The organism is Pseudomonas sp. GW822-FHT03F04 (assembly GCF_058801405.1).
Genome location: NZ_JBXANF010000001.1, coordinates 114,911 through 172,581, shown reverse-complemented (window position 1 = coordinate 172,581; position 57,671 = coordinate 114,911). Strand labels below are relative to the sequence as shown.

At 61.4% G+C, this 57,671-nt stretch carries 48 protein-coding genes and 1 pseudogene (1 of these 49 cut by a window edge); 22 read left to right on the top strand and 27 right to left on the bottom strand.

Features of this window, described 5'->3' with window-relative positions; translation table 11 throughout:
• The 6 genes from mdtD to betI all read right to left on the bottom strand — a co-directional run.
• Nucleotides 1-299: the start of a multidrug transporter subunit MdtD gene (gene mdtD / locus AC1RMX_RS00750; RefSeq protein WP_493070070.1), read on the bottom strand. The gene continues 1,129 nt to the left of window position 1, outside the view; the window shows 299 of its 1,428 coding nt (coding positions 1-299); it begins with the start codon at nt 297-299; its stop codon lies off the left edge, out of view.
• Between the two features lie 64 nt (nt 300-363).
• Nucleotides 364-1,701, bottom strand: a complete 1,338-nt coding sequence (locus tag AC1RMX_RS00745; protein WP_493070068.1) for a TldD/PmbA family protein — start codon at nt 1,699-1,701, stop codon at nt 364-366.
• A complete protein-coding gene (locus tag AC1RMX_RS00740) occupies nt 1,701-3,143 on the bottom strand; it encodes a TldD/PmbA family protein (RefSeq protein WP_192559182.1) in 1,443 nt (480 codons plus the stop codon). The genes AC1RMX_RS00745 and AC1RMX_RS00740 overlap by 1 nt, the downstream gene beginning before the upstream one ends.
• Nucleotides 3,144-3,336: 193 nt before the next feature.
• Entirely contained in the window at nt 3,337-5,040 is a 1,704-nt protein-coding gene (gene betA / locus AC1RMX_RS00735; protein WP_493065713.1) for a choline dehydrogenase, read from the bottom strand.
• A gap of 115 nt (nt 5,041-5,155) precedes the next feature.
• A complete protein-coding gene (gene betB, locus AC1RMX_RS00730) occupies nt 5,156-6,628 on the bottom strand; it encodes a betaine-aldehyde dehydrogenase (RefSeq protein WP_096817745.1) in 1,473 nt (490 codons plus the stop codon).
• Nucleotides 6,629-6,716: 88 nt separating this feature from the next.
• The gene (betI, locus tag AC1RMX_RS00725) at nt 6,717-7,310 is read right to left on the bottom strand and encodes a transcriptional regulator BetI (protein WP_085731629.1); all 594 of its coding nucleotides are present in this window, start codon (nt 7,308-7,310) and stop codon (nt 6,717-6,719) included.
• Between the two features lie 425 nt (nt 7,311-7,735).
• Here betI and betT point away from each other — a divergent pair, with 425 nt between their 5' ends.
• Nucleotides 7,736-9,733, top strand: a complete 1,998-nt coding sequence (gene betT, locus AC1RMX_RS00720) for a choline BCCT transporter BetT (RefSeq protein ID WP_096817746.1) — start codon at nt 7,736-7,738, stop codon at nt 9,731-9,733.
• 88 nt (nt 9,734-9,821) lie between these two features.
• Here betT and choV read toward each other — a convergent pair whose 3' ends face one another.
• The 3 genes from choV to AC1RMX_RS00705 all read right to left on the bottom strand — a co-directional run bounded on the left by choV (nt 9,822) and on the right by AC1RMX_RS00705 (nt 12,856).
• Nucleotides 9,822-11,000: a choline ABC transporter ATP-binding protein gene (choV, locus tag AC1RMX_RS00715; protein ID WP_096817748.1), complete on the bottom strand. Its 1,179-nt coding sequence runs from the start codon at nt 10,998-11,000 to the stop codon at nt 9,822-9,824.
• A complete protein-coding gene (gene choW / locus AC1RMX_RS00710) occupies nt 10,997-11,842 on the bottom strand; it encodes a choline ABC transporter permease subunit (protein WP_085709139.1) in 846 nt (281 codons plus the stop codon). The genes choV and choW overlap by 4 nt, the downstream gene beginning before the upstream one ends.
• Before the next feature lie 66 nt (nt 11,843-11,908).
• Nucleotides 11,909-12,856 (bottom strand): choline ABC transporter substrate-binding protein, encoded by a 948-nt coding sequence (locus tag AC1RMX_RS00705; protein WP_493070066.1) that lies wholly within the window; start codon nt 12,854-12,856, stop codon nt 11,909-11,911.
• 433 nt (nt 12,857-13,289) lie between these two features.
• Here AC1RMX_RS00705 and AC1RMX_RS00700 point away from each other — a divergent pair, with 433 nt between their 5' ends.
• Entirely contained in the window at nt 13,290-14,666 is a 1,377-nt protein-coding gene (locus AC1RMX_RS00700) for an L-serine ammonia-lyase (protein ID WP_493070064.1), read from the top strand.
• Nucleotides 14,667-15,112: 446 nt separating this feature from the next.
• Complete coding sequence (gene gbdR / locus AC1RMX_RS00695) at nt 15,113-16,216, top strand: choline metabolism transcriptional regulator GbdR (protein ID WP_065260190.1); 1,104 nt, start codon at nt 15,113-15,115, stop codon at nt 16,214-16,216.
• On the opposite strand, the gene aac(6') is transcribed toward gbdR, so the two are convergent.
• The 7 genes from aac(6') to AC1RMX_RS00660 all read right to left on the bottom strand — a co-directional run bounded on the left by aac(6') (nt 16,217) and on the right by AC1RMX_RS00660 (nt 21,918).
• The gene (aac(6'), locus tag AC1RMX_RS00690; RefSeq protein WP_096817754.1) at nt 16,217-16,663 is read right to left on the bottom strand and encodes an aminoglycoside 6'-N-acetyltransferase; all 447 of its coding nucleotides are present in this window, start codon (nt 16,661-16,663) and stop codon (nt 16,217-16,219) included.
• A 55-nt stretch (nt 16,664-16,718) separates the two neighbouring features.
• Complete coding sequence (locus AC1RMX_RS00685) at nt 16,719-16,979, bottom strand: hypothetical protein (protein WP_096817966.1); 261 nt, start codon at nt 16,977-16,979, stop codon at nt 16,719-16,721.
• A gap of 273 nt (nt 16,980-17,252) precedes the next feature.
• The gene (locus AC1RMX_RS00680; RefSeq protein WP_096817756.1) at nt 17,253-18,416 is read right to left on the bottom strand and encodes a gamma-butyrobetaine dioxygenase; all 1,164 of its coding nucleotides are present in this window, start codon (nt 18,414-18,416) and stop codon (nt 17,253-17,255) included.
• Nucleotides 18,417-18,440: 24 nt separating this feature from the next.
• Nucleotides 18,441-18,917 carry a thioesterase family protein gene (locus AC1RMX_RS00675; protein WP_085709143.1) on the bottom strand — a complete coding sequence of 159 codons (477 nt, stop codon included), beginning with the start codon at nt 18,915-18,917 and terminating at the stop codon, nt 18,441-18,443.
• Between the two features lie 57 nt (nt 18,918-18,974).
• Nucleotides 18,975-19,940, bottom strand: coding sequence for an L-carnitine dehydrogenase (locus AC1RMX_RS00670; protein ID WP_007959763.1), 966 nt, complete (start codon nt 19,938-19,940; stop codon nt 18,975-18,977).
• Between the two features lie 70 nt (nt 19,941-20,010).
• A complete protein-coding gene (gene cdhC, locus AC1RMX_RS00665) occupies nt 20,011-20,898 on the bottom strand; it encodes a 3-dehydrocarnitine:acetyl-CoA trimethylamine transferase CdhC (RefSeq protein ID WP_011336296.1) in 888 nt (295 codons plus the stop codon).
• A 75-nt stretch (nt 20,899-20,973) separates the two neighbouring features.
• Complete coding sequence (locus AC1RMX_RS00660; protein ID WP_096817760.1) at nt 20,974-21,918, bottom strand: choline ABC transporter substrate-binding protein; 945 nt, start codon at nt 21,916-21,918, stop codon at nt 20,974-20,976.
• 192 nt (nt 21,919-22,110) lie between these two features.
• Here AC1RMX_RS00660 and AC1RMX_RS00655 point away from each other — a divergent pair, with 192 nt between their 5' ends.
• Entirely contained in the window at nt 22,111-23,055 is a 945-nt protein-coding gene (locus AC1RMX_RS00655) for a GlxA family transcriptional regulator (RefSeq protein ID WP_085688589.1), read from the top strand.
• A gap of 1 nt (nt 23,056) precedes the next feature.
• On the opposite strand, the gene AC1RMX_RS00650 is transcribed toward AC1RMX_RS00655, so the two are convergent.
• The 3 genes and pseudogenes from AC1RMX_RS00650 to AC1RMX_RS00640 all read right to left on the bottom strand — a co-directional run bounded on the left by AC1RMX_RS00650 (nt 23,057) and on the right by AC1RMX_RS00640 (nt 24,142).
• Nucleotides 23,057-23,473 (bottom strand): DUF3010 family protein, encoded by a 417-nt coding sequence (locus tag AC1RMX_RS00650; RefSeq protein ID WP_493070061.1) that lies wholly within the window; start codon nt 23,471-23,473, stop codon nt 23,057-23,059.
• 32 nt (nt 23,474-23,505) lie between these two features.
• A pseudogene (locus tag AC1RMX_RS00645) lies at nt 23,506-23,724 on the bottom strand (helix-turn-helix domain-containing protein); the annotation flags it as partial.
• A gap of 16 nt (nt 23,725-23,740) precedes the next feature.
• Nucleotides 23,741-24,142 carry a lysozyme inhibitor LprI family protein gene (locus AC1RMX_RS00640; protein ID WP_493070059.1) on the bottom strand — a complete coding sequence of 134 codons (402 nt, stop codon included), beginning with the start codon at nt 24,140-24,142 and terminating at the stop codon, nt 23,741-23,743.
• Nucleotides 24,143-24,376: 234 nt separating this feature from the next.
• Here AC1RMX_RS00640 and AC1RMX_RS00635 point away from each other — a divergent pair, with 234 nt between their 5' ends.
• The 9 genes from AC1RMX_RS00635 (at nt 24,377) to AC1RMX_RS00595 (ending at nt 39,863) form a co-directional block, all read left to right on the top strand.
• The gene (locus AC1RMX_RS00635; protein ID WP_007959776.1) at nt 24,377-25,354 is read left to right on the top strand and encodes a dipeptidase; all 978 of its coding nucleotides are present in this window, start codon (nt 24,377-24,379) and stop codon (nt 25,352-25,354) included.
• Nucleotides 25,355-25,429: 75 nt separating this feature from the next.
• Nucleotides 25,430-25,960 (top strand): DUF5943 domain-containing protein, encoded by a 531-nt coding sequence (locus tag AC1RMX_RS00630; RefSeq protein WP_007959778.1) that lies wholly within the window; start codon nt 25,430-25,432, stop codon nt 25,958-25,960.
• 15 nt (nt 25,961-25,975) lie between these two features.
• Nucleotides 25,976-28,036, top strand: coding sequence for a dimethylglycine demethylation protein DgcA (dgcA, locus tag AC1RMX_RS00625; protein WP_007959780.1), 2,061 nt, complete (start codon nt 25,976-25,978; stop codon nt 28,034-28,036).
• A gap of 154 nt (nt 28,037-28,190) precedes the next feature.
• Nucleotides 28,191-30,140, top strand: a complete 1,950-nt coding sequence (dgcB, locus tag AC1RMX_RS00620) for a dimethylglycine demethylation protein DgcB (RefSeq protein ID WP_493070056.1) — start codon at nt 28,191-28,193, stop codon at nt 30,138-30,140.
• Nucleotides 30,140-31,360, top strand: coding sequence for an electron transfer flavoprotein subunit alpha (gene etfA, locus AC1RMX_RS00615; protein ID WP_493070054.1), 1,221 nt, complete (start codon nt 30,140-30,142; stop codon nt 31,358-31,360). Before dgcB ends, etfA begins: the two co-directional genes overlap by 1 nt.
• A gap of 9 nt (nt 31,361-31,369) precedes the next feature.
• Nucleotides 31,370-32,140, top strand: coding sequence for an electron transfer flavoprotein subunit beta (gene etfB / locus AC1RMX_RS00610; RefSeq protein WP_096817768.1), 771 nt, complete (start codon nt 31,370-31,372; stop codon nt 32,138-32,140).
• Between the two features lie 991 nt (nt 32,141-33,131).
• Nucleotides 33,132-36,584 (top strand): GMC family oxidoreductase N-terminal domain-containing protein, encoded by a 3,453-nt coding sequence (locus AC1RMX_RS00605; protein WP_493070052.1) that lies wholly within the window; start codon nt 33,132-33,134, stop codon nt 36,582-36,584.
• 140 nt (nt 36,585-36,724) lie between these two features.
• Nucleotides 36,725-38,593 (top strand): c-type cytochrome, encoded by a 1,869-nt coding sequence (locus tag AC1RMX_RS00600; protein ID WP_493070050.1) that lies wholly within the window; start codon nt 36,725-36,727, stop codon nt 38,591-38,593.
• Between the two features lie 25 nt (nt 38,594-38,618).
• The gene (locus tag AC1RMX_RS00595; protein ID WP_493070048.1) at nt 38,619-39,863 is read left to right on the top strand and encodes a metallophosphoesterase family protein; all 1,245 of its coding nucleotides are present in this window, start codon (nt 38,619-38,621) and stop codon (nt 39,861-39,863) included.
• Nucleotides 39,864-39,912: 49 nt separating this feature from the next.
• On the opposite strand, the gene gbca is transcribed toward AC1RMX_RS00595, so the two are convergent.
• Complete coding sequence (gbca, locus tag AC1RMX_RS00590) at nt 39,913-41,205, bottom strand: glycine betaine monooxygenase oxygenase subunit (RefSeq protein ID WP_096817776.1); 1,293 nt, start codon at nt 41,203-41,205, stop codon at nt 39,913-39,915.
• A gap of 281 nt (nt 41,206-41,486) precedes the next feature.
• Here gbca and gbcB point away from each other — a divergent pair, with 281 nt between their 5' ends.
• On the top strand, nt 41,487-42,587 hold the full coding sequence (gene gbcB / locus AC1RMX_RS00585; RefSeq protein WP_096817778.1) for a glycine betaine monooxygenase reductase subunit: 1,101 nt from the start codon (nt 41,487-41,489) through the stop codon (nt 42,585-42,587).
• Nucleotides 42,588-42,681: 94 nt separating this feature from the next.
• On the opposite strand, the gene AC1RMX_RS00580 is transcribed toward gbcB, so the two are convergent.
• The 4 genes from AC1RMX_RS00580 to AC1RMX_RS00565 form a co-directional block, all read right to left on the bottom strand.
• On the bottom strand, nt 42,682-43,041 hold the full coding sequence (locus AC1RMX_RS00580; protein WP_493070046.1) for a hypothetical protein: 360 nt from the start codon (nt 43,039-43,041) through the stop codon (nt 42,682-42,684).
• Between the two features lie 370 nt (nt 43,042-43,411).
• A complete protein-coding gene (locus AC1RMX_RS00575; protein WP_096817783.1) occupies nt 43,412-43,897 on the bottom strand; it encodes an Hcp family type VI secretion system effector in 486 nt (161 codons plus the stop codon).
• A gap of 90 nt (nt 43,898-43,987) precedes the next feature.
• Entirely contained in the window at nt 43,988-44,812 is an 825-nt protein-coding gene (locus tag AC1RMX_RS00570) for an SDR family oxidoreductase (RefSeq protein ID WP_493070044.1), read from the bottom strand.
• A gap of 123 nt (nt 44,813-44,935) precedes the next feature.
• A complete protein-coding gene (locus AC1RMX_RS00565; RefSeq protein ID WP_011336276.1) occupies nt 44,936-45,976 on the bottom strand; it encodes a threonine aldolase family protein in 1,041 nt (346 codons plus the stop codon).
• 128 nt (nt 45,977-46,104) lie between these two features.
• Here AC1RMX_RS00565 and AC1RMX_RS00560 point away from each other — a divergent pair, with 128 nt between their 5' ends.
• From AC1RMX_RS00560 to fdhA, 8 genes are all read left to right on the top strand, one after another.
• Nucleotides 46,105-46,815 (top strand): TraX family protein, encoded by a 711-nt coding sequence (locus tag AC1RMX_RS00560; RefSeq protein ID WP_493070042.1) that lies wholly within the window; start codon nt 46,105-46,107, stop codon nt 46,813-46,815.
• Between the two features lie 156 nt (nt 46,816-46,971).
• Complete coding sequence (glyA, locus tag AC1RMX_RS00555) at nt 46,972-48,225, top strand: serine hydroxymethyltransferase (RefSeq protein WP_096817789.1); 1,254 nt, start codon at nt 46,972-46,974, stop codon at nt 48,223-48,225.
• Between the two features lie 20 nt (nt 48,226-48,245).
• Nucleotides 48,246-49,496, top strand: a complete 1,251-nt coding sequence (locus tag AC1RMX_RS00550; protein ID WP_003206307.1) for a sarcosine oxidase subunit beta — start codon at nt 48,246-48,248, stop codon at nt 49,494-49,496.
• 13 nt (nt 49,497-49,509) lie between these two features.
• The gene (locus AC1RMX_RS00545; RefSeq protein ID WP_016986286.1) at nt 49,510-49,839 is read left to right on the top strand and encodes a sarcosine oxidase subunit delta; all 330 of its coding nucleotides are present in this window, start codon (nt 49,510-49,512) and stop codon (nt 49,837-49,839) included.
• Complete coding sequence (locus AC1RMX_RS00540; RefSeq protein WP_493070040.1) at nt 49,836-52,853, top strand: sarcosine oxidase subunit alpha; 3,018 nt, start codon at nt 49,836-49,838, stop codon at nt 52,851-52,853. Before AC1RMX_RS00545 ends, AC1RMX_RS00540 begins: the two co-directional genes overlap by 4 nt.
• 55 nt (nt 52,854-52,908) lie before the next feature.
• Nucleotides 52,909-53,541: a sarcosine oxidase subunit gamma gene (locus tag AC1RMX_RS00535; RefSeq protein ID WP_096817792.1), complete on the top strand. Its 633-nt coding sequence runs from the start codon at nt 52,909-52,911 to the stop codon at nt 53,539-53,541.
• A gap of 49 nt (nt 53,542-53,590) precedes the next feature.
• The gene (gene purU / locus AC1RMX_RS00530; RefSeq protein ID WP_008086918.1) at nt 53,591-54,448 is read left to right on the top strand and encodes a formyltetrahydrofolate deformylase; all 858 of its coding nucleotides are present in this window, start codon (nt 53,591-53,593) and stop codon (nt 54,446-54,448) included.
• Nucleotides 54,449-54,547: 99 nt separating this feature from the next.
• Nucleotides 54,548-55,747 (top strand): formaldehyde dehydrogenase, glutathione-independent, encoded by a 1,200-nt coding sequence (gene fdhA, locus AC1RMX_RS00525; protein ID WP_096817794.1) that lies wholly within the window; start codon nt 54,548-54,550, stop codon nt 55,745-55,747.
• A gap of 41 nt (nt 55,748-55,788) precedes the next feature.
• Here fdhA and AC1RMX_RS00520 read toward each other — a convergent pair whose 3' ends face one another.
• The 3 genes from AC1RMX_RS00520 to AC1RMX_RS00510 are packed head-to-tail and all read right to left on the bottom strand — an operon-like array spanning nt 55,789 to nt 57,524.
• Nucleotides 55,789-56,169 (bottom strand): DUF3757 domain-containing protein, encoded by a 381-nt coding sequence (locus AC1RMX_RS00520; RefSeq protein WP_096817795.1) that lies wholly within the window; start codon nt 56,167-56,169, stop codon nt 55,789-55,791.
• 57 nt (nt 56,170-56,226) lie between these two features.
• Nucleotides 56,227-56,901 carry an anti-sigma factor gene (locus AC1RMX_RS00515; RefSeq protein ID WP_493070037.1) on the bottom strand — a complete coding sequence of 225 codons (675 nt, stop codon included), beginning with the start codon at nt 56,899-56,901 and terminating at the stop codon, nt 56,227-56,229.
• Nucleotides 56,898-57,524 carry a sigma-70 family RNA polymerase sigma factor gene (locus AC1RMX_RS00510; RefSeq protein WP_493070478.1) on the bottom strand — a complete coding sequence of 209 codons (627 nt, stop codon included), beginning with the start codon at nt 57,522-57,524 and terminating at the stop codon, nt 56,898-56,900. The genes AC1RMX_RS00515 and AC1RMX_RS00510 overlap by 4 nt, the downstream gene beginning before the upstream one ends.
• Between the last annotated feature and the right edge of the window lie 147 nt (nt 57,525-57,671).

The following is a 57,671-nucleotide window of genomic DNA, read 5'->3' as shown; positions in this document are numbered from 1 at the left end:
CTCGACAGGGCGCAGAGCAACGAGCCGATGCTGAACAGCAGGATCGCGCCGAAAAAGATTTTCTTGGTGCCGAAGCGGTCGGCGATCCAGCCCGAGGCTGGAATCAGCAACGCCACGGTGAGCATGTAGGCGATGACCACGCCTTGCATGCGCAACGGGTCTTCGGCCAGATCCCGGGCCATGGCCGGCAGGGCGGTGTTGAGGATGGTCCCGTCGAGGGACTGCATGAAGAAAGCGATGGCGACGACCCACGGCAACCAGCGGGCGGTGATGGCGTCGAGAGGCGGGCGGTTGGGCATGGAACCTCTTGTGGTGTAGGGCCGTGAATGATCGTTCCCGCGCAAGGCGCGGGAACGATTTGTATCAGAGCGTCAGGGTCAGACGGCTCACCAACGCCCCCGGCAACAGCGCCGACGACGTATTGCGCTGGCTGTAGGTGCTCGCTGACAGCAGCAACTCGCGCTCGGCAGTCAACGCTTCCAGCTGCGAACCCAGCAGGCTGTAGGCGCTGTCGTCGAAACGCATGGTGCTGACCGGCGCCTGAATCTCGCCGTTTTCAACCCAGAACGTGGCAAACCGGGTCATGCCGGTCAGGCGCGCGGCCGGTTGATCGGAGAAGTTCAGGTACCACAGGTTGCTGATGTACAAGCCGGTGCCCAACTGCTTGAGGATCTCGGCCTGCGGCAGATTGCCTGCGCCCATGTTCAGCGCACTCGGCGACTCACCACCGCCGGCACCGTTGGCCGTCAGACCGTATTCGGCGGCACTGCGCGAACCGACCAGTTGCTCGCCGGCCTTGCCTTCGATGATCAACCGCAGATCGCTGCGTGGGTAACCTTCGCCGGAAAACGCCGGGCTCAGCGAGTCGCTGACTTTCTCGTCGAGGGACACCAGCGGGCTGAACGCCTGGTCGCCGGCATACAGCTTCTGCAACGGGCTGCTCTTGCTGGCAATCGACTGCGCCGAGAAACCGCCCCAGCACAGCATGCCCATGATTTCTTCCAGGGCTGCCGGCGCCAGATAGGCGCGGTATTGGCCGGGCGGCAAGGTGCGCAGCGGTCGCCCCAGAAACTCGAGTTGCTCGCGGGCCTGCTGGAAGCGTTTGGCGAAACCTTCGCTGCTCCACTCGTGCCCGGCGTAGCTGGCTTTCACCGCTTCGCCGTTCTCGTGGAACAGGCTGAAATCGAAGTTGAAGCTGTTGGCCTGATGCCAACCGAACGCGCCGGAAGAACTGGCGAAACCACGGCTGATCGGGCCGGCAGCGTAGAAGCCGACCAGATCCAGACCTTCGGCTGCTTGAGCGATTTCCGCCACGACCTGTTCGGTGTCCGGCAGCGGATGCTCCTGCACGTTCTTGCTCTGCCAGCCGTTGTGGTTGAGCAACAGGTAAGGATCCTGCGGCAGCAGCGGCAGGGTTTCGCGCAGTTGCTGCAAGCCTTCGGCGAGGCGCTGCAGGTCGGTGGTCGGCTCACCGGACAGGGTGATGTGCAGGTCGGCATGACGACCGTCGTCGATCAGTTTCAGGCCGATACCGGCTTGCTGCACTTGCCCGGCCTGACGCACCTTGGCGTGGTTGAAACGGACGAAGGCCGACGATTCGGCGTCGTAACTCAGAGTGAATTGTTCCGGCTCGCGCACGGTATCGCGCAGCCAGTTGACCAGAACCTTGAAGGCTTCGACCTGGCTCTTGGAAGTACTCATCAGGCGTCTCCCCCAAACACATCAACATTGCTGAACACGCAGGCCGGCGAAGCGTGGCCGACGCGGATCACCTGGTTCGGTTCGCCCTTGCCGCAGTTCGGCGTGCCCAGCACTTTGGTGGTGCCGGCGTTGCCGACGGCGCGCAGGCTCTTCCAGAAGTGCGCGGAAATGCCCCGGTAGTTCGGGTTCTTCACCACGCCTTTGAGTTCGCCGTTTTCAATCAACTGGCCCCATTCGCAGCCGAACTGGAATTTGTTGCGTGCATCGTCGATCGACCATGAGCGGTTGGTGCTCATCAGAATGCCGTTTTCGATGCCGCCGATCAGTTGTTCCAGCGGCTGATCGCCCGGCTCGATGTTGAGGTTGGCCATGCGGTCGATGGGCGGTCGGTTCCAGCCGCAGGCGCGACTGTTGGCGACGCCGTCCAGACCTGCGCGGAACTGCGACAGTGCACCGCCCAGCGGCCGTACCAACAGGCCTTCGCGAATCAGGAATTGCTTGCTGGCTTTGGAACCGTCGTCATCGTGACCGTAACTCGCCAGTTCTTCGGGAATGCCCGGATCGAACGTCACGTTGAGCAGTTTCGAGCCGTATTGCAGGCTGCCGAAATCCGAGGTTTTGACGAAACTGGTGCCCGCGTAATTGCGCTCGTCGCCGAGGATCCGGTCCAGTTCCAGTGGGTGACCAATGGATTCATGGATCTGCAGCATCATCTGGTCAGGCATCAGCAGCAGGTCGCGTGGGCCTTGCGGGGTGTTCGGCGCGAGCAGCAATTGCAGCGCCTGATCGGCGACTTGCGGGCCGGCGCCGATCAGGCCGCAACGGCTGATCACGTCGGCGCCGCCCTGCTGGCCGAAGTTCTCGCGGCCGAGGCTGCGGGTCTGGCTGTCGTTGCCGTCGTAGGCGGTGACGTCCAGGCCCGGGTAAACGAAGCGCTGGGCCTGGCGCAATTCGGCCCCGGCACTGCTCAGGTAGATCTGTTCAACATGGGTGATGCCGATGCTCACTTCCCAATTCACCAGGCGCTCATCCTTTGGCACCGAGGCGGATTCCGCGCCGAGCAGCTCGAAGCATTCGCTCAGGGACGGGAAGGGTTGTTCGAGATTGGGTGAAAAGTAATCGGCGCGGTCGCTGGACACCGGCTGCTGGCTCAGGTCGAGCAGGGCGTGGGGTTTGATCCGCCGGGCCTGCTGTTCGGCGCGCTCGAGGGCGGCTTGCAGGCCTTGTTGCGACAGGTCATTGGTCGCGGCGTAGGCTTCGACGCCGTTGACGCGAACGGTGAGCATCGCACCTTCGTCGCGGCTCAGGCTCGGCGGTTCGGCAACGTTCTTGCGCACCGACAGGTACTGGCCGGACTCGCGTACATACCGCAAGGAAAAAAACTCGGCGCCCGTGCGCAAGGCAGCGAAGCGCTGCTTGAGCTGGGGGTGGAAATCGAACATCAGGGAACCTCCTTGTTATGGGAGTAGCGGCGAAGCGGATTCGGCGGGGAGGGGTGAAACGATTGCGCGAGGACTAGAGTAGGCCTGCGTGGGGGTAGGATCAAGTGAAGAGGGGGTGTAGGAGGATTTACTGCTTTGAGTCGGCTGATCGTTCCCACATTGCATGGGAACGATCACCGCCCGGTATTACGACTTACTGAGCAACAGCACTCACATCACGCAGTGCCTTGCCTTTCACCGGCGCATCGCCGGCGACGTAGTACGGCGCCTTGCTGCGTGGCAGTGGCTGACGGCCACGGATCTTGTCGGCGATTTTCTCGGCCATCATGATCGTCGGCGCGTTCAGGTTGCCGGTGGTGATGATCGGCATGATCGAGGCATCGACCACACGCAGACCCTGCATGCCATGCACGCGGCCCTGGCCGTCCACGACCGCCATCTCGTCGGTGCCCATCTTGCACGAGCAGGACGGGTGGAACGCGGTTTCGGCGTGCTCGCGGATGAACTTGTCCAGCTGCTCATCGGTTTGCACTTCGATGCCCGGGCTGATTTCGCGGCCACGGAAAGCGTCCAGTGCAGGCTGTTGCATGATTTCACGGGTCAGGCGGATGCCGTCGCGGAATTCCTGCCAGTCTTGTTCGGTGGCCATGTAGTTGAACAGGATGCTCGGGTGCTGGCGCGGATCCTTGGATTTGACCTGGATGCGACCACGGCTCGGCGAACGCATGGAACCCATGTGCGCCTGGAAACCGTGCTCTTGCACACCGTTGCTGCCGTTGTAGTTAATCGCCACCGGCAGGAAGTGGTACTGGATGTTCGGCCATTCGAACTCTTCGCGAGTACGGATGAAACCGCCGGCTTCGAACTGGTTGCTGGCGCCGATGCCGGTGCCGTTGAACAGCCACTCGGCACCGATGGCCGGCTGGTTGTACCAGAGCAGCGACGGGTACAGCGAGACCGGTTGGGTGCAGGCGAATTGCAGGTACAGCTCGAGGTGATCCTGCAGGTTTTCGCCGACGCCCGGCAGATCGTGAACGACCGGGATGTCGAGGCTTTCCAGCAGTTTCGCCGGGCCGACGCCGGAGCGTTGCAGCAGTTGCGGCGAAGCGATCGCGCCGGAGCAGACGATGACTTCCTTGCGCGCGCGGGCTTCAACGCGCTCTTCGGCAGCGCCGACCAGGTAACGCACGCCAACGGCACGCTTGCCGTCGAACAAGACTTTGTCGGTCAGGGCGTGAGTGACGATGGTCAGGGTCGAACGCTTCTTGGCCACGTCCAGGTAACCACGGGCGGTGGAAGCACGACGGCCTTTCGGCGTCACGGTGCGGTCCATCGGGCCGAAGCCTTCCTGCTGGTAGCCGTTCAAGTCTTCGGTGCGCGGGTAACCGGCTTGTACGCCAGCTTCAACCATGGCGTGGAACAGCGGGTTGTTGCCCGCCTTCGGCGTGGTCACGCTGACCGGACCTTCGCCACCGTGGTAGTCGTTCGGGCCGATGTCGCGGGTTTCCGCTTTGCGGAAGTACGGCAGGCAGTCGAGGTAGGTCCAGTCTTCCAGGCCTGGCAGTTTCGCCCAGCCGTCGTAGTCCATCGCGTTGCCGCGGATGTAGCACATGCCGTTGATCAGCGAGGAACCGCCGAGGCCCTTGCCGCGACCGCATTCCATCCGGCGACCGTCCATGTACGGTTCCGGATCGGTTTCGTACGCCCAGTTGTAGCGACGGCCTTGCAGCGGGAAGGCCAGTGCGGCCGGCATCTGCGTGCGGAAGTCCATGCGGTAGTCCGGGCCGCCCGCTTCGAGTAGCAGGACGGTGACGCCTTCGTCTTCAGTCAGACGGGTCGCCAGGGTGTTACCGGCAGAACCGGCACCCACGATGATGTAATCGAATTCTTGGGACATTGAATGCACCCTCTTTGAAAGTTGGTCAGGTCAGACAGCCAGCGCTTCCCGTGTGGGAGCGGCGAGCAGACATGCCCGCGAAGGCGGCTTCGCGGGCAGCGCACGATGGCGGGTCTTAGAACACCGAGACGTAATCGCCCAGCTCGACCTGTACCGATTTGATGCGAGTGAAGTTGTTCAGCGAGCTGATGCCGTTCTCACGGCCAACGCCCGACTGCTTGTAACCGCCGACCGGCATTTTCGCGTCGGACTCGCCCCAGGCGTTGATCCAGCAGATACCGGCTTCCAGTTGATGAATCACGCGGTGGGCGCGGTTCAGGTCGCGGGTGACGATACCGGCGGCCAGGCCGAAATCGGTGTCGTTGGCGCGGCGGATCACTTCTTCTTCGGTTTCGTAGGTCAGGATCGCCATTACCGGGCCGAAGATTTCTTCACGGACGATGGTCATGTCGTCGGTGCAGTCGGTGAACACGGTCGGTGCCACGAACGCGCCTTTGGCGAATTCGCCGTCGGTCAGACGGTCGCCGCCGCACAGAACGCGAGCGCCTTCTTCTTTACCCTTGGCGATGTAGCCCAGCACGTTTTCCATGTGAGCGAAGCTGACCAGCGGGCCGAAGTTGGTGTTTTCGTCTTCCGGGTTGCCAACGCGGATGCGGGCAACGCGCTCGACGATCTTGGCTTCGAAAGCGGCTTTCAGGTGGCTCGGCACGAACACGCGAGTGCCGTTGGTGCAGACCTGACCGGAGCTGTAGAAGTTGGCCATCATGGCGGTGTCGGCGGCGCGATCCAGGTCGGCGTCGTCGCAGATGATCAGCGGGGACTTGCCGCCCAGCTCCATGGTCACGTCTTTGAGCGACGAAGCCGAAGCGCTGGCCATGACCTTCTTGCCGGTGTCGGTGCCGCCGGTGAAGGAGATTTTCTCGATGCGCGGGTGCTCGGTCAGCCAGGTGCCGACTTCACGGCCGCTGCCGGTCAGGACGTTGAACACGCCGTTCGGAACGCCGGCTTCGGTGTAGATCTCGGCCAGTTTCAGGGTGGTCAGCGAGGTGACTTCGCTTGGCTTGAAGATCATCGCGTTACCGGCCGCCAGGGCTGGAGCGGATTTCCACAGGGCGATCTGGATCGGGTAGTTCCACGCGCCGATACCGGCAACCACGCCCAGCGGCTCGCGACGGGTGTAGACGAATGCGGTGTCACGCAGCGGGATCTGCTCGCCTTCGATGGCGGGTACCAGGCCTGCGTAGTATTCCAGCACGTCGGCGCCGGTAACGATGTCGACGTATTTGGTTTCGGAGAACGCTTTACCGGTGTCCAGGGTTTCCAGAGCAGCCAGTTCATCGTTGCGCTCGCGCAGGATGTCGACGGCGCGACGCAGGATGCGCGAACGCTCCATGGCGGTCATCGCGGCCCAGATTTTCTGGCCCTTTTCGGCGCTGACGACTGCGCGCTCGACGTCTTCCTTGGTCGCACGTTGCACTTGTGCGAGGACTTCACCGTTAGCCGGGTTGATGGCTTCGAAGGTGGCATCGCTGCCGGCGTCGGAGTACGCGCCATCGATGTAGAGTTTTTGCAGTTCGAAACGGGCCATAGTGTCCTCGCAAGTGCATAAGTGGTTGGCGTTGACCACCGCGATCAGGCTGCGGTGGCGTTCAGGGGCCGAGCGTTTTCTCTGTGCTCTAGCTCACCTTCTTGGCCAATTGGAAATCCATGTATTCGTAAGCGATCTGTTGCGCCTGCGCGGTGTCGAAAGCGTCTCCCGACAGCGCGCCGCGCAACCACAAGCCGTCAATCAGAGCTGCCAGTCCACGGGCGGCGCTGCGCGCATCTTCGAGCGGCAACACACGGCGGAACTCGCAGCACAGGTTGGAATACAGACGGTGATCGTTGATCCGCTGCAACCTGTGCAAAGACGGCTGGTGCATGCTGGTGGCCCAGAAGGCCAGCCAGGTTTTCATTGCCGGGCCATTGACCTGGCTGGCGTCGAAGTTGCCTTCGATGATCACCTGCAGATGCGCCCGGGGGCTGCTGTCTGCCAGCGCCTGACGGCGCGCGGTGACGTTCTCGCTGAGGACGCTCATCAGATACCGCATCGTGGCGGCAATCAGGCCGTTCTTGTCCTGAAAATAGTGACTGATGATGCCATTCGAGACACCGGCCAAACGGGCGATCAGCGCAATGCTGGCGTCCCCCATTCCGACCTGATCGACGGCCTGCAAAGTGGCTTCGATCAGTTGTTGGCGGCGGATGGGTTGCATACCGACCTTGGGCATCTTGCACATCTCCTTAGGCCTTCCAACGGGCGATAAACGCCGATCGGATTGAGGGCCAGTCTATTTTGTTTTGATTGAACGTTCAATCAACAAAGAATAAGATCTGCGACAAATCGTCGCTGCCTACAGATTTTTCCTACGTGTAAGTGGCGATAAACCGACATCCGAAAATGCTCGAAACCTGCGCGGGGCAAGGCGCGGTTCGACGTTCGATGGACGTGTTGAATGGGCAAGACGCTCGAGGCCAGGTTTCGGATGAACGTCCAGACCTCGGCCACGACGGCGATTCGCGGTGCCATCTCTGCAGGTTCGGGCTTTTTTCGGGGTGTCTTTATATCACCCGCCGGTCGGCTGCCAACTAACCGATTGGTCGGGTTCCGTGTTGCCTTGTGTTCTTCTCTCGCACTGCCTGGAGCATTTGTGCCATGAGTTCTGCCTCGCTTATAAAGACCCCGCCCGAGAAGGTGACGGTCAACGGTTGGGTGTTCTACACCTCGACCGCGTTGATTCTGTTGTTGACCGCCATTCTGATCATCGCCCCGCAAGAGGCCGGCAGAATGCTGGGAGTGGCTCAGGCCTGGTTGTCCCGCAGCTTCGGCTGGTACTACATGGTGGTGATCGCCGCTTACCTGGTGTTTGTGGTGGGCCTGGCGTTCTCTTCCTACGGCAAACTCAAACTGGGTAGCAAGGACGACACCCCGGATTTCAGCTATGGCGCCTGGGCGGGGATGCTGTTCTCGTCGGGTATCGGTATTTCGCTGCTGTACTTCGGCGCCTCCGAGCCGCTGGATCACTACTTCAACCCACCGGAAGGTGCGTCCGCTACCAACCTGGCGGCGCGTCAGGCTGTTCAGCTGACTTTCCTGCACTGGGGCCTGCACGGCTGGGCGATCTACGCACTGGTCGGTCTGGCTGTTGCCTATTTCGCTTACCGTCATAACCAGCCGCTGGCACTGCGTTCGGCGCTGTACCCGCTGGTGGGCGAGCGTTGGGTCAAGGGCGCTGCCGGCCATGCGGTAGACGGCTTCGGCATGTTCGTGACCCTGCTGGGTCTGGTGACCAACCTGGGGATCGGCTCGCTGCAAGTATCTTCGGGCCTGGAAAACCTGTTCGGCATGGAGCACAGCAACACCAACCTGCTGATCGTGATCATCGTGATGAGCACCGTGGCGACCATCGCTGCCGTGTCCGGCGTGGAAAACGGCATCCGTCGTCTGTCCAACCTCAACATCATTCTGTTCAGCGGCCTGCTGATTTTCGTGCTGCTGTTCGGCCCGACCCTGCACCTGCTCAACGGCTTCGTGCAGAACATCGGTGACTACCTCAACGGCGTGGTGCTGAAGACTTTCGACCTGTACGTCTATGAAGGCGACAGTGCCAAGTCCGACCGCTGGCTGGGCCTGTGGACTCTGTTCTACTGGGCATGGTGGATTTCCTGGGCCCCATTCGTCGGCATGTTCATCGCGCGGATTTCCCGTGGTCGTACCGTGCGTGAACTGGTGGCCGGCGTGCTGCTGATTCCGCTGGGCTTCACCCTGGCGTGGCTGTCGATCTTCGGTAACTCGGCACTGGACCTGGTGATGAACCACGGTGCGGTGGAGCTTGGCAAGACGGCGCTGGAACAGCCGTCGATGGCGATCTATCAGTTGCTTGAACATTACCCGGCGTCGAAAGTCGTCATCGGTGTGTCGATCTTTGTAGGTTTCGTACTGTTCCTGACCCCGGCCGACTCTGGCGCGGTAATGATGGCCAACCTTTCCTGCAAGGGCGGCACCGTCGACGAAGACGCACCGCACTGGTTGCGGATCTTCTGGTCGGTCGTGATCACCCTGGTGACCATCGGCCTGCTGTTCGCCGGTAACTTCGAAGCCATGCAGACCATGGTGGTGCTGGCCGGTCTGCCGTTCTCGGTGGTGCTGGTGTTCTTCATGTTCGGCTTGCACAAGGCCATGCGCCAGGACGTGCAGATCGAACAGGAGCAAGCGCAACTGGCTGAGCGCGGTCGTCGTGGTTTCAGCGAGCGCCTGACTCAACTGGACCTGCAACCGAGCCAGTCGGTGGTGCAACGTTTCATGGACAAACACGTTACTCCGGCGCTGGACGATGCGGCTGCACAGCTGCGTACCCAAGGCCTGGAAGTGCAAACGCTGCTGGGTAAATCCAAGCGTTGCATGGGCGTGCGCGTCGAGATGGAAGAGGGCAACCCTTTTGTCTACGAAGTGAGCCTGGACGGCTATCTGGCGACCCCGACCGAATCGGCCCAGTCCGATGAAGCGCGCCAGCGTTACTACCGCGCCGAGGTGTACCTGCACAACGGCAGCCAGGATTACGACCTGATGGGCTTCACGCAGGATCAGATCACTCGCGATGTGCTCGATCAGTTTGAAAGCCATCGGCAGCTCCTTGGCCGGGTGTACAGCTAATAGCGATTGTTCATTCCCACGTCCTGCGTGGGAATGATGAAAACAAAAACGCCGCGATCCTCTCGCGGCGTTTTTGCATCTGTGCGCTTTACCCCAGGTTCTTGCCGAGCAGCGCGTGATACAGCTCGCTGTCCCCAAGAATCCCCACCACATGGTTGTTGTCGTGCAGCACCAGCTTGTTGCCGGTCTGGTAACGAATCTGCAACGCGTCACGCATGCCGATGTTCGAGTCCACCAGTGTCGGGCGACGATCAAGACCTTCCACCGCTTGTCCCGGTACCCAGTTCTGCAGGTCGAGTACCGAACCGTTCTTGCGTGCACCCTTGATGGTGTTGCCTTCAGCCAGATCCAGCCACGAATCGCCGCCCGGATCGAGGCACACCGAACCGTTGATGCGTTTGCAGTTGTCCAGCGTGCGCATCAGGCTGCGACCGCAGAGCACGTTCAGCGGATTGGTGTGGGCAACGAAGGTGCGCACGTAATCGTCCGCAGGATTGAGCACGATCTCTTCCGGCACGCTGTACTGGATGATCCGGCCGTCTTTCATGATCGCGATGCGGCTGCCGAGTTTCAGCGCCTCGTCGAGGTCGTGGCTCACGAACACGATGGTCTTGCTCAGCTTGCGTTGCAGTTCCAGCAATTCATCCTGCAGACCCTGACGGATCAGCGGGTCGAGGGCCGAGAACGGTTCGTCCATCAGCAGAATGTCTGCGTCCATCGCTAGCGCGCGGGCCAGGCCTACACGCTGCTGCATGCCGCCGGACAGCTCGTTGGGTTTCTTGTTGCGCCACTGGGTCAGGCCGACCAGCTCAAGCTTGTCGTCCACCAGTTTGCGGCGTTCTTTCTCGGGACGGCCCTGCATTTCCAGACCGAAGCTGATGTTCTCGCGCACGGTCAACCAAGGCATCAGGGCGAACTTCTGGAACACCATCGCAATGCGCTTGGTGCGCATCATTTTCAGTTCGGCCGGGGTGCACGAGGCGATGTCGATCTGCTTGCCTTCGTGCTCGACGAACAGCTTGCCGCGGCTCACGGTGTTGAGGCCGTTGATGCAGCGCAGCAGGCTGGATTTGCCGGAGCCGGACAGGCCCATCAGCACGCAGATTTCACCTTTCTCGATATCCAGGCTGGCTTTTTCAACGCCGACAATCTGCCCGGTCTTTTTCAGGATCTCGTTACGGGTCATGCCCTGATCCAGCAGCTTGAGCGCCTCGCGTGGATCCTTGGCGAAGATAACGTCAACGTTATCGAAGCGAATAATGCTCATGCGTCACCCCCTACTTTTGCGTCGGGTTGTTTGCAGATACGGTCGAGCATGATCGCCAGCAGTACGATCGCCAGGCCCGCTTCGAAGCCCAGGGCGATATCAGCAGTGTTCAGTGCGTTGACCACCGGTTTGCCGAGTCCGTCGGCGCCCACCAGTGCCGCGATCACCACCATCGACAACGACAGCATGATGCACTGGGTGATGCCGGCCGCGATGCTTGGCATGGCGTGGGGCAGTTCGATCCGTGAAAGCAGTTGGCGACGCGAGCAGCCGAAGGCCTTGCCGGCGTCCATCAGTTCTTCCGGGACATCGCGGATGCCCAGGTAGGTCAGGCGGATCGGCGCAGCGATGGCGAACACCACCGTGGAGATCAGGCCCGGAACCACGCCCAGCCCGAAGAGGGTCAGGGTAGGAATGAGGTAAACGAAGGTCGGTACGGTCTGCATCAGATCGAGCACCGGCCTCATTAAAGTGTAGAACATCGGTTTGTGCGCGGCGACGATGCCCAGCGGCACGCCGATGACCACGCAGACCAGGGTCGCGAACATGACCTGGGCGAGGGTTTCCATGGTTTCCTGCCAGTACCCCAGATTGAGGATCAGCAGAAAGGAGGCGATCACGAACGCGGTGAGGCCCCATTTGCGTTGAATGAAATGCGCGAGCAGAGCGATGAGGCCGATCAACACCAGCGGGTTGAACCAGGTCAGCGCAAACGTCACGCCGTGGATCATCGTTTCCAGGGTCACGGCGATTGCGTCGAAAGTGCTGGCGCCGTGTTGCGTCAACCATTCAACGAAGCCCGCGATGTACTGGCCTAAAGGGATTTTCTGATCAATCAGCATGGTAGTGAACGTCCGCATGCAAGGAAATAAACAGCCCGGACGGCCGGAGCCGTCCGGCATAAGCGATTACTGTGCGAGCTTGGCTTTCACGGCCTCCAGGCCAGGTTTACCGTCAATGGTGGTCACGCCAGCGAGCCAGGTATCGAGCACCTGTGGATTCTTTTTCAGCCAGGCCTTGGCGGCCGCGTCAGGCTTCATCTTGTCGTCCAGGATGTTGCCCATCAGGGTGCTTTCCATGTCGACGGTGAACTCCAGATTCTTCAGCAACTGACCGACGTTGCTGCATTCTTCGACGTAGCCCTTGCGGGTGTTGGTCGCGACGGTGGCCGCGCCGAAATCCGGGCCGAAGAAGTCGTCGCCGCCGGTCAGGTATTGAATCTTGAAGCGCTTGTTCATCGGGTGCGGCGCCCAGCCGAGGAAAACCACGGCGGTGTCGCGTTTCTGCGCGCGGTCGACCTGCGAGAGCATGCCCGCTTCGGACGATTCGACGACTTTGAAACCCGCGGCTTTCAGGCCGAAGGCATCCTTGTCGATCATGCTCTGGATCAGACGGTTGCCGTCGTTGCCCGGCTCGATGCCATAGATCTTGCCGTCGAGTTCTTTCTTGAATTTGGCGATGTCGGCGAAGTCATGCAGGCCCTTGTCGTACAGCGCCTGCGGTACGGCGAGGGTGTATTTGGCGCCCTTGAGGTTGGTGCGCACGACTTCCACGGTGCCGGCATCACGGTAGGCCTTGATGTCGTTTTCCATGGTCGGCATCCAGTTGCCGAGGAACACGTCCATGTTCTTGCCGTCGGCCAGCGACTTGTAGGTCACGGGCACGGAGATCATGGTGGTCTTGGTCTTGTAGCCGAGGGCGTCGAGCACCACGCTGGTGGTCGCGGTTGTTGCGGTGATGTCGGTCCAGCCGACATCGGAGAAGTTAACGGTACTGCACTGCGCCGGTTCTGCGGCTTGAGCCAGTAACGGCAGACTCAGCATGGCGGCCAACAACAACGACGGGGAACCTTTCATGGATGGACTCCTTGGTGTTTTTTTTGGCAGTGTTCCGACTGGACCACCGCACTTATAGGTTGCGGTTGGATGGCGTTCTGGAGACAGCTCTACCACGGCGCCTTGCAATCGAGTCGATACGATCATGTACCAGTGAAAATCTGACGCCTACAGGGTGCGTCGTATCCAGTACAGGGATGGTCGCATCCAGTGTCGGTGACGTCGTTTACAGCTTTTTTCAGCCCCGTTTGGCCATCTGAACCGCATAAAAACGGCGAAAACACGGGCGAAAACCGGCACGGCGTTAGTGGGCATGAGTGCGTCGGTGTCAGACGCCGAGCGACCCGGGAAAAGCCTGATGATGCGGGCATTCCGGCGGATCGCAGCTTGAGCGTAGCAGCTCCGCCAGCGGGCGCTTCACGCCCCGGACGGCACTCTCAGGAGCTCTGCATCAATGGCTATCAGCGTTTTCGACCTGTTCAAAATCGGCATCGGCCCGTCCAGCTCTCACACCGTCGGGCCAATGCGCGCCGCGGCGCTGTTCGTCGAGTCTCTGCGCGACAAATTCCTGCTGGAGCAAGTGCGGCGGATCGAGGTGCAGCTGTTCGGTTCGCTGTCGGCCACCGGTGTCGGTCACGGCAGCGACAACGCCGTGATCATGGGACTGATGGGCGAGTGGCCGGACGCGATCGATCCGTCGCAGATCGGCCCACGAATCCAGGCCCTGCGCGAAACTCACACCCTTTTACTGGATGGTCGTTTGTCGGTGCCCTTTATATGGGCCCGCGACATGCGCCTGATCGACGAAAACCTGCCGTTCCACCCCAACGCCATGACCCTGGTTGCCGAAGGCGATCTCGGCGAGATTCATCGCGACACCTACTATTCGGTCGGCGGCGGTTTCGTGGTCGATGAGGCGCAGGCGTCCAGCGGTGTGGTGGATCTGGATCGCACCGAATTGCCTTATGACTTCTCCAGCGCCGTCGAACTGCTGGAGTTGTGCAAGAAGAACAACCTGCGTGTCGCCGAACTGATGATGGCCAACGAGAAAGTCTGGCGCAGTGAAGAGGAAATCCGCGCCGGGCTGATGAAGCTCTGGCGGGCGATGCAGGATTGCGTCGAGCAGGGCCTCAAGCACGAAGGCATCCTGCCCGGCGGCCTGAACGTGCGGCGGCGTGCGGCCAAGTTGCACCGCAGCCTTCAGGAATTGAACAAGCCCAATGTGATCGGCTCGACCCTCAGCGCGATGGAGTGGGTCAACCTGTTCGCCCTGGCGGTGAACGAAGAGAACGCTGCCGGCGGGCGCATGGTCACGGCACCGACCAACGGCGCGGCCGGGATCATTCCGGCGGTGCTGCACTACTTCATGAAATTCAGCGAGGCGGTGACCGACGCCAACGTGGTCGACTATTTCCTCGGGGCGGCGGCGGTGGGGATTCTGTGCAAGAAGAACGCCTCGATCTCCGGCGCGGAAGTTGGCTGTCAGGGTGAGGTCGGTTCGGCCTGCGCAATGGCGGCGGCAGGGCTGGCGGAAATCCTCGGCGCAAGCCCGGAGCAATTGTGCAACGCGGCGGAAATCGGCCTGGAGCACAACCTCGGCCTGACCTGCGACCCGGTGGGCGGTCTTGTCCAGGTGCCGTGCATTGAGCGCAACGCGATTGCGGCGGTGAAAGCAATCAACGCGGCACAGATGGCCCTGCGCGGCGATGGTCAGCACTTTATTTCGCTGGACCGGGTGATCCGAACCATGCGCGATACCGGTGCCGACATGCATGACAAATATAAAGAGACTTCGCGGGGTGGCTTGGCGGTCAGCGCGGTTGAATGCTGATTCCTCCGATAACACCAGACCAGTCAAAACTGCGCACCAAGCGAGCATCGGCAATAAAACGCGCCACCTTTTGGCGCGTCGCAATCAGATAAGAGTCTTTCCCACCTCCAGCGCGTGATTGATGCTGGCGACCGTCCGTCACCCGTGCCTGCGGTGACACTGTCCGACAATCGCGCCCGGCCCTGTTCCCACAAGTGCTACCGATTTGCTCACGCGCTTCGGGGCAGGGCTTTCACCGCCGCTGATGGCACTTCGAACTACCTTTCGTCGGACGGCTTGTATAGACGCGTCGCGACGTCGTTTTCAGGAGTTATTGAACGCACATTCAATTTCAGGCATGGCAATTGCTCTGTCATAACAAAGCCCCGTCTCACGCAAGAGAACGATGGCAATAACAAGAGCCTCCGCCTGAGGCCATCACCCGCTTTGTGTGAGGAGATACCGCGATGACGTCGTTCAACTCCGGGGCTCAACCCCAGAACCGTGCGCCTCAATCCATCGGCTTTCTGCTGCTGGACAATTTCACGCTGATTTCCCTGGCTTCTGCAGTCGAACCGCTGCGCATGGCCAACCAACTGTCCGGTCGCGAGCTGTATCGCTGGACCACCCTCACCGTCGACGGTGGCCAGGTCTGGGCCAGTGACGGTCTGCAGATCACTCCCGACGCCTCCATGCACAAAGCCCCGGCCCTCGACACCATCATCGTGTGCGGCGGGATCGGCATTCAACGCACTGTTACTCGTGAACACGTCTCGTGGCTGCAAAGCCAGGCGCGCCAGTCCCGTCGCCTCGGTGCCGTGTGCACCGGCAGTTGGGCCCTGGCCTGCGCCGGCCTGCTCGACGGCTTCGATTGCAGCGTGCACTGGGAATGTCTGGCGGCGATGCAGGAAGCTTTCCCGCGCGTTGCGATGAGCACCCGTCTGTTCACCCTCGACCGCAACCGTTTCACCAGCTCCGGCGGCACCGCGCCGCTGGACATGATGCTGCACCTGATCAGCCGCGATCACGGCCGTGAACTGTCCGCCGCGATCTCCGAGATGTTCGTCTACGAGCGCATCCGTAACGAGCAGGATCACCAGCGCGTGCCGCTCAAGCACATGCTCGGCACCAACCAGCCGAAACTGCAGGAAATCGTCGCGCTGATGGAAGCCAACCTGGAAGAGCCGATCGACCTCGATGAACTGGCGGTGTACGTCGCCGTGTCCCGTCGCCAGCTCGAGCGCCTGTTCCAGAAATACCTGCACTGCTCGCCGTCGCGCTACTACCTCAAGCTGCGCCTGATCCGTGCCCGGCAATTGCTCAAGCAGACGCCGATGTCGATCATCGAAGTGGCGTCGGTCTGCGGTTTCGTGTCGACGCCGCACTTCTCCAAGTGCTACCGCGAATACTTCGGCATTCCGCCGCGTGACGAGCGCGTCGGTTCCAACACCACCCAGCAGGTGGCGATGCTGCCGCTGCCGCAGGCCATTGTGATGTCGCCGCTGTCCGGGCCGATGTCGGCGCTGAGCCAGGCGCGCAACGAATCGACCTTTGCCAGCGTGCGCCTCTGATCAGAGCGCGCGTTTGAAGTACACGACGCGCTCGGTTTCCTCGAAGCCGAGCGCCTTGTGTGTCGCTTGACTGGTCAGGTTGTCGACACCGGTATCGGAAGCCATTTCCACGCAGCCGTTTTCCCGTCCCCACTGCGCAACGTGCTCGATCAACCGGGCGGCAACGCCATGGCGGCGCTGCTCCGGTATCACGTAGATACCTTCCAGATACACCACCGGCGAGCTGTCGGTACCGTTGACGTAATCGGTGCGCAGTGAGGCTTCGGCGAGGCCGACGGGATGGTGCTGCGTGTCGTAGGCGACGAAGTTGATATAGCGCTGCGGCGCTTTCAGTTGCTGCTCGATTTCATCGCGATGTTCGTGTTCCGAAGCATCGGGCCAGAGGGCCTGGCGCAGGGGCAGCCAGCCCGATTGCTCGCTGGACTGGCAGTTTTGGATAAGGAACATCGGCGTTCGCTCGTGGTGGTCATCAAGGCCACCACTCTAGCAAACGCCCGGGATGTCAGGCGCGGGTCTGCTGGTACTGCGCCAGGGCCGGCAGCAACTGCTTGTCGATGGCCTCACGCACGGTCGGCTGAATACTCGCGCTGCTGGTGTACATCTGCTTGACCATGGTGCGCAACGTATTGGCCCGCACATCGTCCAGGCCCCGCACGGCGCACTCACAGGCCTGCTGCGCAGACGAGCCCGACGGTACTTCGAATCCCAACGACTTGAGTTGGCCCAACAGGTCTTCCTGATCGATCAAATCGGCATACATCATGACGCGAATCCTTCTTCGGCAACGGAGGTCGTGGCTCGATTCTGGTAGGCCTGCCCAGGCACGGCAAGGGCGATTTGTCGCAGTGTCCACATTGGCTATGAGCATGTCGTTTTCGGCTAACTTGCCGTATCGGGGAGTGGGCACACTGAACCCAGCTCGCTTCACGAAGGTTTGGTCACCCTCGGCACGGCAGCTCCTCAACAGTACCCTCGCCCCGATCCTGTCACGGCTTGCATCGGGGCTTTTTTTGCCTGCGAATAACGATGACGCGGTCTAGCGCTGCAACACCAGAATCCGTGACAACAACTCATCCCGATCGATGTAGCAGCCCTGAAAGTGCCGGGCTCCGGTGGTCGGGTCGAAGGCGTTGCGCGCATGCAGGGTGCGGCGGTTGTCGAAGCACCACAACTCGCCCGGATTGAGCCGCTGCATCAGCCGGAAGCGTGGCTCGCGGGTCATGGCGATGAAGCGTCGATACGCGCGATACAGCAGGGGCATTTGCTCGACTGAGGTGTCGAACGCGCCGCGCAGAAAGTTGGCCATCCGGATTTCCGCAACCCGGCCCAAGGCATCCAGGGCGATGATCGGGGCGAGGCAGCGATAGTCGCTGTGGCGGTCCTTGTTGCGAAATTCCACCGGGATCTCGCACAGCGCCTTGAACGACGCGGGATCTTCCTGACGCAAGGCTTCGGCAATCGCAAAACCGTCGACAAAAATACTCTCGCCACCCTCGGCGTCGTTCACCAGGCAATGCAGAAATTGCAGCCCCGGTTGCAGCTCGCGAGTCGGCAGGTCGGTGTGCAACGGCAGGTTGAAAGCGGTGTAGGCATTGCTGTCGGCGTCGGCCTTGGATTGCACGTTGAACAGCACGCCGAAATTGCTCTCGCGGATGAACGAAATGCGCTGGGCGATCAGCTTCAGCGAACCGGGTTCGGTGGGCACGCCGCGCACCTGGGTCAGACCGATGTCGCGCACGGCCAGCAACCATTGCAGCAGCGCGGCGTTGTCGTTCATCAGGGCTGAATAGTCGAACACCGGCAACTGCAAGTCGCTGCGCCAGAGAAAGGCTTTCGGTTTGGCGGCCAGGCGTTCGGCGCGGGACTCGTCGTCATAGGCGTGGGCCCGCAGCCAGCCGGCATCGAAGCGGCTGAGGTGGCCGTCCTGCCAGTCGATGCGCAGGCAGCCATCGGTGTCGATGTGCGCGGCGGCGGGTGATAGATCCTGCGCCGCATCGACGATCTCGAACACCTGCTCGCGGGTAACGCTGTAGACGCACTGCGGACACGGGCAGTTGTCCCGTAGCCACACATGGTGGAACGGGCTGACGCGCCCGTCGGCCCATTCGATCAGGACGCGATCCGCCAGGTTCTGCACGCCGTTCAGCGCGCTGATCAACGGATAAGTACGGAAATCGGCAACTGCGGCGGCGGTTTGCATGGCGGCTCCTTGCGTTGGATGGATTTACCGGGCTGGCGGCAATGCGATGACCCGGCCGATGTAAGCCGGGGCGGGCAGGTCGGCCTGCTCGGCGACGATGGCTTGCAGGCGGCTCAGGGTGTCCGGGGTAAACGGAGCCGAACGCGGCCCGGCGAGGTCGACGTGCAGCAGCATCTGTTCGTTGCCGGCCAGTTCCTTGTCACCGCCGGCCAGGTGCAGGCTGTGATAGAGGTGCAGGCGTTTCTGGTCGTGACCGATGATCTGTGTGCGCACTTCGACCTCGGCATCGAGCTTCACTTCGTGCAGATAGTTGAGGTGCAGTTCGAGGGTGAACAATGAGTTACCGCTGGCCTCGCGGTTGTTGCTGTCCATACCGAGGCGGTCCATCAGGGCGTCGGTGGCGTAGCTGAAGATCAGCAGATAGAAGGCGTCGCGCAGGTGGCCGTTGTAATCGACCCAGTCGGGGATGATTCTGGTTTGGTAGGTGGTGAGGGTGGGCATACTGATCTCCAGGCACGTTCGTACCCACGCTTTGCGTGGGTACGATCAATCAACACATCACTCGCTGAAACTCATCCCGTGCTTCTCTTTGGTGGTCTTCACCGCCTCAAGCACCGCCAGCAGGCAATCATCACGATAGCGCTCCAGCGCCGAAATACTGTGTCGCCCCAGTTGATCGCTGGTGCCATCCACCACGTCGTCGATCAACTTGTCCGTCAGCTCCGGCGCCGGCAGGTACGTCCACGGCAACTGCAACGCCGGGCCGAACTGCGACATGAAGTGACGCATGCCGGCATCGCCACCGGCCAGGGTGTAGGTCAAAAACGTACCCATGAACGACCAGCGCAGACCGGCACCAAAGCGGATCGCATCATCGATTTCACCGGTGGTCGCCACACCGTCGTTGACCAGGTGCAGCGCCTCGCGCCACAGCGCTTCGAGCAGGCGGTCGGCGATGAACCCCGGCACTTCCTTGCGCACATGCAGCGGGCGCATGCCGAGGGATTCGTAGACTTTCATCGCCGCTTGAACCGCTTCCGGCGCGGTGTTCTTGCCGCCGACCACTTCAACCAGCGGCAGCAGGTAAACCGGGTTAAACGGGTGACCGACCACGCAACGTTCCGGGTGGGTCGAACTCTCGTAGAACTCGCTCGGCAACAGGCCCGAGGTGCTGGAGCCGATCAGGGCATTGGGCTTGGCCGCCGCGCTGATCTTGCTGTGCAGTTCCAGTTTCAGTTCGAGGCGTTCCGGGGCGCTTTCCTGGATGAAATCCGCATCGCGTACGCATTCTTCAATGGTCGCCACAAAGCGCAGGCGGTCCTGCGAGGCGCCCGGCGCCAGACCGTTTTTCTCCAGCGCGCCCCAGGCATTGGCCACGCGTTTGCGCAGCGCCGCTTCGGCACCCGGCGCCGGGTCCCAGGCCACCACGTCGAGGCCATGGGCGAGGGCGCGGGCGACCCAGCCGCTGCCGATGACGCCGCTGCCCAGTGCTGCGAAGGTTTTGATTTCGGTGATAAAGCTCATGGTCACTTCCTGGAATGAGGCAAAAAAACGGTGGGCGCCAATGGCCCGCCCACCGGGGGAAAGGGTGGCTTCAGCCGCGCTGGGTCAGGCCCATTTTCTTGCGACCTTCCGCCGGGGTCAGTACGCGGGCGCCGAGACGGCTGAGGATTTCGCTGGCGCGTTCGACCAGTTGGCCGTTGGTCGCGAGCACGCCTTTGTCCAGCCACAGGTTGTCTTCCAGACCGACCCGCACGTTGCCGCCGAGCAGCACCGCTTGCGCCGCCATCGGCATTTGCATCCGGCCGATGCCGAAGCCGGCCCACACCGCGTCGGCGGGCAGGTTGTCGACCATGGCTTTCATGGTGGTGGTGTCGGCCGGCGCCCCCCACGGGATGCCCAGGCACAGCTGGAACAGCGGGTTGTCGAGCAGGCCTTCCTTGATCATCTGTTTGGCGAACCACAGGTGACCGGTGTCGAAAATCTCAAGCTCCGCCTTCACGCCCAGCTCGGTGATGCGCTTGGCGCCGGCGCGCAGTTGCGCCGGGGTGGAGACGTAAATGGTGTCGCCGTCGCCGAAGTTCAGGGTGCCGCAATCCAGGGTGCAGATTTCCGGCAGCAGCTCCTCGACGTGGGCCAGACGGGTCAGCGGGCCGACCAGATCGGTGTTCGGGCCGAACTCCATCGGGTTCTCGCCCGGGCCGATTTCCAGGTCGCCGCCCATGCCGGCGGTGAGGTTGACGATGATGTCGACGTCGGCTTCGCGGATGCGCTCCATGACTTCGCGGTACAGCGCCACGTCACGGCTGAACTTGCCGGTCTGCGGGTCGCGGACATGGCAATGCACGACGGTGGCACCGGCCTTGGCCGCTTCCACAGCGGCTGCGGCGATCTGTTTCGGAGTGACCGGCACGTGAGGGCTCTTGGCGGTCGTGTCGCCAGCACCGGTGAGTGCGCAGGTGATGATGACGTCGTGGTTCATGGTGCGTTTTCCTTCAGGCGTGATGGGTCTGTTCGCAGCCCGTGGCGGGCTGCGAAGTGGTTCGTTCGTTGCGGTTTATTTACTGGTGAGCTGGAGGTTTTCAGCCGCCGGTTTGCCATCGAAAGTGGTCACGCCTTCGAGCCAGCGCTGTTTGTCCTGCGGGTGATCCTTGAGCCATTGTTTGGCCGATTCGAAAGCGTCCTTGTGATCGAGCAGCGGCTGCATCATCCGGCTCTCGTCTTCGGCGGTGAACGTCAGATTGCTCAGCAGGCGACCGACGTTCGGGCATTGTTCGGCGTATTTCGGCGCGGTGACGGTCCACACGGTGGCCATGCCTTCGTTCGGGCCGAGGGCGTCGTCGCTGCCGGTCAGATAAGTCATCTTCACATTGACGTTCATCGGGTGCGGCGCCCAGCCGAAGAACACCACGGCTTCCTTGCGGCGCACGGCGCGATCGACGGCGGCGAGCATGCCGGCCTCGCTCGATTCCACGAGCTGGAATTTGCCGAGGCCGAACTGGTTCTTGGCGATCATCGCCTTGATCTGGGTGTTGGCGCCCGAGCCTGGCTCGATGCCGTAGATCTTGCCGCCCAGTTCTTTCTCGAACTTGGCGATATCGGCGAAGGTTTTCAGACCCTTGTCCGCCAGATAGGTCGGTACGGCGAGGGTGGCGCGGGCATCCTTGAGGCTCGGGGCCTGGAGGACTTTGACCTGATTGGCATCGACGAACGGGGTGATGGTCTGGGTCATCAACGGGTTCCAGTAGCCGAGGAACAGGTCCAGACGCTGGTCGCGGATCCCGGCGAAGATGATTTGCTGGGAGGCGCTGGTTTGTTTGGTGCTGTAGCCGAGGCCGTCGAGCAGAACCTGGGTCATGGCGCTGGTGGCGATCACGTCGGTCCAGTTCACGACGCCCATGCGCACGTTCTGGCACGCGGCAGGTTCGGCCGCCATGACACTGGCGCTTAAAAACGCGGTACCGCTGAGTGCGAGAACACAGCTGCTGATCAGTCGTTTCATGTCGGGTTCCTCGGCAGGTCGTTATTGTGGGTCCCGGCATCTGTCGTGCCGGTGATGCCAAATTACGCAGCAATGCACCGATGAAAACGCACTGCGGCGACCAGCTCTTGCACTGCAGCGACCTGTGCTCTTGAATGCCGACGACAACTGGCGTATCAACGTTGCACGCTACCCGCTGACCGAGTGCGCGCCATGTCCCAGGATTTCTACTTTCTGTTGATGCCGGGTTTTTCCGCCATCGGTTTCATCTCTGCGATCGAACCGCTGCGGGTGGCCAACCGCTTTCGCGGCGAGCTGTACCGCTGGCACGTCTTGAGCGCCGATGGCGGGGCGGTGCTGGCGAGCAACGGGATGTCGGTCAACGCCGATGCGGCATTGGAACCGCTGAAGAAAGGTGCGACGCTGTTGGTGGTCGCCGGCTTCGAACCACTGAAGTTCGCTACCCCGGCGTTGGAACACTGGCTGCGACGCCTGGACAACGAAGGCGTGACCCTCGGCGCCATCGACACTGGCAGCTTCGTCCTCGCCGAGGCCGGCCTGCTCGATGGCCATCGCCTGACCCTGCACTGGGAGGCCATCGATGCCTTCAAGGAATCTTATCCACAGCTCAGCGTCACCCAGGAGCTGTTCGAGATCGACCGTCGGCGCATCACGTCTGCCGGCGGCACCGCTTCCATCGACCTGATGCTCGACCTGATCGCCCAGGCCCACGGCCCGCAACTGGCGATCCAGGTCAGCGAGCAGTTTGTATTGGGAAGGATTCGTCCGCGCAAGGACCACCAGCGCATGGAAGTCGCCACGCGCTATGGCATCAGCAACAAGAAACTGGTGCATGTGATCGGCGAGATGGAGCAGCACAGCGAACCGCCGCTGACCACCCTGGAACTGGCGGAATCGATCAAGGTGACGCGGCGGCAACTGGAGCGGTTGTTCCGCCTGCACCTGAACGACACGCCGAGCAATTTCTATCTGCGCTTGCGACTGGAGAAAGCCCGGCAGCTGTTGCGCCAGACCGACATGAGCGTGCTGGAAGTCAGCATCGCCTGCGGGTTTGAATCACCGTCGTATTTCACCCGCAGCTACCGGGCGAAATTTGCCCGGTGTCCGCGGGAGGATCGGCGTACCGCTCAGGCTTGAGTTACTTTTTCAGCAAGGCGGAGCAGGCCGCCTTGTAAGCCTCATGCTGATACTTGTTCAGCGTCCCCGGCAGTTCAACGTTGTGCTTCTTGACCTGGGCATTGATCGTCTGCGGCGACAGCAGCGTCACCTCACAACCGTCCAGCAACTGAAACACGCCCTCGATCTTGAACGTGGTCGGCCCACCGGCAAACTCACCCTTCTTGCTGCGCTTCTTGATCGCGATGCGATCAATGGCGTTTTCCCGCACGAACGACGCTACCTGCGCAGCGAACATTTTGACGTTGGCCGCCTCGTCGTCATCGTCCAGCGCGATTTTCTTGGTGCTCAGAGCAACATGGCTCAACGCCGAACCGTCGAGGGAGGCCACAGCGATGATCGCTTCACTGCCTTTGATTTCGATACCGCAGATGTTCATGTGAATCCCTTGATTGGCTGGAGAGGTGCAGCTTACAGCTCAAGCTGGTTGGCGGTGATGCCAAACGCCGCTGCAATCTTCTCGCGAGTGGCCTTGCGCGGCTTTGCAACGGTTTCCTGCTGGGCGAAGGCTGGCTGCGAAATGCTCATGCGTTTCGCCACTTCTTCCTGAGTCAGGTTGAGATGTTCGCGCCAGGCCCGAACCGGCAAGGCGCCATCAACGATGCGGCTAACGACTTCATGGGGAATCATGCTTTCCATCTTCGACTCACTCCTGACCTATCGACTCCAAAAACTCCGACCGCTCGTCACTCATCCGCGCCACGCAATCATTCTGCGCAATCTTGAACGCCTTGCTGCCGTCCGTCGCCGGGAAGGCTTCTACGGCGCAATCGGCGTCGCGGGTTTTCAGCCATTGTTGCTGGGCGGTCTTGAGTTTGACGGTGATGTCGGTCAGTTGCGCAGGGTTCTTGCCGTAGGTCGATTGCATGCGCTCGTTCAGGCTTTTGAAGTTGTCCTGGAGCAGGTCTTCGGCGGTGGTGCGGCTGTAGGTCGAGCATTCCAGGGTCTGGACGTCGTTTTCCACCGCGTCGCACGGGTTGTTGTCGGACTCTTCGGCGGCGTGTACGCCGGTCGCAATCAGTGCCAAAGCCAGGAAGATCGATTTCATTGATGTCGCCGCTCTAATCCAGTGGTGTTTCCGAGATGCGGCAGATTCTGGCTCAAGCTTGCGGGCTTGAACAGGTGGCTGGTCGGACCGGTTGGCGACCCTTTGTCGCGGATTGACGCTTTCGGCAATTCCCCTGTCGTTTTTGCACCCGGCTGGTCGCGCACCGAGGCATATGCTGGCCCCAAAGCGCCGGCAGACGATTCGGCGCATGAATCGCCAATAAGGGGACGCCTGATGAGCCCAGCCGAATTACACGCCGACAGCATCGTTATCGACGGTCTGATTATTGCCAAATGGAACCGCGAGCTGTTCGAAGACATGCGCAAGGGCGGTCTGACGGCGGCCAACTGCACCGTGTCGGTGTGGGAGGGCTTTCAGGCCACGGTCAACAACATCGCTGCCAGCCAGAAACTGATTCGCGAAAACAGCGATCTGGTGATCCCCGTCCGCACCACCGCCGACATCCGCAAGGCCAAGGAGCAGGGCAAGACCGGCATCCTCTTCGGCTTCCAGAACGCCCATGCGTTCGAAGACCAGATCGGCTATGTCGAGGTGTTCAAGCAGCTCGGCGTCGGCATCGTGCAGATGTGCTACAACACCCAGAACCTGGTGGGCACCGGTTGCTACGAGCGTGACGGCGGCCTGTCGGGCTTCGGTCGCGAAATCGTCGCCGAGATGAACCGCGTCGGCGTCATGTGCGACCTGTCCCACGTCGGCTCCAAGACCTCCGAGGAAGTCATCCTCGAATCGAAAAAACCGGTCTGCTATTCCCACTGCCTGCCGTCGGGGCTCAAGGAGCACCCGCGCAACAAGTCTGACGAAGAGCTGAAGTTCATCGCCGACCACGGCGGTTTTGTCGGCGTGACCATGTTCGCGCCGTTCCTGGCCAAGGGCATCGATTCGACCATCGACGACTACGCCGAAGCGATCGAATACACCATGAACATCGTGGGCGAAGACGCCATCGGCATTGGCACCGACTTCACCCAGGGTCACGGTCAGGACTTCTTCGAATACCTGACCCACGACAAGGGCTACGCCCGCCGTCTGACCAACTTCGGCAAGATCATCAACCCGCTGGGCATCCGCACCGTCGGCGAGTTCCCGAACCTGACCGAAACCCTGCTCAAACGCGGCCATTCCGAGCGCGTCGTACGCAAGATCATGGGCGAGAACTGGGTCAACGTCCTCAAGGACGTCTGGGGCGAGTAAGCCGCTTCTCTGAATACTTTCCCCCGGCCGTCCGCGCCGGGGGCAACACCCAAATTTTTCTGGAGTTAAGTTTCCATGGCCAAGATCGCCCCGCAATTGCCAATCGAAGTCGACAGCGAGACCGGTGTCTGGACCTCCGACGCCCTGCCGATGCTGTACGTGCCGCGCCACTTCTTCGTCAACAATCACATGGGCATCGAGGAAGTGCTGGGCGCCGACGCCTACGCCGAAATCCTCTACAAGGCCGGCTACAAATCCGCCTGGCACTGGTGTGAAAAAGAAGCCGAATGCCACGGTCTGGAAGGCGTCGCGGTGTTCGAGCACTACATGAAGCGTCTGTCGCAGCGCGGCTGGGGCCTGTTCAAGATCCAGGACATCGACCTCGATAAAGGCACCTGCAGCGTCAAGCTCGAACACTCAGCGTTCGTCTACGTCTACGGCAAGGTCGGACGCAAGGTCGACTACATGTTCACCGGCTGGTTTGCCGGCGCGATGGATCAGATCCTCGCCGCTCGTGGCAGCAAGATCCGCACCGTGGCCGAGCAAGTCTACGGTGGCTCCGAAGAAGGCCACGACGACGGCCTGTTCACCGTCAAGCCGTTGTAAGTCGAGGAACCCGCCATGGCTTTCGAAGCAATGTTCCAGCCGATCCAGATCGGCAAACTGACCATCCGCAACCGCGTGCTCAGCACCGCGCACGCCGAGGTCTACGCGACCGACGGCGGCATGACCACCGAACGGTACGTCAAGTATTACGAAGAGAAAGCCAAGGGCGGCATCGGCCTGGCGATCTGTGGCGGTTCGTCCGTGGTGGCGATCGACAGCCCGCAGCAATGGTGGAGCTCGGTGAACCTGTCCACCGACCGGATCATCCCGCACTTCCAGAACCTCGCCGACGCCATGCACAAGCATGGCGCCAAGATCATGATCCAGATTACCCACATGGGCCGTCGCTCCCGTTGGGACGGTTTCCACTGGCCGACCCTGATGTCGCCGTCGGGCATCCGTGAACCGGTGCACCGCGCCACCTGCAAGACCATCGAGCCGGAAGAAATCTGGCGGGTGATCGGCAACTACGCGCAAGCTGCTCGCCGCGCCAAGGCCGGTGGTCTGGACGGCGTCGAACTGTCGGCGGTGCACCAGCACATGATCGACCAGTTCTGGAGCCCTCGCGTCAACAAGCGTACCGACGAATGGGGCGGCACTTTCGAAGGCCGGATGAAGTTCGGTCTGGAAGTTCTGAAAGCCGTACGTGCCGAAGTCGGTGACGATTTCTGCGTCGGCATGCGTATCTGCGGTGACGAGTTCCACCCGGACGGTCTGTCCCACGAAGACATGAAGCAGATCGCCAAGTATTACGACGACACCGGAATGCTCGATTTCATCGGCGTCGTCGGCTCGGGTTGCGACACCCACAACACCCTGGCCAACGTGATTCCGAACATGAGCTATCCGCCGGAGCCGTTCCTGCACCTGGCGGCCGGGATCAAGGAAGTGGTCAAGGTTCCGGTGCTGCACGCGCAGAACATCAAGGACCCGAACCAGGCCACGCGGATTCTCGAGGGCGGTTACGTCGACATGGTCGGCATGACTCGCGCCCACATCGCCGACCCGCACCTGATCGCCAAGATCAAGATGGGCCAGATCGACCAGATCAAACAGTGTGTTGGCGCCAACTACTGCATCGACCGCCAGTACCAAGGTCTGGACGTGCTGTGTATCCAGAACGCCGCGACCTCCCGTGAATACATGGGCGTGCCGCACATCATCGAGAAATCCACCGGGCCGAAACGCAAGGTGGTAATCGTCGGTGCCGGCCCGGCGGGGATGGAAGCTGCTCGCGTGGCAGCCGAACGTGGCCACGACGTGACCCTGTTCGAGAAGAAGGAATTCATCGGCGGGCAGATCACCACGGCGTCGAAAGCGCCGCAGCGTGACCAGATCGCCGGCATCACCCGCTGGTTCCAGCTGGAACTGGCGCGGCTGAAAGTCGACCTGCGTCTGGGCACTGCCGCCGATGCCGACACCATCATGGACCTGCGTCCGGACATCGTGGTGCTGGCCGTCGGCGGGCATCCGTACCTGGAGCAGAACGAGCACTGGGGCGCCGCCGAAGGGCTGGTGGTCAGCAGCTGGGACGTGCTCGACGGCAAGGTCGCGCCGGGCAAGAACGTGCTGGTCTACGACACCATTTGCGAGTTCACCGGGATGTCGGTCGCCGACTTCCTCGCTGACAAGGGCAGTCAGGTCGAGATCGTCACCGACGACATCAAACCGGGCGTGGCCATCGGCGGTACGTCGTTCCCGACCTACTACCGCAGCATGTACCCGAAAGAAGTGATCATGACCGGCGACATGATGCTGGAGAAGGTCTACCGCGAAGGCGACAAGCTGGTCGCGGTGCTGGAGAACGAATACACCGGCGCCAAAGAGGAGCGGGTGGTGGATCAGGTGGTCGTCGAGAACGGCGTGCGCCCGGATGAAGAAATCTACTACGCCCTCAAGGACGGCTCGCGCAACAAGGGCCAGATCGATGTCGAGGCGCTGTTCGCGATCCAGCCGCAACCTTCGTTGAGCAGCAATGGCGACGGTTACCTGCTGTTCCGCATCGGTGACTGCGTGGCGCAGCGTAATACCCACGCTGCGATCTATGACGCCCTGCGGTTGTGCAAAGACTTCTAAAGGCTTGCACATGACCCTGTGGGAGCGGGCTTGCCCGCGAATGCATGCTGTCAGTCATCTCTGTACCGACTGACCCAGCGCTTCGCGAGCAAGCTCGCTTCCACGGGAACACGCTGAACGTGTTTCTCCAGGCTGTACTGGTGGGAGCTTCACCATGTTGAACACCCTTCTTCCAATCCTGTTGTTCGCAGCCCTGGCCCTTGCGGTGCTGGGTGCGTTGCGGCGGGTGGCCATGTGGCGCCGGGGCCGGGCCTCGAAGGTCGATCTGATCGGCGGCCTGTTTGCCATGCCCAAGCGTTACATGGTCGATCTGCACCACGTGGTGGCGCGGGACAAATACATCGCCAACACCCACGTCGCCACGGCGGGCGGTGCGGTGGCGTCGATCGTGCTGGCGATTCTGGTGCACGGTTTCGGCCTGCATAACCGCATTCTTGGCTACGCGTTACTGCTGATGACGACGGTGATGTTCGTCGGGGCGATCTTCGTTTATCGGCGTCGGCTCAACCCGCCGTCGCGGCTGTCGAAAGGCCCGTGGATGCGCCTGCCGAAAAGCCTGCTGGCGTTCTCGGCGTCGTTCTTCCTGGTGACCTTGCCGGTGGCCGGGATCCTGCCGGAGAACTTCGGTGGCTGGGTGCTCGCAGCGATTCTCGGGCTCGGCGTGTTGTGGGGCGTGTCGGAACTGTTCTTCGGCATGACCTGGGGCGGCCCGATGAAACACGCCTTCGCCGGTGCGCTGCACCTGGCCTGGCACCGTCGCGCCGAACGTTTTGGCGGCGGCCGTTCCACCGGTTTGAAACCGCTGGACCTGAATGATCCGACCGCACCGCTGGGTGTGGAAAAGCCCAAGGACTTCACCTGGAACCAGTTGCTCGGTTTCGACGCCTGCGTGCAGTGCGGCAAGTGCGAAGCGGCGTGCCCGGCATTCGCCGCCGGCCAGCCGCTGAATCCGAAAAAGCTGATTCAGGACATGGTCGTCGGCCTCGCCGGCGGCATCGATGCCAAGTTCGCCGGCAGCCCTTATCCGGGTAAACCGGTCGGCGAACACAGCGGCAATCCGCATCAACCGATCGTCAACGGCCTGGTCGATGCCGAAACCCTGTGGTCGTGCACCACATGCCGCGCCTGCGTCGAGGAATGCCCGATGATGATCGAGCACGTCGATGCCATCGTCGACATGCGTCGTCACCTGACCCTGGAAAAAGGCGCGACCCCGAACAAGGGCGCCGAAGTCCTGGAAAACCTGATCGCCACCGACAACCCGGGCGGTTTCGCCCCGGGCGGACGGATGAACTGGGCGGCTGACCTGAACCTCAACCTGCTCAGCGAAAAGCAGTCCACCGACGTGCTGTTCTGGGTCGGCGACGGCGCCTTCGACATGCGCAACCAGCGCACCTTGCGCGCCTTCGTCAAAGTGCTGAAAGCGGCCAAGGTCGACTTCGCGGTGCTGGGTCTTGAAGAGCGCGACAGCGGCGACGTTGCCCGACGTCTTGGTGATGAAGCAACCTTCCAGTTGCTCGCCAAACGCAATATCCAGACCCTGGCCAAGTACAGCTTCAACCGCATCGTCACCTGCGATCCGCACAGCTTCCATGTGCTGAAAAACGAGTACGGCGCGTTCGATGGCAATTACCTCGTGCAGCACCACAGCACTTATCTGGCGGAAATCATCCAGGCCGGCGCGCTGAACCTCGGTCAGCACAAAGGCAACAGCGTGACTTACCACGATCCGTGCTACCTCGGCCGCTACAACGGCGAGTACGAGGCGCCGCGCGAAGTGCTGCGTGCGCTCGGCATCGAGATCAAGGAGATGCAACGTTCCGGCTTCCGTTCGCGCTGCTGCGGCGGTGGTGGCGGGGCGCCGATCACTGACATTCCGGGCAAGCAGCGGATCCCCGACATGCGCATGGAAGACATCCGCGAGACCGGCGCCGAGCTGGTGGCGGTGGGTTGTCCACAGTGCACGGCGATGCTCGAAGGCGTGGTCGAACCGCGTCCGCTGATCAAGGACATCGCCGAACTGGTGGCCGACGCGCTGCTCGAAGACGCCGCGCCGAACAAGCCTGCCACCCCGGCCAAACGTGAACCTGCGGAGGCCCACTGATGAGCGACATTATCCGCCGCGACCCCCGCGCCGAATGGATCGCACGCAACCGTCTGCATCCGCTGCACGCGGCCATGCAACCGGCGCAACACAGCTGGATGGGGCCCAACGGGATCATCCGCAAGAACCTGCACGGCATCGGCTTTATCGGGCCGAACGGCATCAAGCGCATCGACCGCAGCGGCGCCCAGCAGGGCGGGGCGGTCAAACGCTCGGCAGCGGTCGAAGTGCAATTGCCGCTGCATCAGGTGCCGGCCCCGGCGTTCTACATCAGCGTGGTGCCCGACATGGTCGGTGGCCGCCTGAGCAGCCACGACCGTGATTTGCTCGGCCTGGCTCATCAACTGGCCGGCAGCGACGGCGCCGTGTTGGCCGTGGTCTTCGGCGAGCACAAGGAAAACGCTTTTGCCACGGCAGGCGTCGATCGCTTGCTGGTGCTGGAAGGCGAAGAATTCAGCGGTTATGCACCGGAACAACGGATCCAGGGCCTGCGCGCTGTGGATAACCAGTTCAACCCGCGTCACTGGCTGCTGCCGGACAGCCGCAGCGGTGGCGGCGAACTGGGTCGGCGCTTTGCCGCTGCACTGGGCGAACGCCCGGCCACACGGGTGTGGCAGGTCAAGGATCAGGAATGCATCGGCCGCGCCGGTGCCGGGTTGCAGGATCTCGCTCGTCCGGTGGCGCGGTTGATTCTGGCGTCCGCCGAATGCGCCGAACCGGTCAGCGAAACCCGTCACGAAGCGCTGCCGGTGGAGTTATCCACATCGGTCGCGCGCAGCCTGTCGCGGATCGAGGATCTGGGCGCGGTGGCGGTGGATCCGTCGGCGATCCCGATGGCCGAAGCCGAGTTCATCTTCTCTGGCGGCAACGGCGTCAAGGACTGGGAGCTTTTCCACAGGACCGCCGCCGCTCTCGGTGCCACCGAAGGCGCCTCGCGGGTGGCGGTGGACGATGGTTTCATGACCCGTGACCGTCAGGTCGGTGCGTCCGGCACCTGGGTCACGGCGCGGGTTTACGTGGCCGTGGGGATTTCCGGGGCGATCCAGCACCTGCAAGGCATCGGTGCCTGCGACAAGGTGGTGGCGATCAACCTCGATCCGGGCTGCGACATGATCAAGCGTGCCGACCTGTCGGTGATCGGCGAAAGCGCGGAAATTCTTCAGGCCTTGATCGCGGCGGTAGAGGCCTACCGCAACGAAGCCAAGCGCGATGCGGCTTAAGGAACGGTTATGAGCACAAAGATCATCAGTCTGGTTTCAATCGGTGCCCACCCGACCTCGGGCCGCCCGCGCCGCGCCGAACAGGACGCCCGCGCGGTGGAGCTTGGTCTGCAACTGGCTGGGGATAACCTGCAAGTGCTGCATGCCGGAGACATTGGCGAACCTGCGCTGCGCGCCTATCTGGGCATGGGCCTTACACAGATGCATGTGCTGGAACAACCGGCCGGCGCCGACGCGCTGCCGGCGTTGACCGACTATCTGCGTGATGCCGGCGCCCAGGTCGTACTGACCGGCAGCCAGGCGGAAACCGGCGAAGGTTCGGGGATGCTGCCGTTCCTGCTGGCCGAAGGCCTGGGCTGGCCGCTGGTGGTGGGGCTGGCACAGGTCGAATCGATCAACGACGGCTCGGCGCTGGTGCTGCAGGCGTTGCCCCGTGGGCAGCGGCGCCGGTTGAAAGTGCGCCTGCCGTTTCTCGCGACTGTGGATAACGCCGCGCCCAAGCCTCGGCAGAGTGCTTACGGCCCGGCGCGGCGTGGGGTTCTCCAGGCAAAAGACGTGGAAGTGGTGGACGACGAATTGCTTGCGGTGTCGACCCTGCAACCGGCCAAGCCACGGCCGAAACGGTTGAAGGTGATCAAGGCCAAGAGCGGGGCGGACCGGATGAAGGCGGCGACGGCCAAGGCCAGTGGGGGTGGGGGGCAAGTACTTAAGGGCGTGACGGCCGAGGCAGGTGCCGAAGCTATTCTCAAACTGCTGATCGAAGAAGGTGTTGTCCGCTAGAGTCCTGCATTTGACCCTCTTCCTTTGGAAGAGGGTTTTTACCCACAATCCCTGTTGGCGGATCTGTGGATAACGTGTTCGCCCATCCCTGAACCCCACGCCAACCAAGCCCTCCAGCCTTAAGATCAAAAAACAACCAGCCTAACTCGCGGTTTTTTCGAGCTTTTTCCTCAGGATCACTCCCCAAGTTGCCCCCAATCTCTGTTGGCGCTTCTGTGGATAAGATGTTCGCTATCCGCTGTAAGCCATATAAAACGTGGCTTGCGAAGAGTTGATCGAAAAACGATCAATTCAGCCTTTTGACTCGCAAGACCTCGCGTAAACCTCGATTTATCAAGGCCTCCAGCGCTTTTCCACAGATCCCGCCAAGTTACCCCCGAAGTCTGTTGGCGCTTCTGTGGATAAGGTGTTCGCCATCCTTTGCAAGCCACGCAATCCGTGCCTTGCAGACTTGTGATCAAAAAACACTCAATCGTTGCTGAAAACCCTGCTTCTGGATAAGTCACGGTTTTTCTTCACAAAACCGTCGATATTTTTCCGGGTCATCCACAGTTGTCCCCATTTGCTGTGGGTGGCTATGTGGATAACTTGTTCGCCAAACCCTGCGAGCCCCGCCGGCTATAGTCCAAACGGTAATTGATCAGATTTCATACAGTTCTAAAGCGCTGCCTTGACTTCATTCCGGCCGCTGTCTTCACTCCAATGGCACAAGGACCGCCGTCACTTATCCACATCTGGTTCAGGGAGAACGCGTGATGGATACCCAGCCACATCGCTCACCCCTCAATCCCCGCATGCTCCGCGCCTTACCGGCCCCGCTGCCGCGCAAGCGCACCTTGCGTCGTGCCGCCAATCAGCACGCCCGTCTCTAGCGAGTCGATATTGCCCACATCGCTGTACTGCCGCCGAAACCGGAGGCCAGGTGCCCGTTCGCCCATTGATTGCAGGCAACCGCAGAGTTGCCCCATCTGCCTGAGAGAGGAACCACCTCATGACACGGATCGCAATGCCCATCAGCGACATCAAGGAACACTACGACGTGATCGTCATCGGCTCCGGGTATGGCGGCGGCATTGCCGCTTCGCGGTTGTCCCGGGCCGGCAAAAAGGTGTGTCTGCTGGAACGCGGTCGGGAAATCCAGCCCGGCGAATACCCCAACACCATGATCGCTGCGACCGAAGAATTGCAGGTGAATGACCCGGACGGCCACATCGGCTCGCGCACCGGGTTGTTCGATCTGCACGTCAACGCGCAGCAGAACGTAGTGGTCGGCTGTGGCCTGGGTGGCACGTCGCTGATCAATGCCAACGTCTCGCTGGAGCCCGAGCCCGGCGTCTTTGACGACCCGCGCTGGCCGCAGGAGGTGCGCGAACACCGCGACACCCTGCTCAAGGACGGTTATGCCCGCGCCCGGGAAATGCTCAAACCCAATCCTTACCCGAATACCGCGCCGAATTTGCCCAAGCTCGACGCCAACAAAAAATCCGCGGATTTCCTCAAGCAAGGCGCGCACTTCTACAAGCCGCCGATCAACGTGACCTTCGACAAACTGCCGAACAACCTCAACCACGTCGGCGTCGAGCAACTGCCGTGCAACCACTGCGGCGACTGCGTTTCGGGCTGTAACAACAAGGCCAAGAACACCACGCTGATGAACTACCTGCCGGACGCCTGCAATCACGGCGCGGAGATCATCTGCCAGGCCCAGGTGCGGCATCTGGAGCGCGATGGCGATGGCTGGATCGTGCACTTCCAGTATCTGGACAGTGGTCGCGAGAAGTTCGACGCGCCGACGCTGTTCGTGAAGGCCGACATCGTCGTGGTGTCCGCCGGCACCCTCGGTTCCACCGAGATTCTGCTGCGCTCGCGGGACAAGGGCCTGGCGATGTCCGGGCAGCTCGGCGAGAACATGAGCGGCAACGGTGACATCCTCGGCTTCGGCCACAACTGCGAACAGACCATCAACGGCATCGGTTTCGGCACGCACCCGGCCAAGGAAATGAAACCGGTCGGCCCGTGCATCACCTCGATCATCGACATGCGCACCGAAGGCGACTGGCGCAGCCGCATGGTCATCGAGGAAGGTTCGATCCCCGGCGCGCTTGGCCGGCCGATGGTGCCGGCGATGGCCGGGTTTGCCGAGCTGATCGGCAAGCCCACCGACGACAGTTTCAGCGGCAAAGTGAAGTACAAGGAGCGCGAGGCCGAAAGCTTCCTGCGCGGCCCGTACTACGGCGCGCTGCACAACATGCAGACGTACCTGATCATGAGCCACGACAGTGGCCAGGGCCGCATGGTCCTCGATAACAAGGATCAGTTGCGCATTGACTGGCCGGGCGTTGGCGAACAGGAAAACTTCAAGATCGGCAACGAACGCCTGCACCAGAGCACCCAGGCGTTGGGCGGGATCTGGGTGGAGAATCCTATCTGGACCAAGTTGCTCAAACACAGCATCGTCTCGGTGCATCCGCTGGGCGGTTGCGTGATGGGCAAGGACGCCGGGCAAGGCGTGGTCAATCACAAGGGGCAGGTGTTCAGCGGCGCCAGTGGCACCGATGTCTACGCCAACCTGTACGTGACCGACGGCGCGGTGATTCCAACGTCACTGGCGGTCAACCCGCTGCTGACGATCTCCGCCGTCAGCGAGCGCAACATGGGCCTGCTGGCCGCCGATCGTGGCTGGAAGATCGACTACACGCTGCCATCGGCGCCGCGTAAACAGACTGCGCCACCGACCCTTGGCGTGCAGTTCACCGAAACAATGAAAGGCTATTTCTCCCGGGCCTTCACTGCTGCGCAAAGCACCGACCTCAAGGTCTACGAAGCGGCCGCCAAGCGCGGCGAGGCGGATAATTCGCCGATCGACTTCACCCTGACCATCACCGCCAACGATCTCAACCGGATGATCAAGGAACCGGAACACGCCGCGACCATCGTCGGTACGGTGATCGCCCCGGCGCTGTCGCCGGAGCCGCTGACCGCCAGCAACGGCGTGTTCAACCTGTTCGAGCAATTCGAGCAGCAGGTCGACACGCGCCACATGAAATACGACATGAAACTGACCGCCGAGGACGGCAGCGACTATTTCTTCAGTGCGTTCAAGACCGTGCCGGAAGACAACGGCGTGCTGAATATCTGGCATGACACCAGCACCCTTTACGTGACGCTCTACCGTGGACCGGACAAGTCGGGCGAGGTGATCGGTTCGGGTGTGATGCACATCCATCCGGCCGATTTCGCCAAGCAGATGACCACCATGAAAGTCCTCAATGCGCGCAACGAGCGCGAGCGCATCGAAGGGCTGGCGCGGTTCGGCAAGTTCTTCGCCGGGATTCTCTGGGAGAGTTACGGCGGGGTGTTCGCCGGTGACAAATACTTCAATCCCGACGCACCGCCACGCTTGAAACGACCGCTGGATGCGCCGACGCCGGCTGTGCATTTCTTCCCCACCGAGGATGGCGTGGAACTGCGCCTGAGCCGCTATCAGGCCGGCAGCAAAGGCCCGGTGATGCTGGTGCATGGCTTGGGTGTGGGCTCGAATATCTTTTCCACCGACACCATCCAGACCAACCTGCTGGAGTTTCTGTGCAAGCACGACTACGACGTGTGGCTGCTGGATTTCCGGGTGAGCATCCTGCTGCCGGCCAGCAAGAAGGAATGGAACGGCGATCAGATCGCCCAGTACGACTTCAAGGCCGCCATCGGGCAGATCCAGCAGCAGACCGGCACGAAGGACGTGCAATGCGTGGTGCATTGCTACGGCGCGACGACGTTCTTCATGTCGTTGCTCGCCGGTTTGCAGGGCGTGCGTTCGGTGGTCTGCTCACAGATTGCCGCCGACACGGTGGTCGCGACCGCAACGGGCTTGAAGGCTGGTCTGCACCTGCCGGGCATGCTCGATGCGATTGGCGTGAAGTCGATGACGGCCTACGCCGACAGCAAGGAGAACTGGTTCAACAAGCTCTACGACAAGGCCCTCAACGGCTACGCGCGGATTGAAGCACAGGGTTATTGCACCAACCCGGTGTGCCACCGCATCACCTTCATGTACGCCTCGCTGTACCGCCACGACACCCTCAACGAGACGCTGCATGACAACCTGCACGAACTGTTCGGCGAGTCGAACATCGAGACCTTCGAGCACCTGGCACTGATCGTGCGCAAAGGACATCTGGTGGATTTCAAGGGCAACGATGTGTACATGCCGCACTTCGACCGGTTGACCATGCCGATCTGCTTCATCAGCGGCGCGGAAAACCAGTGCTATTTGCCGGAGAGCACGCTCAAGACCTATCAGAAGGTTTGCGAGAAGCATGGGCCGGAGCGTTATAGCCGGCATGTGGTGCCGGGTTATGGCCATATCGATTGCATGTTCGGCAAGAACGCGGTGGTCGATGTGTATCCGATCATCCTTGAACACCTGGAGAAAACGGCCCTCGGCTGACTTGAAACCGAGTCGGCTGCAATCGCGAGCAGGCTCGCTCCCATCAAGGCGCACCGCCATCAAGTGTGGGAGTCGGCTTGCCAGCGATGGCGGGGTATCAGGCGCTACACCTCTCCAGTCTGCACAAGGAAATGGATGACATGGACAGCTACATCCGCTGGTTTCAACGTTTCATCTGGCTCGGCATTGCGATGAACATGGTGTTCGCGATCCCGGCGCTGTTCGCGCCGGGGTTGCTGACATCGGTGGTTGGCCTGCCGCCGCAACTCTCCGACCCGTGGCTGGAAAACGCCGGGATGCTGCTGGTGGGCATCAGCGTGTTCTACATGCCGTCGGGCTTCAACGCGCCGCGCTATGTGGTGCATTCCTGGTTGTGTGTGCTGACGCGGCTGATCGCCGTGGCGTTCTGGATCTACCTGATCAACACCAGCAGCCAGGGCTCGGTGTTCGTGCCGATGCTGATGGGTGACCTGAGCTTTTTCCTGATCCTCGGCATCCTGCTGTACCTCGGCACCACCCCGGAAAACCGCCCCCTTGCCCTGCTCTGTGACGGCTGGCGCGAATGGCGGGCGGCGTGGGCGCGGCATTGGCAGAGCCACGCGTTCAAGGTCGGCACGCTGGTCGTGGTCGCGTTGCTGGGGTTCATCGGCTACGAGACCTGGTATCAGATGCTGCGCGTGGTGCCGGAGCAGGAATATGCCTCCGACGAAGATCACTACAAATACGCGGCCATCGGCCTGGGCATCGAAGCGCGGATCCCGTATTACCTGTTCTCCGTACTGCCGCAGATGTGCCCGGAAAAAATGCCGAAACCCGGTGGTTGGGAAGTCTTCGGTTTCCTGTTCGAGAACGGCAAGGACCTGCCGATCGGCATGGCCAAGCGGCAGATCGGCTACCCGACCGTCGAGCCGAACTGTGCGCTGTGCCACACCGGCTCCTACCGGGCGAATGCCAGTGATGTCGCGGTCAATGTGCCGAGCGCACCGGCCAACACCCTGCAACTGCAAGCCTTCCAGTGGTTCGCCTACGATTGCGCCAGCGACCCGAAATTCACCACCGACGCGGTGATGGCGGCGATCAACAGCAAGTTCCAGCTCGGCTTTTTCGAGCGCATCTACAACCGTTACCTGATCATTCCGATGGCCAAGACCGCGCTGCTCAAACAGAAGCAGGCCTATGCCTGGCAGAAGCTGCGGCCGCCACAGGGGCCGGGGCGTACCGACACCTTCAACCCGACGAAAATGGTGGTGTTCGGCTTCCCGGATGACTCGACCATAGGCACCGTGGACCTGCCGCAAGTGTGGAACCAGAAACCCCGAGAATCGATGTACCTGCACTGGGACGGCAATAACAACAAGATCCACGAGCGCAACTACGCCGCTGCGATGGCGGTGGGTGCGACGCCAGAGTCGGTGCTGCCACCGAGTTTCAATCGCGTGACCAACTGGCTGCTCGGGCACAAGGCGCCGGCGTGGCCGTGGGCACTGGATCAGGCCAAGGTCGCCCAAGGCAAACCGATCTGGGAAACCAATTGCGCCGGTTGCCACGACTTCGGTCGTGTCGACACCGGGCAGGTCACCACCAACATCGACCAGCTCGGCACCGATCCGCATCGGCTGGACTCGTTCACTGTCGGGCTGGTGGCGGCGTTCCACACCTTCAAGAAACCGCCGTTCGATTTCGGCGCGTACCGCAAGACCCAGAGCTACAGCAACACGCCCACCGACGGCATCTGGCTGCGCGCGCCGTACCTGCACAACGGTTCGGTGCCGACCCTGTGGGATTTGCTGCAACCGCCGGAAAAACGTCCGCAGGTGTTCGTCACCGGCTCCGATGTCTACGACCCGGTCAACGTCGGCTTCGTGACCAGCGGCGCGCAGGCCAAAGCCTCGGCGGACTTCAAGTACGACACGCGCCTGGAGGGCAATCACAACACCGGTCACCTGTATGGCACGACGCTGTCGGACGACGACAAGCGCGCGCTGATCGAATTCATGAAAACCCTGTGAACCCCTACGGATAGAGGATTACGTCATGTCGGCAGTCGGTCATCTGAAGCATGAATACGACAAGGTCAAACTGCGTCTGCACGGCCTGTTTACCCGGGTGGAAATGGCCTGGATGAAGCTCATCAGCGAACTGGAACCCGAGGAGTTCCAGGCCATCATCAAATTGCTCCAGCGCGGTCACGATCAGGCGCAGTACGTGCTCAAGCACGGCGAGTTGCCGGACGACGTGCCGGCCGTGCCGTGGGAGTTGTCCCACGGTCTGTCGATCCTGCGCATCGGCAACGCGACGCCGTTGCCGCAATCACCCGATCAACTACAGACCACGGCGCTCAAGGACGGCACGCTGCTGGGGTGTCGCAAGTGGGAGCTGCTGGACCTGCTGTGGAGCGAGGCGCTGCTCAAATGGATCGAAAACCTGCGCCATCACGCGACCTTCGGCACCGATCCTGCGCTGGTGACAATGGAGCGCGAAGTGACGCTGGCGATTGCCGGCGACTGGGGCACCGGGCCGTTCAACAGTCATGCGCCAGCGGTGTCGGTGGCCAACCAGATGCAACTGGCCAACGCCGACTTCACCATTCACCTGGGGGATGTCTATTACGCCGGTACCCATTCCCAGGAAGACACCGACATGGCCGGCTGGCCGATGGGCACCCACGGTTCGTTCACCCTCAATTCCAACCACGAGATGTACAGCGGCGCCCACGGTTACTTCAAGGAACTGGCCACGCGTTTTCCGGGGCAGCAGGGCACCAGCTACTTTGCCCTGATCAACGACGACTGGCTGATTGTCGGGCTGGACACGGCGTACGCCTCGGATGTCATGAACCTGTACATGGACGGCACCCTGAACAAGCCGCAGATCGAGTGGATGAAAAGTCTGCCGAAACGCAAAAAGCTCATGGTGCTCAGTCACCATCAAGGCTTCGACATCACCGGGCACAACAAGACCGCGCTGTATCAACCGGTGTGCGATGCACTGGGGCGCGAGCCGGATTACTGGTATTGGGGGCACCTGCACAACGGTATCGTCTACGCGACCCAGGGCGGGTTGCATGCGCGCTGCGCCGGGCACGGGGCGATTCCCTACGGCACCACCAGTGAACTGAACGGGCATTCGGGGGTGCTGTTTTCGGAGACGCAGGATGCGAAGGATCCGGACTATCCACTGCGGGTGTTGAACGGGTACGCAAGAATCAGGCTGGTGGGGGAGGATATTTTCGAGGAGTTTATTGGCGAGGATGGATCTGTGAGGTGGTCATCGAAGTGATCCGTTTGATCGTTCCCGCGCAGGACGCGGGAACGATCAATGACGCGAATCAACCCTGAACCGGAACACCTTTGAGATACGGCGCTGGCTCGGCTCCGAGGTTGCTCAGCAACCGCTCGCTGTACCAGTCGACGAAGTTGACCACACCGAACTCATAGGTCTTGGAGTAAGGCCCAGGCTGGTACGCGGTGGAGTTGATCCCGCGCTGGTTTTCTTCGGCCAGACGACGGTCCTGATCGTTGGTCGCGTCCCACACCTGGCGCATGCGCTCGACGTCGTAATCCACGCCTTCGACGGCATCCTTGTGCACCAGCCATTTGGTGGTGACCATGGTTTCCTGGGCGCTGATCGGCCACACGGTGAAGACGATGATGTGGTCGCCCATGCAGTGGTTCCACGAGTGCGGCAGGTGCAGGATGCGCATCGAGCCCAAGTCCGGGTTCTTGATCCGGCCCATCAGCTTGGCGCAGCCCTGTTTACCGTCCAGGGTCATCGATACGGTGCCTTTAAGCAGCGGCATGCGCACGATGCGGTTGCGCAGGCCGAAGCTGGCGTGGGCGTAAGGGATCTTCTCGGCTTCCCAGGCAGCAGCGGAATCGGCGACGTGGTCCTTGAACGCCTGATCGGCGCGCGGGTCGGTGACGTCGTCCCACTCCAGCAGGGTTTTCAGCAGTTCCGGGTGCGATGCGTTGCAGTGATAGCACTCGCGGTTGTTTTCCAGCACCAGTTTCCAGTTGGCCTTTTCCATCAAGGTGGTGGTAATCGCCACCTTGGTGTTCTCCATGTCGTACGGTTCCATGTAGTGGTTCAGCGTCGACAGGAAGTCATCGATGGCCGGCGGGTTCTCTGCCAGGCTGATGAAGATGTAGCCGCCGGCGGTCTTCACGTTCACCGGTTTGAGGCCGTACTGGTTCATGTCGAAGTCGGCGCCCATCTCGGTGCCGGCGAACAGCAGGCGGCCGTCCAGCTCATACGTCCACTGGTGGTAGTGGCAGACCAGTTTGGCGACCTTGCCCTTGTCGCTGGTGCACAGGCGTGAGCCACGGTGGCGGCAGACGTTGTGGAACGCGTGCACCACGCCTTCGGCGCCGCGGATCACGATGATCGGGTTCTTGCCGATCTGCAGCGTCAGGTAGTTGCCCTTGGCCGGGATCTCGCAGGTCATGCCGGCGATCAACCACTCTTTCTGGAAGATCTCCTGCATGTCGATATCGAACAGGCGCTCGTCACTGTAGAACGGTTGCGGCAGCGAGAAGGTGCGCTCGCGCTCTTGCAGCATTTGTGCGGTGGCCTTGCGTGCGGGTTCCAGCGGGTCGCCCAGGCTGATTTTTGCGGTGTCCATCGATGTAATCCTCAAGGCCATCTGCGTGGCCGCGAAAGTGGCTGATCAGGGTTGCAGCGCAAGGTGTAAAGAATCTGTTTGTGTTGGGGCGAGTGTGGGGCCGCCGCAGGCGAGAACCTTATCCATGGGCGACATGGTGCAATCTGTTCCCGACGCGCAACCCCCGGTGGTTGGGGGCTGGTCGCGATAAGTATGTCAATGTCGCGGATAGGTAAACGGGCCGTCTGCGCTATACGCAGAATCGCCACATGAAGGCCGACAGTCGGCCGTGGAGAACAAGCATGTCCAACAGCTTCCTGAATCCGGTCACCACTCAGACCTGGGCCAATGGCCGACACATTGTCCGTTGCGTCAAAGTCATCCAGGAAACCTGGGATGTGCGCACCTTCTGCTTCATGGCCGACCAGCCGATCCTGTTCTTCTTCAAGCCCGGGCAGTTCGTTACCCTGGAGCTGGAAATCGACGGCCAGCCGATCATGCGTTCGTACACCATTTCCAGCTCGCCGTCGGTGCCGTACAGCTTTTCGGTGACCATCAAGCGCGTACCGGGGGGCAAGGTGTCCAACTGGCTGCACGACACGCTGCATGAAGGCCAGGAACTGGCGGTGCACGGGCCGGTCGGGTTGTTCAACGCCATCGATTTTCCGAGCCCTAAAGTGCTGTACCTCAGCGGCGGTGTCGGCATCACGCCGTGCATGTCCATGGCGCGCTGGTTCTACGACACCAACGGCAACGTCGACATGACGTTCATCCACAGCGCCCGCTCACCGAAAGACATCATTTACCACCGCGAGCTGGAACACATGGCGTCGCGAATCGACAACTTCAGCCTGCACCTGATCTGCGAGAAACACGGGCTGGGCGAGCCGTGGGCCGGCTATCGCGGCTACCTCAACCACAAGATGCTGGAACTGATGGTGCCGGACTTCCTCGAGCGCGAAGTCTTCTGCTGTGGCCCGACGCCGTACATGACGGCGGTCAAGCGCCTGCTGGAAAACGCCGGCTACGACATGAAGCGCTATCACGAAGAATCCTTCGGCGCCACGCCACCGGAAGCCCGCGCGGATGCGGTGGAACAGGCCGAACAGGCAGCGGAAGCGCCGGAAGTGCCGGCGGCGGATCTGCATCTGGTGGAGTTCACCTCTTCGGACAAGAGCATTCGCGTGGCACCGGGTGAGACTGTGCATGCGGCGGCTGCCAAGGTTGGGCTGATGATCCCGAAAGCCTGCGGGATGGGGATCTGCGGGACGTGCAAGGTGCTCAAGCTGGGTGGCGAGGTGGAGATGGATCACAACGGCGGGATCACCGAAGACGACGAGGCGGAGGGGTACATTCTTTCTTGCTGCAGTGTGCCGAAGGGGGATGTGCGGATCGAGTATTGAATTCAGTTTGCAGGCTTGGGGGCGATCTCCCATAGGGGAGATCGTATGAAGTCATTTGTTGCTGTTTTTAAATAACTTCGAATGCGGCGAGAAGTCAAAAGAATAAAAAAGTGAATCCGGAAATTCTCTGACATTTATATAGTGTAAGCAGCGTGCGTTTGAAGTCTGGCGGAAAATTTTTAATATCTTTTGCGCTCAGCTTCCCTTGATAAATGTAGATTTCGGGACGCTTCAGGAAACTAAAAATTTCCCCCATCATGTAGATGCGCCCCCGCATGCCTCCACGCCATAGCATCATAAGGCCTCCAGCGATCGAGCTGTTTTGAAGGCTGTTCATTATTAGTTCTATTTTTGTTTTTGCGATATACAACGAGATGCAGTTGATTGTTATGAGTGCGGCGAAGTTTATGATGTTTAGAATGATGAATGCATCTCTTGCAGTTTCAAAGTTCATTGGGTTTTCTCGTAAATCAACTCTCCGGCGATCTCGCCGCCTTTTTCGCCCATATAGCCGACCGTAAAAAATCCAGCTCCCGCAACCACTATCCCGCACAGTGCCCCACCGACTCCCGCACTGGATACCCCGAGTGCTACGCAGATTGTCGTGGCAGTACTCGCACCCAAGGCAGAGCCGGCAACTCCACCCAGGAAACTCCCCGCCTCGGTATATTTCACTTTTTCGCATGCCTTGGCACTCTGGTTCGTACAAACTTCTTGAACCTTAATTGCCGACGCCCCACCGCCTAAGGCTGTACCAATCCATCCTCCATATTTCACGTATTGCGATGCTTTGGTGACGGCCTGAAGGTCATGTGGTCGAGGGTTCAATCCTGGCTGCCCCACGAGGTATAGCCGGTGGTGCCCGCAATGTGGTGTACCCAACTGATGCCGCGGTAACGAATGGCCAATTGTTCTTGGGGTTGGGCGTCGTTTTGCAGAATGACGTGGGGCATCTCCTGCGAGAGTTCGGCGAGAACGGCCCCATCGAGGGCGATCGAATAAAACTTTTCCTGCTGACCTTGAGGCGAGGTTCGATAAAGGCTGATTGTGCATTCGAGTTCTTCGTTGTTCGAATGCGCCTGAGCCAGCAATGGGGAAGATTTGTCGACCGCTTTGGTGATGATGACCGGCTGGTGGACGGCTTTGCCGAGATTGTTGTCGCGGCGCATTTCATGGCTCAAGGCGAACACCATGATTTCATCGGTATGGGCTTTCTGGTATTTGTTGCCGACCGATTCCGGGGTCGAACATCCCGCTGAAATAAGGCCTTGAGTCTTGCCGGTGATGGTCATGTAGGCAGGGTTCGCCATAGTCAGCACTCCTCGAAAAAGGAGCAGGCAGTCTATGGCGAGGTCTGTTTGGTTTATGTAGGGCCTGGCGTAGGTTGTTTCTGAAAATGTTCAGTCGATAAACAGATCCGTCATCAACTTCGCGTCACTCTTCGGTTCAAACCGATAGTGATCGAATTCGCTCACGCCGCTTTCGCGCAAGATCTCCTCATCAATCAACAACCGCCCGGTAATCCGTCGCCCGCTGCTGTCCAGAATCACATGCGCCGCATCCGCCATGATCGCTGGCGTGCGCGCATGCTTGAACGACTCACGATTGCCCAGCTGAAACTCGATCGCGGCCGTGGCGATCATGGTCTGTGGCCACAGCGAGTTGACGCTGATCCCGTAGTTGGCAAATTCTTCGCTCATCCCGACAGTCAGCATGCTCATGCCGTACTTGGTCACGGTGTAGGGGCTGTATTGCGCGAACCATTTGCTGGCGAGGTTCAGCGGCGGTGACAGGTTGAGAATGTGCCCGGAGGATTTCTTCAGATAGGGCAGGGCCGCCTGGCTGCACAGCAACACCGCACGGGTGTTGATCTGGTGCATCAGGTCGAAACGCTTGAGTTCGATATGTTGAACACCGGTCAGTTTGATCGCCCCGGCGTTGTTCACCAGTGCATCAATGGCGCCGAAATGTTCGTTGGCCTGGGCCAGTGCCTGGCGCACGGCCTCTTCATCGCGCACATCCAGTTGCAGGGCCAAAGCCTTGCCACCGGCCGCTTCGGCTTCCGCTGCGACGCTGTGGATGGTACCGGGTAGCTTGGCATGCGGTTCGGCGCTCTTGGCGGCGATCACGATGTTGGCCCCGTCCCGCGCGGCCCGTAGCGCAATCTCGCGCCCGATGCCACGGCTGGCGCCGGTGATGAACAGGGTTTTGCCTTTTAGCGACATGCGGATGCTCCTGCTTATTGTTATGTGAGCGATGGCTCGACAAACAATGTAGACGATGGAGCTGAAGCGGGAGGGAGAGGTGAGCTGTGGCGGGGAGCTGGCTCCCGCGCCACGGGGAGGGGATCAGGCCGACATGACTTCGCGGATGTCGCGCGCCAGTTCGCGCACGCGTTCTTCTTCGGTATCCCACGAGCACATGAAGCGGGCGCCGCCCTTGCCGATGAAGGTGTAGAAGCGCCAGCCGCGAGCGGTCAGGGCGGCGATGGCCGGTTCCGAAAGTTGCAGGAACACGCCATTGGCCTGGACCGGGAACATCAGTTCCACGCCCGGGATGTCGCTGACCAGTTCGGCCAGCAGTTGCGCGCAGTGGTTGGCGTGGCGGGCGTATTTGAGCCAGGCGTCGTTTTCCAGGATGCCGACCCACGGGGCCGACAGGAAGCGCATTTTCGAGGCCAGTTGCCCGGCCTGTTTGCAGCGGTAGTCGAAGTCTTCGGCCAGTTTGTGGTTGAAGAACAGGATCGCTTCACCCACCGCCATGCCGTTTTTCGTGCCGCCGAAGCACAGCACATCGACGCCGGCCTTCCAGGTCAGGTCTGCCGGCGAGCAGCCGAGGAACGCGCAGGCGTTGGAGAAACGCGCGCCGTCCATGTGCAGGTTCAGGCCCAGTTCCTTGCAGGTGTCGCTGATGGCGCGGACTTCTTCCGGGGTATAGACGCTGCCGACTTCGGTGGCCTGGGTCAGGGTCACCACGCGTGGTTTCGGGTAGTGGATGTCCTGGCGCTTGAGGGCGACTTCGCGGATCGAGGCCGGGGTGATCTTGCCGTTTTCAGTGCCGGCGATCAGCAGTTTCGAGCCGTTGGAGAAGAACTCCGGGGCGCCGCATTCGTCGGTTTCGACGTGGGCGGTTTCCGAGCAGATCACGCTGTGATAACTCTGGCACAGCGACGACAGCGCCAGCGAGTTGGCGGCGGTGCCGTTGAAGGCGAAGAACACTTCGCAGTCGGTCTCGAACAGTTTGCGGAAATCATCCGAGGCGCGTGCTGTCCACTCATCGTCGCCATAGGCGCGCTGGTGGCCGTGGTTGGCCTGTTCCATGGCAGCCCAGGCTTCAGGGCAGATACCGGAGTAGTTGTCGCTGGCGAATTGTTGGCTCTTGTCGGTCATGGCCGGCTTCCGTGATCGAGGCGCTTGTGGCGCTTCGTGGGGTCAATGATGGTGCGCACTTTACCGAAGATCATCCGGGGAGCACACGGGATGTCGCTGACAGAACATTACAGGGATGCGGGTCGATTATGCACCTGAGCCAGCGCGACGGCGCACTCGATCTGCTCAAGTGGCTGGCGCTGCTGAGCATGCTGCTCGATCACCTGCGATATGTCGGGATCAGCGCCGATTGGCTGTATGTGCCGGGGCGGTTGGCGTTCCCGTGGTTCTGCCTGGCGATGGCGGCGAATCTGGCCCGTGACGGCGCGCGTAAGACCGAATGGCGCTATCTGGGCTGGTTGTTGCTGTTCAGCCTGCTCAGCGAGATTCCCTACCGTTTGTACATTCCCGATCCCGACACCTTGAACGTGATGCCCACGCTGGCGCTGGGCTTGCTGGTGGCGCGGGGCTGGCTGGATCGAACGGCGATTTCGCGACTGCTGGGCATCAGCGCCTTGCTGGTGGCGGCGTTGTTCCCGGAGCGACTGATGTTCGGTCTGTTCGGCATCCTGCTGCCGCTGGCGATGTTGCTGGCGTTTCGCAAACCCTGGTATTTCAGCCTGCTGCCGGGGTTGGTGTGTCTGGCGGCGAATCAGTGGCAGGTGCTCTACGAGTCCGCCCAGTTCGGCAACCGCGTGGCGATCTTCGGCATCGCGACATGCCTGATTGCGCCACTGCTCGGAATGTTCCTGTTGCGACATGTCACTTTCCTCCGCGCGCCACCCATGCGCCGCTGGGCGTATGCGCTCTATCCCGCGCATTTCATGGTTCTTCTGGGCTTGCGCCAGCTGCTTGTTTGAGTCCGTCGCCCCCGCCATGTCGTAAACGCACCTTTGCGTGGCGTCCGTAGGCATTTGACCTCCCTGCGCCGGCCATACCATCGCATCAAAGGGCACTGCCGAAACGCCGTGCCTTACCGAGACGAATGGCGCACAGATGCCGCTGGGAGAGACGCGATGTTCAGCAAGCAAGACCAGATCCAGGGTTACGACGATGCACTGCTGGCGGCGATGAATGCCGAGGAGCAACGTCAGGAAGATCACATCGAGCTGATCGCGTCGGAGAACTACACCAGCAAACGCGTCATGGAAGCGCAAGGCAGCGGCCTGACCAACAAATACGCCGAAGGCTATCCGGGCAAGCGCTATTACGGTGGCTGCGAGCACGTCGACAAGGTCGAAGCGCTGGCCATCGAACGCGCCAAGCAACTGTTCGGTGCCGATTACGCCAACGTCCAGCCGCACTCCGGTTCCTCGGCCAACAGCGCTGTCTATCTGGCGCTGATCCAGGCTGGCGACACCATCCTCGGCATGAGTCTGGCCCATGGCGGTCACCTGACCCACGGCGCCAAGGTGTCGTCCTCGGGCAAGCTCTACAACGCCGTGCAGTACGGCATCGACACCAAGACCGGCCTGATCGATTACGACGAAGTCGAGCGTCTGGCGGTCGAGCACAAACCGAAAATGATCGTCGCCGGTTTCTCGGCCTACTCGAAAACCCTCGACTTCCCGCGCTTCCGTCAGATCGCCGACAAGGTCGGTGCGCTGCTGTTCGTCGACATGGCCCACGTGGCCGGTCTGGTGGCTGCCGGTCTGTACCCGAACCCGCTGCCGTACGCCGACGTGGTCACCACCACCACTCACAAGACCCTGCGTGGTCCGCGTGGCGGCCTGATCCTGGCCAAGGCCAACGAAGAGATCGAGAAGAAACTCAACGCTGCGGTATTCCCCGGCGCCCAGGGCGGCCCGCTGATGCACGTCATCGCCGGTAAAGCCGTGTGCTTCAAGGAAGCGCTGGAGCCTGGCTTCAAGGCCTATCAGCAGCAAGTGATCGACAACGCCCAGGCGATGGCGAGCGTATTTATCAAACGTGGCTACGATGTAGTGTCCGGCGGCACCGACAACCACCTGTTCCTGGTCAGCCTGATCCGTCAGGGCCTCACCGGTAAAGACGCGGACGCCGCCCTCGGTCGCGCTCACATCACCGTCAACAAGAACGCCGTACCGAACGACCCGCAGTCGCCGTTCGTCACCTCCGGCCTGCGCATCGGCACCCCGGCGGTGACCACGCGCGGCTTCAAGGTGACCCAGTGCGTGACGCTGGCCGGCTGGATCTGCGACATCCTCGACAACCTCGGCGACGCCGATGTCGAGGCCAATGTCGCCCAGCAGGTTTCGGCCCTGTGCGCTGACTTCCCGGTTTATCGCTGAGCGTTCTGGAGTACATGACTATGCAACGCTATTCGGGCTTCGGCCTCTTCAAACACTCCCTCAGCCACCACGAAAACTGGCAGCGCATGTGGCGCACGCCGACCCCGAAGAAGGTCTACGACGTAGTCATCGTCGGCGGCGGCGGGCACGGTCTGGCGACGGCTTACTATCTGGCCAAAGAGCACGGCATCACCAACGTGGCCGTGGTCGAGAAGGGCTGGCTGGGCGGCGGTAACACCGCGCGCAATACCACCATCGTTCGCTCCAACTACCTGTGGGACGAGTCGGCGCACCTGTACGAACACGCGATGAAACTGTGGGAAGGCCTGTCTCAGGACCTGAACTACAACGTGATGTTCTCCCAGCGCGGCGTCTACAACCTGTGCCATACCCTGCAGGACATCCGTGATTCCGAGCGTCGGGTCAGCGCCAACCGCCTCAACGGCGTCGACGGCGAACTGCTCAACGCCAAGCAAGTCGCGGACGAAATTCCGTACCTCGACTGCTCGAAAAACACCCGCTATCCGGTGATGGGTGCAACCGTCCAGCGTCGCGGCGGCGTGGCCCGTCACGATGCCGTGGCGTGGGGCTTTGCCCGTGCCGCCGACGCCTTGGGCGTGGACTTGATCCAGCAGACCGAAGTGATCGGCTTCCGCAAGGAAAACGGCGTGTGCATCGGCGTTGAAACCAACAAGGGTTTCATTGGCGCCAAGCGCGTCGGCGTGGTCACCGCCGGTAACTCCGGGCACATGGCCAAACTCGCCGGTTTCCGTCTGCCGATCGAATCCCACCCGTTGCAGGCACTGGTGTCCGAGCCGATCAAACCGATCATCGACAGCGTGATCATGTCCAACGCCGTGCACGGTTACATCAGCCAGTCCGACAAGGGCGACCTGGTGATCGGTGCCGGTATCGACGGCTACAACGGCTACGGCCAGCGCGGTTCGTACCCGGTGATCGAGCACACCATCCAGGCCATCGTCGAGATGTTCCCGGTGCTGTCGCGGGTACGCATGAACCGTCAGTGGGGCGGCATCGTCGACACCACGCCGGACGCCTGCCCGATCATTTCGAAAACCCCGGTGCCGAACATGTTCTTCAACTGCGGTTGGGGTACCGGCGGCTTCAAGGCCACACCTGGCTCGGGCAACGTGTTTGCCGCGAGTCTGGCCAAGGGTGAAATGCACCCGCTGGCCGCACCTTTCTCCATCGACCGTTTCCACAACGGTGCGTTGATCGACGAACACGGCGCTGCGGCTGTCGCCCACTAACAGGAGAAATCCCATGTTGCATATCTTCTGTCCTCACTGCGGCGAACTGCGCTCCGAAGAGGAATTCCACGCATCCGGCCAAGCGCACATCCCGCGTCCGCTGGACCCAGGCGCCTGCACTGATGAAGAGTGGGGCGACTACATGTTCTTCCGCGACAACCCTCGCGGCCTGCACCACGAGTTGTGGGATCACGTCGCCGGTTGCCGCCAGTACTTCAACGTCACCCGCGACACCGTGACCTACGAGATTCTCGAAACCTACAAGATCGGCACCAAGCCGCAATTCACCGACAAGGCTGACACTGCGAAAACAGCCACGACGGCGCTGGGAGAGAAGGTATGAGCCAGACCAATCGCCTGTCCAACGGTGGACGGATCGACCGCAACAAAGTGCTGAGCTTCACCTTCAACGGCCAGGTCTACAAAGGTTTCGAAGGCGATTCGCTGGCCGCTGCACTGCTGGCCAACGGCGTCGACATCATTGGCCGCAGCTTCAAGTATTCGCGTCCACGCGGCATCTTCGCCGCCGGTGCCGAAGAGCCGAACGCGGTGCTGCAGATCGGTGCCACCGAAGCCACCCAGATCCCCAACGTGCGCGCCACGCAACAGGCGTTGTACCAAGGCCTGGTCGCCACCAGCACCAACGGCTGGCCGAGCGTCAACAACGACATGATGGGCATTCTCGGCAAGGTCGGCGGCAAGCTGATGCCACCGGGTTTCTACTACAAAACCTTCATGTATCCGCAATCGTTCTGGATGACTTACGAGAAGTACATTCGTAAGGCAGCAGGTCTTGGCCGTTCGCCGACCGAGAATGATCCGGACACCTACGACTACATGAACCAGCACTGCGACGTGTTGATCGTCGGCGCCGGCCCGGCCGGTCTGGCGGCTGCCCTGGCGGCTGCGCGCAGCGGTGCGCGGGTGATCATCGCCGACGAGCAGGAAGAGTTCGGCGGCAGCCTGCTCGACTCCCGCGAAAGCCTCGATGGCAAGCCTGCGGTGGAGTGGGTCGCCAGTGTCGTTGCCGAATTGAAGAACACCCCGGACGTGCTGCTGTTGCCGCGCGCCACGGTCAACGGTTACCACGACCACAACTTCCTGACCATTCACGAACGCCTCACCGATCACCTCGGCGACCGCGCTCCGATCGGCCAGGTGCGTCAGCGCATTCACCGCGTCCGCGCCAAGCGCGTGGTGCTGGCGACCGGTGCTCACGAGCGTCCGCTGGTCTACGGCAACAACGACGTGCCGGGCAACATGCTCGCCGGTGCTGTGTCGACTTACGTGCGTCGCTACGGTGTGGCACCGGGCAAGAAGCTGGTGCTGTCGACCAACAACGATCACGCCTATCGCGTGGCGCTGGATTGGCTCGATGCCAGCCTGCAAGTCGTGGCCATCGCCGACGCCCGCAGCAATCCGCGCGGTGCGCTGGTGGAAGAGGCGCGCGCCAAAGGTATCCGCATCCTCACCGGCAGCGCCGTGATCGAGGCTCGTGGCAGCAAGCACGTCACCGCTGCCCGCGTGGCGGCGATCGATGTCAAAGGTCACAAGGTCACCAGCCCGGGCGAATGGCTCGACTGCGACCTGATCGCCAGCTCCGGCGGTTACAGCCCGGTGGTTCACCTGGCGTCGCACCTCGGCGGCAAGCCGATCTGGCGCGAAGACATCCTCGGTTTCGTACCGGGCGAAGCACCGCAGAAGCGCGTGTGCGTCGGTGGTATCAACGGCGTCTACGGTCTCGGCGATTCCCTGGCCGACGGTTTTGAAGGTGGCGTGCGCGCTGCGTCCGAAGCCGGGTTCCAGACCGTTGAAGGCGTGTTGCCGAAAGCCTTGAGCCGTCATGAAGAGCCGACCCTGGCGCTGTTCCAGGTGCCGCATGAAAAGAACACCTCACGGGCACCGAAGCAATTCGTCGACCTGCAGAACGACGTGACCGCCGCCGCCATCGAACTGGCGACCCGCGAAGGTTTCGAGTCGGTCGAGCACGTCAAGCGCTACACCGCGCTGGGCTTCGGCACCGATCAGGGCAAGCTCGGCAACGTCAACGGCCTGGCGATTGCCGCCCGTTCGCTGAACGTGACCATCCCGCAGATGGGCACCACGATGTTCCGTCCGAACTACACGCCGGTGACTTTCGGCGCGGTAGCGGGCCGTCACTGTGGGCACATTTTCGAACCTGTGCGTTACACCGCACTGCATCAATGGCACCTGAAAAACGGCGCCGAGTTCGAAGACGTCGGCCAGTGGAAACGTCCGTGGTACTTCCCGAAAAACGGCGAAGACATGCATGCCGCCGTCAAGCGCGAATGCAAGGCTGTGCGCGACAGCGTCGGTCTGCTGGACGCTTCGACCCTGGGCAAGATCGACATCCAGGGCCCGGACGCCCGTGAGTTCCTCAACCGCGTTTACACCAACGCCTGGACCAAGCTCGACGTGGGCAAGGCCCGTTACGGCCTGATGTGCAAGGAAGACGGCATGGTCTTCGATGACGGTGTGACGGCGTGTCTGGCCGACAACCATTTCGTCATGACCACCACCACCGGCGGTGCGGCTCGCGTGCTGCAGTGGCTGGAGCTGTACCACCAGACCGAATGGCCAGAGATGAAGGTGTACTTCACCTCCGTCACCGACCACTGGGCGACCATGACCCTGTCCGGCCCGAACAGCCGCAAGCTGCTCAGCGCCGTGACCGACATCGACCTCGCCAACGAAGCGTTCCCGTTCATGACCTGGAAAGAAGGTCTGGTCGGCGGTGTGCCGGCGCGGGTGTTCCGCATCTCGTTTACCGGTGAGCTGTCGTACGAAGTCAACGTCCAGGCCGACTACGCGATGGGTGTTTTGGAGAAGATTGTTGAGGCGGGGAAGGCGTTCAACCTGACGCCATATGGCACTGAAACCATGCACGTCCTGCGGGCCGAGAAGGGCTTCATCATCGTCGGCCAGGACACCGACGGCTCGATGACCCCGGACGACCTGAACATGGGCTGGTGTGTCGGTCGCACCAAACCGTTCTCGTGGATCGGCCAGCGCGGAATGAACCGAGAAGACTGCGTGCGTGACCAGCGCAAACAGTTGGTCGGCTTGAAACCAGTCGATCCAAACGTATGGCTGCCGGAAGGTGCGCAACTGGTGTTCAACACTAAGCAGTCGATCCCGATGACCATGGTCGGCCACGTGACCTCCAGCTACGCGCACAACTCCCTCGGTTATTCGTTTGCCATGGGCGTGGTGAAGGGCGGTCTGAAGCGTCTGGGCGAGCGGGTGTTCGCACCGCTGGCGGATGGCAGCGTGATCGAGGCGGAAATCGTTTCTTCGGTGTTCTTCGATCCGAAAGGCGATCGCCAGAACATCTAATTGATCGCTCCCGCGCCTGGCGCGGGAGCGGCACAGAATTCAGGAAGGGTGCTTTATGACCGCAGCCAACGTTTACCAACAACGCCCGACCACCGGGGCCAAGGCCGAGTCGTCGCTGCATCACGCCGACCTCGCCAGCCTGGTGGGCAAGGGCCGCAAAAGTGCCGGCGTGACCGTGCGCGAGAAGAAACTCCTCGGCCATCTGACCATTCGTGGCGACGGCCACGATGCCGCGTTCGCTGCCGGCGTGCACAAGGCCCTGGGCATTGAGTTGCCGGGCGCCCTGAGCGTCATCGTCAAAGGCGAAACCAGCCTGCAATGGATGGGCCCTGACGAGTGGCTGTTGATCGTGCCGAGCGGCGAAGAGTTCGCCGCCGAGCAGAAACTGCGCGAAGCGCTGGGCGATCTGCACATTGCGATCGTCAACGTCAGCGGCGGCCAGCAAGTGCTCGAACTGAGCGGCCCGAACGTGCGTCAGGTGCTGATGAAGTCCACCAGCTACGACGTGCACCCGAACAACTTCCCGGTCGGCAAGGCTGTGGGCACGGTGTTCGCCAAGTCGCAGCTGATGATCCGTCATACCGCCGAAGACACCTGGGAACTGCTGATTCGTCGCAGTTTCTCGGATTACTGGTGGTTGTGGTTGCAGGATGCGTCCGCCGAATACGGCCTTAGCGTTCAGGCGTAATGATCGTTCCCACGCTGCGCGTGGGAGCGAGTAGAGGAGAAAAACGACAATGAGCCGCGCCCCGGATACATGGATTCTGACCGCCGACTGCCCCAGCGTTCTCGGCACCGTGGACGCGGTGACGCGTTTTCTGTTCGAGCAGGGCTGCTACGTCACCGAGCACCACTCGTTCGACGACCGGCTCTCGGGCCGCTTCTTCATTCGTGTGGAATTCCGTCAGCCCGACGGTTTTGACGAGCAATCCTTCCGCGCCGGCCTCGCCGAACGCGGTCAGGCGTTCGGCATGATCTTCGAACTGACCGCGCCGAACTACCGGCCGAAAGTGGTGATCATGGTCTCCAAGGCCGATCACTGCCTCAACGACTTGCTCTACCGCCAACGCATAGGCCAGTTGTCGATGGACGTGGCGGCAGTGGTGTCCAACCACCCGGACCTCAAGCCGCTGGCCGACTGGCACCAGATTCCCTACTACCACTTCCCCCTCGACCCCAACGACAAGCCGTCGCAGGAGCGTCAGGTGTGGCAGGTGATCGAAGAGTCCGGTGCCGAACTGGTGATCCTCGCCCGCTACATGCAGGTGTTGTCGCCGGAGCTGTGCCGCAAGCTCGATGGCAAGGCGATCAACATTCATCACTCGCTGCTGCCGGGCTTCAAGGGTGCCAAGCCGTATCACCAGGCCTACAACAAGGGCGTGAAACTGGTGGGTGCGACGGCGCACTACATCAACAACGACCTGGACGAGGGGCCGATCATCGCCCAGGGCGTCGAGGCGGTGGATCACAGTCATTACCCCGAAGACCTGATTGCCAAGGGCCGCGACATCGAAGGCCTGACTCTGGCGCGGGCGGTGGGTTATCACATCGAGCGACGGGTGTTCCTGAACGCCAACCGCACCGTCGTTCTTTGAGTCACAGACAACGCAAGACCAACAAGCAATAACCCGAGCACTTAACGCGCTGCCTGCCTGGGCGGCGCGGTTCCATAAAAACAACAGCGAGGTGAAAGCATGTCTGGCAATCGTGGTGTGGTGTATCTCGGCGCTGGCAAGGTCGAAGTACAGAAAATCGACTATCCGAAAATGCAGGATCCGCGCGGCAGGAAGATCGAGCACGGTGTGATCCTGCGTGTGGTTTCAACCAACATTTGCGGCTCCGACCAGCACATGGTGCGCGGCCGGACCACGGCGCAGACCGGTCTGGTACTGGGCCATGAAATCACCGGTGAAGTGATCGAGAAGGGTTCCGACGTCGAGAACCTGAAGATCGGCGATCTGGTGTCCGTTCCGTTCAACGTGGCTTGCGGGCGCTGCCGTTCCTGCAAGGAACAACACACCGGCGTCTGCCTGACCGTCAACCCGGCCCGCGCCGGCGGTGCCTACGGTTACGTCGACATGGGCGACTGGACCGGCGGCCAGGCCGAGTACGTGCTGGTGCCGTACGCCGACTTCAACCTGCTGAAACTGCCGGACCGCGACAAGGCCATGGAGAAAATCCGTGACCTGACCTGCCTCTCCGACATCCTGCCGACCGGTTACCACGGCGCCGTTACTGCAGGCGTTGGCCCGGGCAGCACCGTTTACATCGCGGGCGCCGGCCCGGTCGGTCTGGCCGCTGCCGCTTCGGCCCGTCTGCTGGGCGCGGCGGTGGTCATCATCGGCGACGTCAACACCATCCGCCTGGCCCACGCCAAGGCTCAGGGTTTCGAAATCGTCGACCTGTCGAAAGACACCCCGCTGCACGAACAGATCGCCGCACTGCTGGGCGAACCGGAAGTGGATTGCGCGGTGGACTGCGTGGGCTTCGAAGCCCGTGGTCATGGCCATGACGGCGTCAAATCCGAAGCCCCGGCCACCGTGCTCAACTCGCTGATGGGCGTGGTGCGCGTAGCTGGCAAGATCGGTATTCCGGGCCTGTACGTGACCGAAGATCCGGGGGCTGTGGATGCTGCCGCAAAAATGGGCAGCCTGAGCATCCGCTTCGGCCTCGGCTGGGCCAAATCCCACAGCTTCCACACCGGACAGACTCCGGTAATGAAATACAACCGCCAGTTGATGCAGGCGATCATGTGGGACCGCATCAACATCGCCGAAGTGGTGGGTGTGCAGGTCATCAGCCTCGATCAGGCGCCGGAAGGCTACGGCGAGTTCGATGCGGGCGTGCCGAAGAAGTTTGTGATTGATCCGCACAAGTTGTTCAGTGCGGCGTAAGCATCAAGGTATAAAGAAAGGCGACCTACGGGTCGCCTTTTTTACTGAATGTTGAATGCGCAGAGCGTGAGCTTTTCGGAGCTGCACTGGTTTTCTTTCCAGTTGCCTTTGGCGACGGGGCGAGCCTTTTTCGCCTCTTTCAACGTTAGCTGCATCGTGCGATCAGACTGGTCCTTGTAATCGCAAGTCAGGACTGGGTCATCTATTTTTGCCCCGGTGAACGATGCCGTTTTCAGATCGAACTCCTCCGCACCAGTACCCATCCATGTCGTGCCTTTGGATGCCGGTGCCGTGAATACGTACGTCCCGCTTTCGGTGCTGACTTGGTCAATTTGCGCTGCCTTTGGGCAAATCAAGGTTTGCGCATGGACAGAAGACATGATGAAAAAAGAAAGTGCACCCAGCAATAGTTGTGATCGCATCTTTTAAACCCTCTGGAGTAAAGAGACCTCTGGACCTTGAGCCGGACTTGATTGACTTCATAATCCCGCCAATGCCCCTTGATACAATACCGGCCCCGTCGGCTGCCCGGTCGGCGACCCACCCTTCGGCTCAAGACTGACCGCCAGCGCAATCGGCTTACCGATCAGCGCCTTCTGCGCGTCGTTCAATTCAACCTTACCTTTGCCGCCCGCCGGGATCACACCCAGCGAGATTGGCTTGCCATCGGCGGGAATCGCCCACAGCTCCAGGCTGCGCTGAGGATCGACAGCCGCCAATGTCAGCGGCTCGACTTGCAGGTAATCATCATGGGCTTCCACTTTCAGCGCCGGTTTCGCGTCGGCGCTCAGCAGGGTGGCGCGGTAGCGGGCGTCGTCGTGGGTGTACAGCGAGCCGAGGAACACCAGCACCACGATTGAAGCCAGTGCCGCCGTCACCCGCAGCCAGTTCCAGAACGGACGCTTCTCGGGGACGTGCAGCACCTGCGGCTCGATACGCGCAGTAACGCCGTGCCACACGCGCTCCGGCACTGGAATCTCCGGCAATGTTTCGGTGAGGCTGGCGAGGCTTTCCTGCCAGTGCGCCAGTTCGACGCGCAGGGCCGCGTCTTCCAGCAGCAACTGCTCGAAACGCCGACGGGCCGGCGCAGCCATCAAGCCGATGGCGTAATCGGCGGCGAGCGCGCGGCGCAGGGCAGGGGTCTGGTAGTTCATGATTCAAGGCACCGGCGCAGGCGTTCCATGCCACGGCGAATCCATGATTTGACCGAGCCGAGCGGCGCCGCCAGATGCTCGGCCAGTTCCGAGCAGGACAAACCCTGAAAGTAGGCCACGGTAATCGACTGGCGCTGCATGCCTTCGAGGGTTTCCAGGCAGCGGTTCAGGGCTGTGGCTTCGCGGGCGCTGTTCAATTGGTCATGGGCCGACGGGCTTTCGTCCGCCAGGGCGTCCTGTTCAACATCGGTCAGAGGCCGGTCTCGGTGTTTACGCAACTGGTCGATGGCCTGGTTGCGGGTGATGTTGATCATCCAGGTCATTGGCGCCGACAGGTGCGATTCGTAGCGCGAGGCGTTGTTCCAGATCCGCACGAAGCTTTCCTGCAACACTTCCTCGGCCAGATCCGGTCGCCCCATGAAACGCAGAGCCACGCCGTGCAGGCGCGGGCCAACGCTGCGGTACAGCGTTTCGAAGGCACGGCGGTCGCCCAGTGAACACTGGGCCAGCAATTGCCGCAGCTGATCGGTGTCGGCGAAGGTAATGACAAGTCTCCAGACAGGGCGGGTGCTGGTTTCGGGTAGTTCACAGGCTAGTTCAGCTACTGCGCTCGTGCCATTCATCATGGGGTATCCGGGGTTTCACGTTTCATATACGCGGCCGGGTTCAGAATGGATGCGCTACGCTCGGAACATGCCGGCGGATACTCGGTCAAACCGGCAGTTTGTCCCTTCGCTGACGAAGGGTTTTTACGCCACAAGAGGATGTCT

Bases quoted from the DNA above. Each gene is read 5' to 3' on its own strand.
- AC1RMX_RS00745 (WP_493070068.1), bottom strand. From the start codon at position 1,701: ATGAGTACTTCCAAGAGCCAGGTCGAAGCCTTCAAGGTTCTGGTCAAC.
- AC1RMX_RS00740 (WP_192559182.1), bottom strand. From the start codon at position 3,143: ATGTTCGATTTCCACCCCCAGCTCAAGCAGCGCTTCGCTGCCTTGCGC.
- betA (WP_493065713.1), bottom strand. From the start codon at position 5,040: ATGTCCCAAGAATTCGATTACATCATCGTGGGTGCCGGTTCTGCCGGT.
- betB (WP_096817745.1), bottom strand. From the start codon at position 6,628: ATGGCCCGTTTCGAACTGCAAAAACTCTACATCGATGGCGCGTACTCC.
- betI (WP_085731629.1), bottom strand. From the start codon at position 7,310: ATGCCCAAGGTCGGTATGCAACCCATCCGCCGCCAACAACTGATCGAA.
- betT (WP_096817746.1), top strand. From the start codon at position 7,736: ATGAGTTCTGCCTCGCTTATAAAGACCCCGCCCGAGAAGGTGACGGTC.
- choV (WP_096817748.1), bottom strand. From the start codon at position 11,000: ATGAGCATTATTCGCTTCGATAACGTTGACGTTATCTTCGCCAAGGAT.
- choW (WP_085709139.1), bottom strand. From the start codon at position 11,842: ATGCTGATTGATCAGAAAATCCCTTTAGGCCAGTACATCGCGGGCTTC.
- AC1RMX_RS00705 (WP_493070066.1), bottom strand. From the start codon at position 12,856: ATGAAAGGTTCCCCGTCGTTGTTGTTGGCCGCCATGCTGAGTCTGCCG.
- AC1RMX_RS00700 (WP_493070064.1), top strand. From the start codon at position 13,290: ATGGCTATCAGCGTTTTCGACCTGTTCAAAATCGGCATCGGCCCGTCC.
- gbdR (WP_065260190.1), top strand. From the start codon at position 15,113: ATGACGTCGTTCAACTCCGGGGCTCAACCCCAGAACCGTGCGCCTCAA.
- AC1RMX_RS00685 (WP_096817966.1), bottom strand. From the start codon at position 16,979: ATGATGTATGCCGATTTGATCGATCAGGAAGACCTGTTGGGCCAACTC.
- AC1RMX_RS00680 (WP_096817756.1), bottom strand. From the start codon at position 18,416: ATGCAAACCGCCGCCGCAGTTGCCGATTTCCGTACTTATCCGTTGATC.
- AC1RMX_RS00675 (WP_085709143.1), bottom strand. From the start codon at position 18,917: ATGCCCACCCTCACCACCTACCAAACCAGAATCATCCCCGACTGGGTC.
- AC1RMX_RS00670 (WP_007959763.1), bottom strand. From the start codon at position 19,940: ATGAGCTTTATCACCGAAATCAAAACCTTCGCAGCACTGGGCAGCGGC.
- cdhC (WP_011336296.1), bottom strand. From the start codon at position 20,898: ATGAACCACGACGTCATCATCACCTGCGCACTCACCGGTGCTGGCGAC.
- AC1RMX_RS00660 (WP_096817760.1), bottom strand. From the start codon at position 21,918: ATGAAACGACTGATCAGCAGCTGTGTTCTCGCACTCAGCGGTACCGCG.
- AC1RMX_RS00655 (WP_085688589.1), top strand. From the start codon at position 22,111: ATGTCCCAGGATTTCTACTTTCTGTTGATGCCGGGTTTTTCCGCCATC.
- AC1RMX_RS00650 (WP_493070061.1), bottom strand. From the start codon at position 23,473: ATGAACATCTGCGGTATCGAAATCAAAGGCAGTGAAGCGATCATCGCT.
- AC1RMX_RS00640 (WP_493070059.1), bottom strand. From the start codon at position 24,142: ATGAAATCGATCTTCCTGGCTTTGGCACTGATTGCGACCGGCGTACAC.
- AC1RMX_RS00635 (WP_007959776.1), top strand. From the start codon at position 24,377: ATGAGCCCAGCCGAATTACACGCCGACAGCATCGTTATCGACGGTCTG.
- AC1RMX_RS00630 (WP_007959778.1), top strand. From the start codon at position 25,430: ATGGCCAAGATCGCCCCGCAATTGCCAATCGAAGTCGACAGCGAGACC.
- dgcA (WP_007959780.1), top strand. From the start codon at position 25,976: ATGGCTTTCGAAGCAATGTTCCAGCCGATCCAGATCGGCAAACTGACC.
- dgcB (WP_493070056.1), top strand. From the start codon at position 28,191: ATGTTGAACACCCTTCTTCCAATCCTGTTGTTCGCAGCCCTGGCCCTT.
- etfA (WP_493070054.1), top strand. From the start codon at position 30,140: ATGAGCGACATTATCCGCCGCGACCCCCGCGCCGAATGGATCGCACGC.
- etfB (WP_096817768.1), top strand. From the start codon at position 31,370: ATGAGCACAAAGATCATCAGTCTGGTTTCAATCGGTGCCCACCCGACC.
- AC1RMX_RS00605 (WP_493070052.1), top strand. From the start codon at position 33,132: ATGACACGGATCGCAATGCCCATCAGCGACATCAAGGAACACTACGAC.
- AC1RMX_RS00600 (WP_493070050.1), top strand. From the start codon at position 36,725: ATGGACAGCTACATCCGCTGGTTTCAACGTTTCATCTGGCTCGGCATT.
- AC1RMX_RS00595 (WP_493070048.1), top strand. From the start codon at position 38,619: ATGTCGGCAGTCGGTCATCTGAAGCATGAATACGACAAGGTCAAACTG.
- gbca (WP_096817776.1), bottom strand. From the start codon at position 41,205: ATGGACACCGCAAAAATCAGCCTGGGCGACCCGCTGGAACCCGCACGC.
- gbcB (WP_096817778.1), top strand. From the start codon at position 41,487: ATGTCCAACAGCTTCCTGAATCCGGTCACCACTCAGACCTGGGCCAAT.
- AC1RMX_RS00580 (WP_493070046.1), bottom strand. From the start codon at position 43,041: ATGAACTTTGAAACTGCAAGAGATGCATTCATCATTCTAAACATCATA.
- AC1RMX_RS00575 (WP_096817783.1), bottom strand. From the start codon at position 43,897: ATGGCGAACCCTGCCTACATGACCATCACCGGCAAGACTCAAGGCCTT.
- AC1RMX_RS00570 (WP_493070044.1), bottom strand. From the start codon at position 44,812: ATGTCGCTAAAAGGCAAAACCCTGTTCATCACCGGCGCCAGCCGTGGC.
- AC1RMX_RS00565 (WP_011336276.1), bottom strand. From the start codon at position 45,976: ATGACCGACAAGAGCCAACAATTCGCCAGCGACAACTACTCCGGTATC.
- AC1RMX_RS00560 (WP_493070042.1), top strand. From the start codon at position 46,105: ATGCACCTGAGCCAGCGCGACGGCGCACTCGATCTGCTCAAGTGGCTG.
- glyA (WP_096817789.1), top strand. From the start codon at position 46,972: ATGTTCAGCAAGCAAGACCAGATCCAGGGTTACGACGATGCACTGCTG.
- AC1RMX_RS00550 (WP_003206307.1), top strand. From the start codon at position 48,246: ATGCAACGCTATTCGGGCTTCGGCCTCTTCAAACACTCCCTCAGCCAC.
- AC1RMX_RS00545 (WP_016986286.1), top strand. From the start codon at position 49,510: ATGTTGCATATCTTCTGTCCTCACTGCGGCGAACTGCGCTCCGAAGAG.
- AC1RMX_RS00540 (WP_493070040.1), top strand. From the start codon at position 49,836: ATGAGCCAGACCAATCGCCTGTCCAACGGTGGACGGATCGACCGCAAC.
- AC1RMX_RS00535 (WP_096817792.1), top strand. From the start codon at position 52,909: ATGACCGCAGCCAACGTTTACCAACAACGCCCGACCACCGGGGCCAAG.
- purU (WP_008086918.1), top strand. From the start codon at position 53,591: ATGAGCCGCGCCCCGGATACATGGATTCTGACCGCCGACTGCCCCAGC.
- fdhA (WP_096817794.1), top strand. From the start codon at position 54,548: ATGTCTGGCAATCGTGGTGTGGTGTATCTCGGCGCTGGCAAGGTCGAA.
- AC1RMX_RS00520 (WP_096817795.1), bottom strand. From the start codon at position 56,169: ATGCGATCACAACTATTGCTGGGTGCACTTTCTTTTTTCATCATGTCT.
- AC1RMX_RS00515 (WP_493070037.1), bottom strand. From the start codon at position 56,901: ATGAACTACCAGACCCCTGCCCTGCGCCGCGCGCTCGCCGCCGATTAC.
- AC1RMX_RS00510 (WP_493070478.1), bottom strand. From the start codon at position 57,524: ATGAATGGCACGAGCGCAGTAGCTGAACTAGCCTGTGAACTACCCGAA.